The 57,671-nt window shown below is 47.7% G+C and carries 45 protein-coding genes and 1 pseudogene (1 of these 46 running past the window's edge); 15 read left to right on the top strand and 31 right to left on the bottom strand.

Annotation, left to right across the window (positions count from 1 at the left end; all coding sequences use genetic code 11):
- A protein-coding gene (gene fdhF, locus FW758_RS13330; RefSeq protein WP_446445637.1) for a formate dehydrogenase subunit alpha crosses the window boundary here: on the bottom strand, positions 1-1,131 show its beginning. The gene continues 3,147 nt to the left of window position 1, outside the view; only the first 1,131 of its 4,278 coding nucleotides appear in the window; its start codon is at positions 1,129-1,131; its stop codon lies beyond the left edge, outside the window.
- A 539-nt stretch (positions 1,132-1,670) separates the two neighbouring features.
- Here fdhF and prfB point away from each other — a divergent pair.
- From prfB to FW758_RS13300, 6 genes are all read left to right on the top strand, one after another.
- Positions 1,671-2,769 (top strand): peptide chain release factor 2 gene (prfB, locus tag FW758_RS13325; protein ID WP_006080387.1). Its coding sequence is split into 2 segments (ribosomal slippage): positions 1,671-1,745 and positions 1,747-2,769, totalling 1,098 coding nucleotides; the frame shifts between segments, so codons are not numbered across the junction.
- Positions 2,770-2,797: 28 nt separating this feature from the next.
- Entirely contained in the window at positions 2,798-4,300 is a 1,503-nt protein-coding gene (lysS, locus tag FW758_RS13320) for a lysine--tRNA ligase (protein WP_446445636.1), read from the top strand.
- A gap of 687 nt (positions 4,301-4,987) precedes the next feature.
- Positions 4,988-6,460: a carbon starvation CstA family protein gene (locus FW758_RS13315; RefSeq protein ID WP_411356863.1), complete on the top strand. Its 1,473-nt coding sequence runs from the start codon at positions 4,988-4,990 to the stop codon at positions 6,458-6,460.
- A gap of 311 nt (positions 6,461-6,771) precedes the next feature.
- On the top strand, positions 6,772-8,937 hold the full coding sequence (gene katG / locus FW758_RS13310; protein WP_446445635.1) for a catalase/peroxidase HPI: 2,166 nt from the start codon (positions 6,772-6,774) through the stop codon (positions 8,935-8,937).
- Positions 8,938-9,121: 184 nt separating this feature from the next.
- Entirely contained in the window at positions 9,122-9,556 is a 435-nt protein-coding gene (locus FW758_RS13305; protein WP_012090074.1) for a PaaI family thioesterase, read from the top strand.
- Positions 9,557-10,017: 461 nt separating this feature from the next.
- On the top strand, positions 10,018-11,706 hold the full coding sequence (locus tag FW758_RS13300) for a glucan biosynthesis protein (RefSeq protein ID WP_446445634.1): 1,689 nt from the start codon (positions 10,018-10,020) through the stop codon (positions 11,704-11,706).
- Between the two features lie 88 nt (positions 11,707-11,794).
- Here FW758_RS13300 and FW758_RS13295 read toward each other — a convergent pair whose 3' ends face one another.
- The gene (locus FW758_RS13295; protein WP_446445633.1) at positions 11,795-12,511 is read right to left on the bottom strand and encodes a type 1 glutamine amidotransferase; all 717 of its coding nucleotides are present in this window, start codon (positions 12,509-12,511) and stop codon (positions 11,795-11,797) included.
- Between the two features lie 84 nt (positions 12,512-12,595).
- Here FW758_RS13295 and FW758_RS13290 point away from each other — a divergent pair, with 84 nt between their 5' ends.
- Together FW758_RS13290 and FW758_RS13285 are read left to right on the top strand one after the other, a co-directional pair.
- Positions 12,596-13,411, top strand: a complete 816-nt coding sequence (locus tag FW758_RS13290) for an AraC family transcriptional regulator (protein WP_446445632.1) — start codon at positions 12,596-12,598, stop codon at positions 13,409-13,411.
- 248 nt (positions 13,412-13,659) lie between these two features.
- Positions 13,660-15,129, top strand: a complete 1,470-nt coding sequence (locus FW758_RS13285) for an inorganic phosphate transporter (RefSeq protein ID WP_126493529.1) — start codon at positions 13,660-13,662, stop codon at positions 15,127-15,129.
- 251 nt (positions 15,130-15,380) lie between these two features.
- Here FW758_RS13285 and FW758_RS13280 read toward each other — a convergent pair whose 3' ends face one another.
- The gene (locus tag FW758_RS13280; protein ID WP_446445631.1) at positions 15,381-16,334 is read right to left on the bottom strand and encodes a DUF72 domain-containing protein; all 954 of its coding nucleotides are present in this window, start codon (positions 16,332-16,334) and stop codon (positions 15,381-15,383) included.
- Positions 16,335-16,629: 295 nt separating this feature from the next.
- Between FW758_RS13280 and FW758_RS13275 the strand changes: the two genes are divergently transcribed.
- Positions 16,630-18,126 carry a diguanylate cyclase domain-containing protein gene (locus FW758_RS13275; protein WP_446445630.1) on the top strand — a complete coding sequence of 499 codons (1,497 nt, stop codon included), beginning with the start codon at positions 16,630-16,632 and terminating at the stop codon, positions 18,124-18,126.
- 137 nt (positions 18,127-18,263) lie between these two features.
- Here FW758_RS13275 and FW758_RS13270 read toward each other — a convergent pair whose 3' ends face one another.
- From FW758_RS13270 to FW758_RS13240, 7 genes are all read right to left on the bottom strand, one after another.
- Entirely contained in the window at positions 18,264-20,156 is a 1,893-nt protein-coding gene (locus FW758_RS13270) for a methyl-accepting chemotaxis protein (RefSeq protein ID WP_446445629.1), read from the bottom strand.
- Between the two features lie 479 nt (positions 20,157-20,635).
- Entirely contained in the window at positions 20,636-23,269 is a 2,634-nt protein-coding gene (pepN, locus tag FW758_RS13265) for an aminopeptidase N (RefSeq protein ID WP_006080404.1), read from the bottom strand.
- 251 nt (positions 23,270-23,520) lie between these two features.
- Complete coding sequence (gene lpoB / locus FW758_RS13260) at positions 23,521-24,114, bottom strand: penicillin-binding protein activator LpoB (protein WP_006080406.1); 594 nt, start codon at positions 24,112-24,114, stop codon at positions 23,521-23,523.
- A gap of 75 nt (positions 24,115-24,189) precedes the next feature.
- Positions 24,190-25,593: a COG3014 family protein gene (locus tag FW758_RS13255; protein WP_259582177.1), complete on the bottom strand. Its 1,404-nt coding sequence runs from the start codon at positions 25,591-25,593 to the stop codon at positions 24,190-24,192.
- Positions 25,593-26,150, bottom strand: coding sequence for a peptide deformylase (def, locus tag FW758_RS13250; protein WP_446445628.1), 558 nt, complete (start codon positions 26,148-26,150; stop codon positions 25,593-25,595). The genes FW758_RS13255 and def overlap by 1 nt, the downstream gene beginning before the upstream one ends.
- Positions 26,151-26,214: 64 nt before the next feature.
- Positions 26,215-26,427 carry a SlyX family protein gene (locus FW758_RS13245; RefSeq protein ID WP_006080410.1) on the bottom strand — a complete coding sequence of 71 codons (213 nt, stop codon included), beginning with the start codon at positions 26,425-26,427 and terminating at the stop codon, positions 26,215-26,217.
- Positions 26,428-26,436: 9 nt separating this feature from the next.
- Positions 26,437-27,387 carry a WD40 repeat domain-containing protein gene (locus FW758_RS13240; protein WP_446445627.1) on the bottom strand — a complete coding sequence of 317 codons (951 nt, stop codon included), beginning with the start codon at positions 27,385-27,387 and terminating at the stop codon, positions 26,437-26,439.
- A 154-nt stretch (positions 27,388-27,541) separates the two neighbouring features.
- On the opposite strand from FW758_RS13240, the gene fkpA reads away from it, so the two are divergent.
- The 6 genes and pseudogenes from fkpA to katB all read left to right on the top strand — a co-directional run.
- Entirely contained in the window at positions 27,542-28,315 is a 774-nt protein-coding gene (fkpA, locus tag FW758_RS13235) for an FKBP-type peptidyl-prolyl cis-trans isomerase (protein WP_446445626.1), read from the top strand.
- A gap of 619 nt (positions 28,316-28,934) precedes the next feature.
- Positions 28,935-31,547 carry an extracellular exonuclease ExeM gene (exeM, locus tag FW758_RS13230; RefSeq protein ID WP_446445625.1) on the top strand — a complete coding sequence of 871 codons (2,613 nt, stop codon included), beginning with the start codon at positions 28,935-28,937 and terminating at the stop codon, positions 31,545-31,547.
- A gap of 110 nt (positions 31,548-31,657) precedes the next feature.
- Entirely contained in the window at positions 31,658-32,113 is a 456-nt protein-coding gene (locus FW758_RS13225) for a hypothetical protein (RefSeq protein ID WP_445781641.1), read from the top strand.
- Positions 32,114-32,218: 105 nt separating this feature from the next.
- The gene (locus FW758_RS13220) at positions 32,219-32,656 is read left to right on the top strand and encodes a PaaI family thioesterase (RefSeq protein WP_446445624.1); all 438 of its coding nucleotides are present in this window, start codon (positions 32,219-32,221) and stop codon (positions 32,654-32,656) included.
- A 103-nt stretch (positions 32,657-32,759) separates the two neighbouring features.
- Positions 32,760-33,002 (top strand): YgjV family protein, encoded by a 243-nt coding sequence (locus FW758_RS13215; protein WP_107403910.1) that lies wholly within the window; start codon positions 32,760-32,762, stop codon positions 33,000-33,002.
- A 339-nt stretch (positions 33,003-33,341) separates the two neighbouring features.
- Positions 33,342-34,022: pseudogene (gene katB / locus FW758_RS13210) on the top strand (catalase KatB); the annotation flags it as partial.
- 83 nt (positions 34,023-34,105) lie between these two features.
- On the opposite strand, the gene FW758_RS13205 reads toward katB, so the two are convergent.
- The 21 genes from FW758_RS13205 to FW758_RS13105 all read right to left on the bottom strand — a co-directional run.
- Positions 34,106-34,519, bottom strand: a complete 414-nt coding sequence (locus tag FW758_RS13205; RefSeq protein ID WP_446445623.1) for a hypothetical protein — start codon at positions 34,517-34,519, stop codon at positions 34,106-34,108.
- 11 nt (positions 34,520-34,530) lie between these two features.
- The gene (locus FW758_RS13200; protein ID WP_446445622.1) at positions 34,531-41,532 is read right to left on the bottom strand and encodes a phage tail tip protein J-related protein; all 7,002 of its coding nucleotides are present in this window, start codon (positions 41,530-41,532) and stop codon (positions 34,531-34,533) included.
- The gene (locus tag FW758_RS13195; RefSeq protein WP_446445621.1) at positions 41,517-41,921 is read right to left on the bottom strand and encodes a DUF6950 family protein; all 405 of its coding nucleotides are present in this window, start codon (positions 41,919-41,921) and stop codon (positions 41,517-41,519) included. Before FW758_RS13195 ends, FW758_RS13200 begins: the two co-directional genes overlap by 16 nt.
- A gap of 6 nt (positions 41,922-41,927) precedes the next feature.
- The gene (locus tag FW758_RS13190; protein ID WP_446445620.1) at positions 41,928-42,545 is read right to left on the bottom strand and encodes a hypothetical protein; all 618 of its coding nucleotides are present in this window, start codon (positions 42,543-42,545) and stop codon (positions 41,928-41,930) included.
- Positions 42,542-43,144: a hypothetical protein gene (locus FW758_RS13185; RefSeq protein WP_263174086.1), complete on the bottom strand. Its 603-nt coding sequence runs from the start codon at positions 43,142-43,144 to the stop codon at positions 42,542-42,544. The genes FW758_RS13190 and FW758_RS13185 overlap by 4 nt, the downstream gene beginning before the upstream one ends.
- Before the next feature lie 94 nt (positions 43,145-43,238).
- A complete protein-coding gene (locus tag FW758_RS13180; protein ID WP_446445619.1) occupies positions 43,239-46,103 on the bottom strand; it encodes a tape measure protein in 2,865 nt (954 codons plus the stop codon).
- Positions 46,096-46,419, bottom strand: a complete 324-nt coding sequence (locus FW758_RS13175) for a hypothetical protein (protein WP_263174091.1) — start codon at positions 46,417-46,419, stop codon at positions 46,096-46,098. The genes FW758_RS13180 and FW758_RS13175 overlap by 8 nt, the downstream gene beginning before the upstream one ends.
- Before the next feature lie 17 nt (positions 46,420-46,436).
- Complete coding sequence (locus FW758_RS13170) at positions 46,437-46,766, bottom strand: hypothetical protein (protein WP_446445618.1); 330 nt, start codon at positions 46,764-46,766, stop codon at positions 46,437-46,439.
- A gap of 8 nt (positions 46,767-46,774) precedes the next feature.
- Positions 46,775-47,683: a phage tail tube protein gene (locus FW758_RS13165; RefSeq protein WP_446445617.1), complete on the bottom strand. Its 909-nt coding sequence runs from the start codon at positions 47,681-47,683 to the stop codon at positions 46,775-46,777.
- A 4-nt stretch (positions 47,684-47,687) separates the two neighbouring features.
- Positions 47,688-48,098 carry a phage tail terminator protein gene (locus FW758_RS13160; RefSeq protein ID WP_263174094.1) on the bottom strand — a complete coding sequence of 137 codons (411 nt, stop codon included), beginning with the start codon at positions 48,096-48,098 and terminating at the stop codon, positions 47,688-47,690.
- On the bottom strand, positions 48,095-48,514 hold the full coding sequence (locus FW758_RS13155) for a gp436 family protein (protein ID WP_263174097.1): 420 nt from the start codon (positions 48,512-48,514) through the stop codon (positions 48,095-48,097). Before FW758_RS13155 ends, FW758_RS13160 begins: the two co-directional genes overlap by 4 nt.
- A gap of 2 nt (positions 48,515-48,516) precedes the next feature.
- The gene (locus FW758_RS13150) at positions 48,517-49,032 is read right to left on the bottom strand and encodes an HI1506-related protein (RefSeq protein ID WP_446445616.1); all 516 of its coding nucleotides are present in this window, start codon (positions 49,030-49,032) and stop codon (positions 48,517-48,519) included.
- A gap of 70 nt (positions 49,033-49,102) precedes the next feature.
- Positions 49,103-50,008: a Mu-like prophage major head subunit gpT family protein gene (locus FW758_RS13145; protein ID WP_446445615.1), complete on the bottom strand. Its 906-nt coding sequence runs from the start codon at positions 50,006-50,008 to the stop codon at positions 49,103-49,105.
- Between the two features lie 13 nt (positions 50,009-50,021).
- A complete protein-coding gene (locus FW758_RS13140) occupies positions 50,022-51,155 on the bottom strand; it encodes a phage protease (protein ID WP_446445614.1) in 1,134 nt (377 codons plus the stop codon).
- Positions 51,156-51,429: 274 nt separating this feature from the next.
- On the bottom strand, positions 51,430-51,888 hold the full coding sequence (locus FW758_RS13135; RefSeq protein ID WP_446445613.1) for a phage virion morphogenesis protein: 459 nt from the start codon (positions 51,886-51,888) through the stop codon (positions 51,430-51,432).
- Positions 51,889-51,979: 91 nt separating this feature from the next.
- Positions 51,980-53,248, bottom strand: coding sequence for a PBECR2 nuclease fold domain-containing protein (locus FW758_RS13130; RefSeq protein ID WP_446445612.1), 1,269 nt, complete (start codon positions 53,246-53,248; stop codon positions 51,980-51,982).
- On the bottom strand, positions 53,248-54,996 hold the full coding sequence (locus FW758_RS13125) for a DUF935 domain-containing protein (protein ID WP_446445611.1): 1,749 nt from the start codon (positions 54,994-54,996) through the stop codon (positions 53,248-53,250). The genes FW758_RS13130 and FW758_RS13125 overlap by 1 nt, the downstream gene beginning before the upstream one ends.
- Complete coding sequence (locus FW758_RS13120) at positions 54,996-56,672, bottom strand: hypothetical protein (RefSeq protein ID WP_446445610.1); 1,677 nt, start codon at positions 56,670-56,672, stop codon at positions 54,996-54,998. Before FW758_RS13120 ends, FW758_RS13125 begins: the two co-directional genes overlap by 1 nt.
- Positions 56,672-57,244 (bottom strand): DUF3486 family protein, encoded by a 573-nt coding sequence (locus tag FW758_RS13115; RefSeq protein ID WP_446445609.1) that lies wholly within the window; start codon positions 57,242-57,244, stop codon positions 56,672-56,674. Before FW758_RS13115 ends, FW758_RS13120 begins: the two co-directional genes overlap by 1 nt.
- Positions 57,234-57,488: a hypothetical protein gene (locus FW758_RS13110; RefSeq protein WP_263174112.1), complete on the bottom strand. Its 255-nt coding sequence runs from the start codon at positions 57,486-57,488 to the stop codon at positions 57,234-57,236. The genes FW758_RS13115 and FW758_RS13110 overlap by 11 nt, the downstream gene beginning before the upstream one ends.
- A gap of 2 nt (positions 57,489-57,490) precedes the next feature.
- On the bottom strand, positions 57,491-57,671 hold a 181-nt coding region (locus tag FW758_RS13105; RefSeq protein WP_446445608.1), incomplete at its 5' end, for a VpaChn25_0724 family phage protein.

Here is a 57,671-nt window from a genome sequence, read left to right as displayed (position 1 = left end):
TTCTGCGCGGGTACGACGATAAATTAGGGTGACATCGCAACCTTCACGCACTGCTGTGCGGGCGCAATCAATAGCGGTATTGCCACCACCAATGACGGCGACTTTCTTACCTAAAACAAGTGTCTTTTCGAGACAATGATCTTTTAAGTAATCGACACCTAAGTAGCAACCCGCGAGTGTGCTGCCGGGATAATCCATAGGCACAGCTTTTTGGGCGCCAATGGCGAGACAGACGGCATCAAAATCTTCAACTAATTGATTTAAATGTATCTCGTGACCGAGACGTGTTTCTGTGTGGATGGTTAACCCGTTATGGCACAAGAGTGCGATTTCTTTATCGAGTATCGCCTTAGGTAAACGATACTCAGGAATGCCATAGCGCAGCCAGCCACCTGCCTGTGGCATAGCTTCGAATATCTCAACGCTATGGCCTTGGTTTGATAAGTAATATCCTGCACTTAATCCTGCTGGCCCTGCCCCAATAATCGCAACTTTTTTGCCCGTGTCGGCTTGGCGTGGCGGCACATAACTCGTGCCGCCCTTTTCGCCATCGGCGAGATCGAGATCAGCGGCGTGGCGTTTTAATTGACGAATAGCGATGGGCTCATCGACCAGTCCGCGGCGACATTGTGCTTCACAAAAAGCAGGGCAGACACGGCCAATAGATAGCGGCAGTGGCAAGGTTTGTTTAATGATTTTAACGGCTTCAGTATGGTTGCCTTGGGCTATGTGAAACAGGTAACTCTGCACATCGACGCCCGCAGGGCATGCTTGCTGGCACGGGGCTTCGCAATCGGCGAAGTGATCGCTTAAGATCGCTGTCAGTGCTTGTTTGCGCTGTTGACTTAAGAATTCAGACTGAGTTATCACCCGCATGCCCGCTTCGATAGGCGTTTCGCAGGCGCGTACGCAGCGCAAACTGGCATCGGCATTTTCAATTTGGACGACACACAAATTGCAGGCTTGCTTGTCTGAGTCTGCGTGAGTGTGTGCATGAGTGCCTAATTGCTGCGAGGCTGTGCTGGGATCACATAAGCTGGGTATGGCAATGCCCGCGGCATGTGCCACTTGCAGTAGGTTATCGGTCGGGTTAACCGACAACACTTGGTCATCAATTCGAAGTTCTATCATCCCATGGCCTTTTTTATATGTAGGGTGCTTAGCTGCTATAGCGCGGGGCTGCAGGCTTAGGTTGCTTCGAGTATACCTAGACAGCTTTAGAAGACGCTTATGGGCGAGGGAAGTTTGCAACAGAATTGCAGCTTGAATCACAAACCTAGTGCAGACTGTGCGCTGATGAATGTTTGTTCGAATTGCGCTGTGATTAGGTTGGTGGTATTTGTGCTTTTTAGTGGTAATTTCATTGATATTACGAATGTTTTCTTGGCAAGTCAGTCGTACTTTGGGGCGCGTTTGGCCTACTGAATCACTTGGCTTAGCTAAATTTAAGTAAGATCACAGTCTTAACTCCGCGCTTTTTGTTAGTCTCGGCGGTGGCAATGTGGTCTTTTAGGCCGGAAAATAATCCTCGTTATCCCATTTAATGAACAGTGCCCCCCTAGGTTTACCAGCCTGGTTAGGTTAAAATGCGCGGTTGCAAATACTGTTAATCACTGCCTCTTTTAGTGGAAGATCAATTAAAGCGGCCAAATAAAGAAAGTTGAAAATTCATGTTTGAAGTTAATCCAGTAAAATTCAAAATTAAGGAGCTTGCCGAGCGCACGCAGCTTCTTAGGGGGTATCTTTGACTACGATGCCAAAAATGAGCGTCTAGAAGAAGTTACCCGTGAGCTTGAAAGTTCAGAAGTGTGGAATGACCCAGAGCGCGCCCAAGCCTTAGGCAAAGAGCGCGCCAGCCTAGAAGCTGTGGTCAAAACCATAGACGATATGGACTCAGGTCTTGAAGATGTTGAAGGCTTACTCGAGCTGGCTATTGAAGAGGAAGACGAAGACACGTTCAACGAAACCAGTAAAGAGCTGGATTATCTCGAAAGCCGCCTTGCCGATCTCGAATTCCGCCGTATGTTCTCCGGCCCGCAAGATGCGTCAAACTGTTATTTAGACATTCAGTCTGGCAGTGGTGGTACCGAAGCCCAAGATTGGGCCAACATGGTGCTGCGTATGTACCTGCGTTGGGGCGAAGCCCATGGTTTTAGCCCAGAGTTGATGGAAGTGACCGATGGTGACGTGGCCGGTATTAAAGGCGCGACCATTAAGTTCACTGGCGAATATGCGTTCGGTTGGTTACGTACCGAAACGGGCGTGCATCGCTTAGTGCGTAAGTCGCCATTCGATTCATCGGGTCGTCGCCATACGTCATTCTGCTCTGTGTTCGTTTATCCAGAAATCGACGACGATATCACTATCGATATCAATCCATCGGATCTGCGTATCGACACTTACCGTGCATCGGGCGCGGGTGGTCAGCACGTTAACAAAACAGAATCGGCGATTCGTATTACCCACTTACCGACTAACACAGTCGTGCAGTGTCAGAACGACCGTTCACAGCACAAGAACAAAGACGCTGCGATGAAGCAGCTGAAAGCAAAACTGTTTGAGTTAGAAATGCTCAAGCAAAATGCCGACAAACAGGCCGCAGAAGACGCTAAGTCTGATATCGGCTGGGGCAGTCAAATTCGCTCTTATGTATTAGACGATGCCCGCATTAAAGACTTACGCACAGGCGTTGAAAACCGTAGCACTCAAGCGGTACTCGATGGCGATCTGGATAAGTTTATCGAAGCCAGTTTGAAATCTGGGCTGTAATTAATTCAAGGTATAGACGAGAAATAAGATGACTGAACAAGTAATTGATGAGAACAAACTGATCGCCGAGCGCCGTGCCAAGCTAGAAAGCATCCGCCCAAACTGTAGTGCTAATGCGCATCCAAATACCTTCCGTCGCACCCATAAAGCGGCTGAACTGCAAGCACAGTATGGTCAAAACACTAAAGAAGAACTCGAAGCCTTAGGTTTTAAGACCAGCATTGCTGGCCGCATCATGGCAAAACGTGGTCCTTTCTTAGTGATCCAAGACGTATCTGGCCGTATTCAAGCCTATGCTGAAAAAAGCGTACAAGCTGACTTGAAAGAGCGTTTTCAAGGTCTGGATATCGGTGACATTATCGGTGTAACCGGTCAGCTGCACTTGTCTGGCAAAGGCGACTTATACGTCAACATGGAGCAGTACGAGCTACTGACCAAAGCACTGCGTCCATTGCCTGCGGACTATTATGGTCTAGCCGATCAAGAAATGCGCTACCGTCAACGTTACGTGGATCTGATCGTTAACGAAGATTCACGCAATGCCTTTATCATGCGCTCTAAAGTGGTTTCTGCAATCCGTAACTTCATGATCAAAAAAGAGTTCATGGAAGTTGAAACCCCTATGATGCATGTGATCCCAGGTGGTGCTTCGGCCCGTCCTTTCATCACTCATCACAACGCCTTAGACATGCCAATGTACCTGCGTATTGCGCCAGAATTATATCTGAAGCGTTTAGTGGTAGGTGGTTTTGAGCGTGTGTTCGAAATCAACCGTAACTTCCGTAACGAAGGTCTGTCGCCACGTCATAACCCAGAATTCACTATGATGGAATTCTATATGGCTTATGCAGACTACAAAGATCTGATGGACTTAACCGAAGAAATGCTTAGCTCGATTGCTATCGAACTGCTTGGCAGTGCGCAAATGCCATATGGCGAGCACACAGTCGATTTCGGCGGCCCATACGAACGTTTAAGCATGTTAGAAGCGATTCAGAAGTACAATCCTGATAACGCTACTATTCAAGCTATGACCTATGAGCAAGTGAAAGATGTTGAATTCATGCGCGATTTAGCGAAAAGCTTAGGCATGAAGATTGAGAAGTTCTGGACTTGTGGTCAGCTACTTGAAGAAATCTTCGGTGAAACCGCTGAATGGCAATTGATGCAACCGACCTTCATCACTGGCTACCCTGCGGACATTTCACCACTGGCACGTCGTAACGATGACAACCATTTCATCACTGACCGTTTCGAATTCTTCATCGGTGGCCGCGAAGTGGCTAACGGCTTTAGCGAGCTGAACGATGCTGAAGATCAAGACAACCGCTTTAAAGCACAGGTTGACGCGAAAGATGCAGGCGACGATGAAGCTATGTTCTACGATGCAGACTATATCACTGCACTGGAACACGGTTTGCCACCAACGGCAGGTCAAGGTATTGGTATCGACCGTTTAGTGATGTTGTTCACTAACACTCATACTATCCGTGACGTGATCCTGTTCCCAGCGATGCGCCCACAGGCGTAATGCAGTCGAACCAGGTTTTTCATTGGTACATTTTGTTGCATTAGCCTTAGCTACGCGACTGCTAGCAAGTCGTAATAAGTTGAGTTTGCAGTGAGTTTAGGAATGACCTACCCATCACGGCGATGATATGCCCCATAAAAACCAGCCATTTGGCTGGTTTTTTGTTTTCTAAAATAGCTAAAAATGATGCTTGCTAGAGTCGAGCTATTAGTGACCTAAAAATAGGTTAGATGAACATCATCAAGTGGCAAGTGAGTTTCAGGTTGTGGCTATCGATTGTAGTGTAGATTGCGGGTTTAGTTTGTGAGTGTCGATTGTGGCTTTAACTTGGGGTTTCATATTGGGATGTCAGGAAATACTCAGCCAAGGTGAGGGCATCCAGTCACCAGTTATACACGATATTGGCTGTGTTCATTTCATTATTGGTAGAGAAGATTTACGGGAAGACCTAGGATGAAGAGGTTAAGATGCGGCAATCAGTGAATGCCAAAATAGCAGGCTACATCACTGACGTTATAAACAGTACGATGAACTTTTTTAAACGCATTTATTCACCTATGCCCACCCAGTGGCAGTTTCAGATAATCAACCCGACATTAGTCTAATAGGGTGTTGCTTGACCTCAGTCGCTAACTCAATGAAACTCTCCATTAAATCACCTCCTACTAAAGTATGGATAATTAAATAATGTTAATTTTCTTTATTTGTATCGCACTCTTAGTGCTTGCGTACAAGTTCTATAGCCCCTTTGTTGAACGTCAAGCGGGTATCGATCCTAAAGCTAAGACGCCACAGGCAAAATTCGAAGATGGTGTTGATTATGTGCCTGTTCATCCAGCTAAAGCGTTTCTGATCCAATTCCTCAATGTTGCGGGTGTGGGGCCTATTTTTGGTCCGATCCTCGGTGCTTTATACGGTCCTATTGCCTTGGTGTGGATTGTGCTGGGAAACATTATAGGCGGTGCGGTGCATGATTATTTTTCTGGCGTGCTCAGCATTAAAGAAGACGGTAAGAGTTTGCCTGAGATAGCTGGTCATTACTTTAATATCTACTTTAAAGGCGTGATGTTGCTGTTTACCGCCATGCTACTGTTTTTTGTGGGCGTGGTCTTTATCATGAGCCCAGCAGGTTTGCTGAGTAATCTCGATTATTTCAAAGACACCATCTTTGGCAATAACACCTTCTGGGTGTTAGTGATTTTAGCCTATTACTTTTTGGCGACTATGCTGCCGATCGATAAAATCATCACTAAACTGTATCCCGCATTTGGTTTGTTGATGATAGTGATGACGGTTTCTATCGCAGTTGCCCTGATGCTCAATGCGCCGCAGTTACCTGAAATGGGTGATGTGTTTGCTTATTTTGATCACAGCCACTACAACAACGAGTTACTTGAGCCAAATCCAGACGGCTTACCAGTATGGCCACTGTTGTTTGTGACTATTACCTGTGGTGCGATCAGTGGTTTCCACTCGACCCAAGCGCCTATCATGGCCCGTTGTTTGACCAACGAGAAGTATGTGCGTCCCGTGTACTATGGCGCTATGGTTGCTGAAGGTATTGTTGCTTGTGTATGGGCAACGGCCGGTATTGCGGCTTTCCCTGGTGGTTATGTTGAGCTTAAGAGTCTGCTCGACCAAGGTGGCCCAGGTTTAGTGGTTAACCAAGTGGCGACGACTTATCTCGGTGTGGTGGGCGGCATTATGGCGATTGTGGCCGTGGCTATCTTCCCGATCACCTCTGGTGATACCGCGTTCCGTTCGTTGCGACTGACGATTATCGACGCCTTCCATATTCCGCAAAGCATGCGTAATCGTTTACTTGTCGCGGTACCTATTCTCACGATTGCGTACTTTATGACGAAGATCGATTTCTCCTTGATTTGGCGCTACTTTGCCTTCTCAAATATGCTGCTATCAACCAGTGTATTGTGGTTAGCGACTAAGTATTTGTTCGATCGCGGGACCTTCCATTGGATTGTCAGCCTGCCAGCCATTGGTGGCACCAGTGTCACAGTTTCTTACATTATGACTGCGGGTATTGGTCTTGGTTTACCACAACCTTTGAGCCAGCCTGTGGGTATCGCAGTCGGGGTTATCTGTTTAATTGCGCTGATCATTGCGCACAACCGCCGCAAACTTGTGGCAGACGTGAAATAGTCCGTTACGCTTAGTTGGACCCGATAGACACAAGGGCTGCATTTTGCAGCCCTTGTTTTTTTATGATCCGCAGTAACTTGACTATCCTTTAATATCATAATTTATAAAGGGGAATGTTTGCTGAACATTATTTAATGGGATGATTCATCGCGTTTCATCTAGAGGTAAGGTAAGGTCGTTAGACTGGTTTTTGTTTCTCTATTGAAACGATTAGTCGGTGATAGAGAACGTTATGCAGTACAAACATGCAGCAAAAGTCATTTAGTTTTTATTTATTTGAATATTTTTTGCGAACAGAAGGAGAGCACGTTATGTCTGAGAACAAATGTCCTATGCATCATTCTGCTGGTGGCACCACGAATCGAGATTGGTGGCCTAAACAGCTGCGGCTCGATATTCTGCACCAGCACTCTTCCTTGTCGAATCCTATGGGTGATGACTTCAATTATGCTGAAGCCTTTAAATCCCTCGATTTGGCCGCGGTAAAGCAAGACCTCCTCGCATTAATGACTGATTCACAGGACTGGTGGCCAGCGGACTTTGGCCACTATGGACCACTATTTATTCGTATGGCTTGGCACAGCGCTGGCACCTATCGCACTGGTGATGGGCGCGGCGGAGCGGGCAGTGGTAATCAACGTTTCGCGCCGTTAAATAGCTGGCCTGACAACGTCAGCCTCGATAAAGCCCGCAGGCTTATCTGGCCGATAAAGCAAAAATATGGCAATAAAATCTCCTGGGCCGATTTGATAATCCTCACGGGCAATGTCGCGCTGGAATCTATGGGATTCAAAACCTTAGGTTTTGCCGGTGGGCGGGTGGATATTTGGGAACCCGAAGCCGATATCTACTGGGGAGCCGAAGATAAGTGGTTAGACGATAAGCGTTATTCTGGTGAACGGGATCTTGAAGATCCCCTCGCCGCAGTGCAAATGGGGCTGATTTACGTCAACCCAGAAGGACCCAATGGCGATCCCGATCCCTTCGCTGCCGCCGTTGATATTCGCGAAACCTTTGCCCGTATGGCTATGAATGATGAAGAAACTGTGGCGCTGATTGCCGGTGGCCATACTTTCGGTAAAACCCATGGGGCTGGTGACGCGGCATTAGTCGGGCCTGAGCCTGAAGCCGCTAGTATTGAGCAGCAAGGGCTAGGCTGGAAGAGTAGCTACAAAAGCGGTAAAGGTGGCGATGCTATTTCCAGTGGTCTTGAAGTGACTTGGACCTCAACGCCAACCCAATGGAGTAATAATTTCTTTGAAAATCTATTCGGTTATGAATGGGAACTGACTAAGAGCCCTGCGGGCGCCCATCAGTGGATACCTAAAAATGGTGCGGGTAAAGGGGTGATTCCCGATGCGCACGACGCCTCAAAACGCCATGTGCCGGCCATGTTAACCACTGACCTTGCACTGATCTTCGACCCTGATTACGAGAAAATATCGCGTCGACTCTTTGAAAATCCCGATGAGTTTGCCGAGATTTTTGCAAAGGCTTGGTACAAGCTGACGCACAGGGATATGGGGCCATGCACACGCTATTTGGGTCCTGAAGTGCCAGCAGAAGCGTTTCTTTGGCAAGATCCCATCCCAGCGGTTGATCATTCCTTGGTTGATGAGCAGGATGTCACGGATCTTAAACTTAAGATTATTGGCTCTGGATTAACGATTTCAGAAGTAGTATCAACCGCTTGGGCCTCTGCTTCGACCTACCGTGGTTCTGATATGCGCGGTGGTGCGAACGGTGCTCGAATTCGCCTCGCGCCGCAAAAAGATTGGCCAGTGAATCAGCCTGAGCAACTTGCTAAGGTGCTGAAAGTACTTGAGAGTATTCAGTCTGAGTTCAACAAAAGTGGTAAAAAAATCTCCCTTGCTGATTTGATTGTGCTGGCAGGTTGTGTCGGTATTGACCAAGCGGCCAGAAATGCGGGAGTTGAAGTGACTATTCCATTTACGCCGGGTCGTATGGATGCCACACAAGCGCAAACGGATGTGGAATCTTTTGCGGTGCTAGAACCAGTCGCCGATGGCTTTAGAAATTATCATCCCACTCAATTTTCGGTATCTGCGGAGGAGTTATTGGTCGATAGGGCACAATTACTGACCTTAACTGCACCGGAAATGACGGTACTCATCGGCGGGTTGCGGGTGTTAGATACTAACGCTGATCAATCTAAGACAGGTGTATTTACTGCGCGTCCTGAGTTTTTGACCAACGACTTTTTCGTTAACTTGCTGGATATGGGCACGACGTGGAAACCCACCTCAAAAGCGGAAGATAGGTTTGAGGGCGTGGATCGCGTTAGCGGCCAGCAAAAATGGACGGCGTCGCGGGTTGATTTGATCTTTGGCTCTAACTCGCAGCTACGTGCGCTTGCAGAAGTGTACGCGAGCAGCGATGCGCAGCTGCGATTTATCGATGACTTTATCGCGGCTTGGACTAAGGTAATGAACTTAGACAGGTTTGATCTCCGCTGAGCTTAGCTTTAACTGATATTGTTAGTTTTATTTTAGTGGTTAATGGATCCGATTTAAGCCTTGTCGTGTTGAAGGTTGGCTTAGCGCTTAAGTGGATTTTCAGTCAAATGATCGCCTAATCCTCTGTGGTTACGCGGTCATTTTTATTAATCTGTAATGGTGTTTATCAATTTAAGGTAGGAATATGAACATTCAGCAAATGTCGGGTTTAGCTATTTTACAGGCAATGGCAAAGGGCGAACTGCCCGCACCTTCGATCACCCAGACTATGCCTATGTCCTTGGTTCAAGCCGAAGAAGGTTCAGTGCTGTTTCATGCGACAGCTGATGATAAGCATCTGAATCCGCTGGGCGGTGTTCATGGTGGTTTCGCTGCCACTGTACTGGATTCTGTTACTGGCTGCGCTGTGCACACTTTGCTCGAAGCGGGTGTGGGTTACGGTACTATCGATTTGAATATTAAAATGATTCGACCTGTGCCTAAGCATCAAGTGTTAGTGGCCGAGGGCAGAGTGATTAATCTGTCTAAGTCCTTAGGGATTTCGGAAGGCACGCTAAAAACGCAGGATGGAAAATTACTGGCTACCGCCACGGCGACATGCATGATTTTAAGGCCGTAAACCGATTCAATGCGCTCATGCAATCTTATCTGTGCTGCACTTTGCCTTGGCTTTTCCATCGCGTGCTGCGGCGATACGGCCTCTTCGATTTTAAGCCATGGATTGACGAGTTAACTCACGCCGAATCTGAGCGCTATTATCGCGCTAACATCTGCAATCAAACATCGCGCTAGTATCTGCAATCAAATCGACAATTGCCCTGTTAGCTGTAAGGATTTATATAGATGTTAACTCAGTAAATAACGGAATTTTTCATCATATTTTCATAAATAGGCTTCAAGATTGAAAATAGCTAGCATGCGATATTCCATTCGACAGAAAGTATGTTAGATTCTGGCGAATTGTTGCTGATCGCTGTATTGTTACCTCTGTCATCAACAGTTCTCCACAGGGCCATCGCTGCAAATTTAGTTAGATTTGCAGGGAAGTGTCAGGAAGTTACACCAATTCAGAGTCTGCTTATGCAACCCAATTTATTTCCCGAACAAAGAAACGTTTACCAACAATCGATGGTGACAGTACCTTCGATTGAAGCCCAATCCTCCTCTCGTCGCGGCCGTTTGCAGCGCATGGTTGGCAGCGTATTGTTAACCTGTAGCGTATTGCTGAGTCTTTCGGCGTGTGCGGCGGGTAAGCAGGCGTCACCACAAGAAGGTGAAGAGTTCAGTTACGCTTGGCTTAAGGGCTATGCCCGTACTATGGCTGCACAACCCTATGAAAGCCATAAAGGCGAATTGCCTAAAAGCCTTCAGGGCATGAACTGGGATGATTACCAACAATTCCACTTTAAGAAAAAAGCCGCACTGTGGCGCGATCAGGACTCGGAGTTTCGTGCCGAGCTGTTCCACCTAGGGCTGTATTTTGACACGCCAATTCACATTTATGAATTGAATGAAGGCAAGGCTAAGTTAATCGACTATTCGCCTTCTATGTTCGATTACGGCAAGTCAAAGGTGAAAGGCAGTCAGTTGCCTAAGGATCTTGGCTTTGCGGGTTTCCGTATGCAGTTCAATACCGATTGGGAACGTGACGTTGTCGCTTTCCTTGGCGCCAGTTATTTCCGCGCTGTGGGTCATGAGATGCAATACGGCCTGTCGGCTCGTGGTTTAGCGGTGGATACTGCGCTGCCAAAACCTGAAGAGTTTCCAATGTTCACCGACTTCTGGTTAGAAAAACCTAAACCAGGATCGAACATCACGACTGTGTATGCCTTGTTAGACTCTCCGAGTGTGACAGGTGCTTACCGTTTCGATATCGAGCCGGGTGAGCGTTTAAAAATGAAAGTGGATGTGGCTGTTTATCCACGTAAAGCGATTGAACGTTTAGGTGTAGCGCCACTGACCAGTATGTTTATGGTGGGTGAGAACGATCGCCGCACCGGTTACGACTGGCGTCCAGAAATCCATGATACCGATGGCTTAGCCATGCACACGGGTAATGGTGAATGGATTTGGCGTCCACTAGGTAACCCAGAAAACCTGCGATTCAACGCCTATAGCGATGAAAATCCAAAAGGTTTTGGTTTACTGCAACGTGACCGTAACTTCGATCACTATCAGGATGACGGCGTGTTTTACGATAAACGCCCAAGCCTGTGGATTGAACCAACAAGCAGTTGGGGCAAAGGTTCGGTGCAGTTAGTTGAAATTCCAACACTGGATGAAACCTTCGATAACATAGTGGCTTTCTGGAATCCTGCTGAGCCGATTGTTCCGGGTCAAGAGCTGCTGTATAGCTACAACATGTATTGGGGCGGCATTCCACCGGTTCAATCACCCCGTGCTCGCGTTGTTGATACCTTCACCGGGATTGGCGGCGTAGTTGGCCAGAAACGCAAATACTACAGTAAGCGTTTTGTGGTGGATTTCGCGGGCGGCACTTTGCCTATGATAGGCAAAGACACCCAAGTAAAAGCCGTGATCACTGCATCTGAAGGCAAAGTCGAAATTGAATCTGCCCGTCCTCTAGCGTCCATTAATGGTTACCGCGCTATGTTTGACGTAGTGCCACCCGGAGACGGTACTGAGCCGATTAACCTGAGAGTCTATTTAGAAGTTGATGGCCAGCCATTGTCTGAAACTTGGATGTATCAGTGGAATCCGCCTGCTAAGGATGATCGTGAATTGCACAATGCGGGTCATCTGCAATAAGCGATTAGTGAGTCATTAATCTAAAACGCCAGCTAACTTAGCTGGCGTTTTTGTTTTGGCTGGAGCCACTTTTTACTCAGTATGGTGTTTATACGGCTTTATAGGTTAGTACTAGGTTATCTAAAAAATGCCCCAGCAACTGATTCATTCGAGTCGTTGATTGTCCAAGAATGAACTCTTGGCTTTGAATATATGGCATTTTTTGTGTACTGGAAAAAGCATGTTCTTGGGCAATTAATGGCGTTAATTGGCTACTGATAAATTCAAGATGGCATTGAAATCCAAAAACTAAATGTGTGTAACGTATTATTTGCCTTGGGCAAGCTTCACTTGTGGCGAGCACTTCGCAATCGGGAGTGAGGCCTGGCATATCGTTATGCCAGTGGCCGACCACTTCAGTTGTCGAAAATGTCTTAAGGCTAATATCACCTCTTCCTGCCGCAGTTAGTTCAATGGGGAAGTAACCAATCTCGGCATGTGGACTCTTTTGATAACGGGCACCTAATGCCTCGCCGATTAACTGTGCTCCAAGACAAACACCCACAACGGCTTTATTTGTCTGGATAGCTTGCCTGATAAGTCTTTGTTCTGCTTGGCTATCAAAATATGGACAATCACTTTGGCATGTCGCGGGAGACTGGGGGCCACCGAGGATAATTAACAAATCAAAACCATCACTATTTTCGGGTAAAGCTTCACCTAGATAGACCCTGCTAAAGCTCATTTTGTAGTTTTTACTTGCGGCCCAATCGCTAAAATAGCCTGGACCTTCATAGCTTTCATGGATAATGCAATGAATGCGCATCGAGTTTTCCTGTGTCTTTTATGGGATAACGCTATGCTACAATCCTTTTTATTTGGCTGAATAACGTCATATGGACAAGTAATAATGCTAAGTCGCCAACTCGATTCGATTAACACCATTATTGAGCAAGCGCCTAATATGCCTTCCTTTGTAAAAACGATTGAGATGCAGAAGGGTTATGTGGATGTTTTACACCAGCACTGTTGGCATCAGCTTATTTTCCCACTTCAAGGCCTGTTACAGACAGAGGCAGATGGCGCACTGTTTTTAGTTCCCCATACCACAGCGCTTTTTGTGCCAGCAGGGGTGATACATGAGTCTGTTGCGATTACAGATACCTGCTTTATTGGCGTCTATCTGAATCCTATGTATGGTCGAGATTATGGTGCCATGATTAAACCCGTCACTATGAGTGCTTTTCTAAGGGAGTTAGTGTTAACACTCAGAAAACAATGTGCTTTTAATACCCCAATAAATGTTGAGCCAATGGTTCAGGCGCCAATACTGCGTTTGCTTGAGGTGCTATACGATCAAATTAATAGTGCGGGAGGACAGACTTTTAAGTTACTGATACCCCAAGATAGGCGCTTAAAATTGATTTTTGAGCATTTAACCCAAACGCCAGCTTTAGATTTCTCTTTAGTGAAATGGGGAGAGAGGGTTGGAGCATCGGAACGAACATTGTCGAGGCTATTTGTGAGGGAGTTTGGTTCTTCATTCGTATTATGGCGTCAACATTTGCGGCTGATCTATTCGCTGTCGTTATTGGCTACTGACCTATCAATACAGAATGTGGCCCACCAAATCGGTTATCAAAATGATTCATCCTATATTAAAGCTTTCAAGAAGCGTTTTGGGATGACGCCACAGCGATTTAGGTTAGGCGATCATGGGATATAATCCTGTTACGATTTATGACGTTTAATACTGCTTTTAGTTGAATTATTTAACATTGAATCAATGTTTTGCACCTTTTTGCAGTACAGATATTCATTTGGCCGAATAAAATCAAGCCAGTGTTAATTGCAAGCATGCTACTGAGTTATTGAGGACTAATTCACTTTTTGACAATCTAAATAATTTTTCACTGTAAAAGAGGCCAAACTTGGGCGTAATCTGTGGGCGTTCTCGCCATGGGTCAGTATTTTATGTTTGAAATGTTCACAACGTTAGGCTTTGCTTGGTCTGTGGGTTTAGTGCTTGCGATACTGTTTGTATTGGCATATGAATTCATTAATGGCTTCCACGATACGGCCAATGCGGTGGCTACGGTTATCTATACCAAGGCTATGCCAGCCAATCTTGCAGTTGTTACTTCTGCGCTCTTTAACTTTGCGGGTGTGCTACTAGGTGGCTTAGGTGTGGCCTATGCGATAGTGCATTTGTTGCCCGTAGATTCCTTGCTCGGCATGGATTCGACCCAAGGTTTGTTGATGGTCTTTTCCCTGCTGTTTTCGGCAATTATCTGGAACTTAGGCACTTGGTATTTTGGTATACCGGCATCGAGTTCCCATACCTTGATTGGCTCGATAATGGGCGTAGGCGGCGCGTTCGCTTGGATGAATCATCAGCCTATCTTGCAGGGTATTAATGTCTCTAAAGCCTCGCAGATCATGTTGTCCTTAATCATTTCGCCGACCTTAGGCTTTGTGATGGCGGGGATTTTTCTACTCATCATGAAATACGTCTGGCAGAAACATAAAATTCACCGCACTCCCGATGAGCAGATGCAGATTAATGGCAAAAAACACCCGCCATTTTGGGCAAGGGCGAGTTTAATTGTCTCTGCTATGGGGGTGAGTTTTGCCCATGGTTCGAACGATGGCCAGAAGGGTATAGGTCTAGTGATGCTAGTGCTGATTTGTATGGCTCCGGCGTATTTTGCCTTGGACATGGGCAGTCAACCCTATGATTTGGAACGAACTCAAGATGCCAATCGGCGCATTATGGCGATTTACGATCGTAACCAAGCCGTGATCGCGGATGTGATCGACTTTAGCGCTTCAGCAAACGTCCCCGAATATATGCTGGCGCATTGCTCATCTGAAAATGTATTACCTGCGATGTCGCTACTTGACCGCCGCTTGGCAAAAGTCTCGACTTACAAAGACATGGATGTACAAGAGCGGCGCGAGGTGCGACGATTACTCCTGTGTATCGATGATACTGCTCGCCAAGTGGCGAAGTTAGAGCTCCCCGCGAAAGATCTAACCTCATTGGCTAAATGGCGCAAGGATCTCACCCGCACCACTGAATATGCGCCTCTTTGGGTGATTATTGCCATTGCGACTGCGCTGGGTTGCGGCACGTTAGTGGGCTGGCGACGGATTGTGTATACCGTGGGGGAGAAAATTGGTTCATCGAGTATGACCTACAGCCAAGGCATTGCCGCACAGGTCACCGCTGCCGTATCGATCGGGATTGCCAGTATGACGGGCATGCCAGTGTCGACGACTCATATTTTATCTTCCGCCGTTGCGGGCACTATGGTGGCTAATCGTTCGGGGCTTCAGATCCAAACAATTAAGCAAATCATGCTCGCTTGGCTGCTGACGCTTCCTATTACTATGTTGCTCTCTGCGTGCGTGTTTATCCTTGCCAATGCCCTTTGGGGTTAGCCAAAAATACTCAAGCGGAATGCTCATGCTCACATAGCCAAGCCTTAAGCGCTTGGCGTTTAGGTTCAGTGCCGTTTTCCGCGATAATGACCTAAGCCATCTTGTTAGAGTTGAGCCTTTAACACCCACAAGGATAAAATGGTTGAGCAATCTCGAATACGTTTTAAAGCACAATACCAATAATAAGAGCAGCGATACCCACGGCGAGCTTGCCGTGGGTTTTATTACGCGCGTTTTACCTTGATAGCGTTCTACCAAGAAAGTCCCATCTGGGGGCTTGTCTCTTCGGGTTTCTTTTCAAGCAGGCTTATCTCGGCGAGTTGAATGTGCGTTGCAATTTGGCTGCGCAATGTTTGATAGAGACGGATGGCGAGTTCAGGCGCGGTTTCATTATCGGGAGTATGAATAAACAGATAGGGCTCTCGACCTTCTGCGAGCCAATGCGGAAGTTGTGCGAGCCAATTATCAAAAAAGGCATCGTTATCCTTAGGCAAAGCGCTAACGCCTTGCTGCGCGAGTTGTGCTACTGCATCGTCTGGTTGGCCGATAAAGCGCACCACAGGATTGTTGGCGGTGGCAATCGCATGCACTGGCACCCGCGGTTTTTTCTTATGGGCGTCGATAATAGCGGCGTTGCTGGGCGGCAGGGCAAACAAGGGCCTGCTATCCATGATGATGCGATTCACTTTTTTATCGATAAGTAATCGATTGAGTGCGCGCTCGGCTTCTCCCTTAGCAAAAAATGCGGCATGCCTGACTTCGACGCCATAGGTTAATCCTTGGGGGACTTGATTGAGAAATTGCGCTAACACAGGTAAGTTTTCTGGGCCGAAATGGGCGGGAAGTTGAATTTTCCAGATCCCCGTTTTATCGATTAATGGCGCCATTACTTGGAAAAAATCCTTCAACTCTTGGCCGCAGTGTTGCAATAGTCTTTGGTGAGTAATGGTTTGCGGCAGCTTGAAGGTAAAGCGAAAATCATCGGGCGTGGCACTGTGCCAGTTCATCACGGTTTGCTGTGCAGGCGTCGCGTAGAAGCTGGTATTACCTTCGACAGTGTTGAATATCGTGGCGTAACGGGCGAGTCGCTCCGCTTGTTTAATCCCATGGCCATAAACACTCTCTTGCCAATTCGAGTGTGACCACATGGCTAGCCCAAGGCGAAAATGGCTGGGTTTATCTAACCCAGAGAGCAACTTATCCAAAAATAAATTCCTTAAATTTTATTCACATTTGCCAATGTAACCCTAGCCTTATGTAGGCTAGAGTTTGGGGCCATTGTGCCGATACTAATAGTCTAGAGTCAAATCGAGCCGCTGATGGCTTGAGGTATTGTATTTGATTTAGTTGTGCATTTAATCCTGTCAAAGCCTGACTTAACTTAGCCAACTCTGGAATGACATTGAAAATTAACCTACTCTAATAGTGCGTTATTACTATTTTTATGCTTATGATCGAGTTTAAGACTTAGCCAAAGACAGACGTTTATTGGAGAACTGCGTGAATAATGATGGCTACACTTCCCTAAGCAATTTTATCGACCTTCTCTTGGATGCTATTTGCGTCGTCGATAAAGCTGGGCGGTTTGAATTTGTCAGTGCCGGGGCAGAACGCATTTTTGGCTATACCCCAGAAGAAATGATTGGCATGCAGATGCTTGATCTTGTTATTCCAGAGGATAGAGAGCGCACACTCGCAACCGCCAATGAGATTATGGCGGGCCGTTATAAGGTCGATTTCGAAAACCGTTATGTGCGTAAAGACGGCGTCATTGTCGATATTTTGTGGTCCGCACGCTGGTCCGATGCTTACCAACAACGCGTCGCGGTCGCCAGAGATATCTCTAAGAGTAAAAACACCGAACGCAGACAAGCTGCCCTGTATGAGATTTCTGAAGCTGTGCATGTCGCTGAGGACTTGCTAGCCCTATATCGCCGTATCCATGAAATCATTGCTAAATTGCTGCCCGCGGCAAACTTTGCCATCGCATTGTACGATCAAGATTTAAATGAACTCAGTTTCCCCTATAAAGCCGCTGCGGGTGATAATTCACTGGTCGATATTGCAAGTTTCAGCCTGTTCACCGAACAAGTGATCCACAGTGCAGAGTCTTTACTCCTGTGTCCCGTGACCTTATCTGAGTATCCCCAAGCCATTCGTGAAGAGCTGGGTAATGGCAATTTAAGTTGGTTGGGTGTGCCGCTAAAGCTGCAAAAAGGCGTTATCGGTGCCTTGATGATGCATAGCTTGCCCACTTCGGCTTCTTATACGCACCAAGACCGTGAGCTATTGGAGTTTGTTTCTACGCAAATTGCCTTTGCGATTGAACGCCGACAAATGCTTGCGCGATTAGAGCATATTGCGCTGTATGATCAGCTAACCCTGTTGCCCAATCGCGAGCTTTTTTACGACAGGTTTCAAAAGGCGCTATCCCGCGCCCATAGGGAATCAAGTTATTTCTCTTTACTTTATTTAGATTTAGATAAGTTTAAGTGGGTGAACGATACCTTTGGTCATAGTGTGGGCGATTTATTGCTGCAAGTGACAGCACAACGTATTGTCAACTGTGTAAGGGGCTCAGATACCGTAGCGCGTTTTGGGGGCGACGAGTTTGTCATCTTACTCGAGCGCGTTGATTCGGCACAAAATACCCTGTTGGCAGCGCAAAAAATATTACAAGTGCTCAATCAACCCTTTGAGCTTACCGATCAGCAAATCCATATTCTGCCGAGTATCGGTATTGCCTTGTATCCAGAGCACGGCACGGACGAAAAACAGTTACTTTCCTGTGCGGATGCAGCTATGTATAAGGCCAAGAAGAATGGGGGCAATCGCATTGAAATGGGCTATCAAGGGCTGAGAAACCTGCATGCAGATCCTTTGACAGCGGCTCCTGAGTTAAAGAGCGCTGAGTTAGAAGACCGTGAGTTAGAAGACCGTGAATTAAAAGACACTGAGTTAAATAACCTTGAAAACAAGGTGACTAAGATAGTGTGAGTTTGATTGAGGCGTTCAAGCGCAATAGTTTGAATTACTGGAATGTGTAAAGAAATGCCCGCGAATGCCAGTGACATTCGCGGGCATTATTGTATGTAGCGGTTTTACGGTATCACGGTATAGAGTCCGTGATGACTCTACAGTTTGAAGCGATTCACTTCCTGCTGTAATGACGCGGCTAAGTGGGCGAGTTCCTGCGCTTGCACCATAGAGGTTTGCGCCTCAATCGACAGATTCTCCGAGACTTCACGAATCGACTCAGTATTGCGGTTGATTTCGCTGGTGACTGAAGTTTGCTCTTCAGCTGCCGTGGCAATTTGGCTCGCCATATCTGAAATATCATTAATGGCTTTACTGATCAGCAACAAACTTTCGCTGGCGGAATTGGCGTCGGCCACACTGGTTTCTGCCATTTCATGACTCTGAGTCATAGATTTAACGGCTTTGCCGGCGGTTTGTTGGAGGGTTTCGATCATCGCTTGAATTTCTTGGGTCGATGAATGGGTACGTTGTGACAGTACTCGAACTTCATCGGCAACCACAGCAAAACCGCGGCCCTGTTCACCCGCACGCGCGGCTTCAATGGCCGCGTTGAGTGCGAGTAAGTTGGTTTGTTCGGCGATGCCACTGATTGTTAACAGAATACTGTTGATCTTCTGTGAGTGCTCATTCAGTTCACCGATAATTCGGCCGGCAGTTTCAACTTCACTGGCTAAATTACGGATAGATTGCTGACTCTGGGCGACTTGTTTGTGGCCATGATTCGAAAGCCCGACTGCATTTTGCGCCGTTTGTGCTGTGTGCTCGGCGTTGCTGGCAATCTCTTCGGTGGCACTGGCCATTTCGGTGACAGCCGTGGCGACCATAGTCACTTCATCTTGTTGGACTTCAATGCGTTGGCTGTTGTCTGTGGCCGAAGCGCTACTGCCTTGGGCTTGATGCTCCAATTGACCTGCAATCTTGTGCATGCGGGAAATCATGCCGTGGAGACGTTCCACAAAGCGGTTAAAGCCCGACGCCAACATACCAATTTCATCGTGACTGTTGGCAGTATGAATGCGTACCGTTAGGTCGCCATCACCTTCGGCGATATCATTTAGTGCTTGGGCAACGCGTTCGAGATCTTTGAATTGGATTTTGAAAATCGCGACTAAAATCAAGCCAAATAGCACTAATAGGGCGATACCTACGGCCGACATCCACCAGGCAAGATCGGTTGCCTGTGACATGATTTCCTTTTTGTCCATCACGAAAATCAGCGCCCAGTCTGTCGAGGGAATTGCCGCCACATAAACTAACTTAGTTGCACCATCTAGGGTGCGTTCTTCCATGGTATTGGCATTGGTGCGTTGTGATAACCAGCTATTGCTAAAATCACTATCAATTTTCGTGAGTTGTTGGGTATTGAGCTGACTATTGGGATGACTGATGATGAGTCCCGCAGTATCGACCATCAAGGTATAACCTTCGCCCGGCACTTCAAGGCGCTGCACCGCATCGGTCAATTGATCTATGGTTAAGTTCGCTGCGGTCACGCCTATCAGCCGGCCAGAACTCATTACAGGCTCTGCAATGGTCACAACTTGTTTTTTCAGTGTGGCGCTGACGTAGGGCGCCGTCATGATCATTTTACCGGCAGCTTTAGCGTCCATATACCAAGGGCGGACGCGGGGATCATAATTCGCAGTATTCAGAGACGGATCTTGGCGATACATGTTGCCTTGCTCGTCGCCATAATAGGTGAGGGCAAAGTCCACCGCCGTATGCGCTTGTAGCAAGTGAGGGGTGACGTTTTTGCTCGGATCGGCTTCAATGGCTTGTTTTAGGCTGGTAATGGCCATTTTTCTGTCTTGCATCCATTGACCAATACCAGATGAAAAGGTATTCGCCAGTTGATCAATTTCATGTTGAGTGTTTTCTAACGCATTATTTCTAATGAAATAACTAGAGATACTTACGAGTACAGCAATAGTGATCAGTACAGCGGAGAGGCTGCTAAACAGCAGTCGTGTTTTGAGTGTCGATCGCATAATCTATTCCTTTATATTCCGTTAGCGCTCTAACGTTGTTTTAGTATAGCGGCTGCAAGGGGCAAAACATTAAACCATAAGTGAATTATAGTAATAAATTTAGACGTGACGCCCATAATTTAGAGTTTTTATAATCGCATGATTTTTATGTTAATAACGATTGAGTGAGCCATTCTTTATTAATGGTTACTCGATAAAACTGAGAAGATTGAATTGAGGTGGATGAATAATATTCTACAAATGATAAATATCATTCTTTATCGTCAGTAGACCGTAAAAATATACTCGTTCTCGCTAACGATATAATTAAATATGTTACCGTTTTACGAGTTGTTATTCAGAATGGCAACTTGTTTATTTGAAGGCTAAGTTTCTGTGGGGAGTCTTGTTGTTCTGCTTCGTGCTTAGGCTTCATTTATTACGGCACATAAAAAAGGAGCTCCTAGAAGCTCCTTGTTAATTCTAAAATGGCCTTAATCTCATTGGGTCATTTTATTTTTGATCAGCACGCAGCGCTGTTCCATTTGACGGGTTTCTAATAGATTGCGGCGGGTGAGATTCGATAATCCAGTTTGGCTATCAAGCACTTTATCCAATGCCGCTATGCTAGTGTAGTTACAATCAGTAGGAATCAAGTTGTGAGCGTAGTTACGCATAAACACAGGGCCTTTTTTATCCATATCCCTCAAGCTCGCCAGACGTTCTTCCGCCGTAGCCGCGCTCAATAGTTTCTGCTCCGCAGGATAAAGATTTTCCATAATGATCCGTTGCTTAGAGAAAGGCAGGCTGTCTTGATGAACCTTACTTAACCAGCGACGTTTGGCCGCCGCTTCTGGGCGGATCACTTGCGCCGCAAGCGCAGCTTTTTCGCCTGAGTCCGAATTATCCTTAGCCGCTTCTTTGGTTAAACGTTGCTGCGCGTTAGGGAAATCATAGCGATTGAGCTGGGTGATGATCGCCCAGCGTAAATCTTGATCTAAGGTTAACCCCTTAATTTTTGTTTCACCGTCAACGAGTTGCGCTAAATGGCGCAGTGAATCCCTGTCGCTGGCTAAACTGACATACGCATCGAACCAAATACGTTGGAAGTCATTATCGCCTTTGCTTTCCATCGCTTTTCTAAGGCTCATCTGGCTTAAGCCTTTGATTGCATTCTCAGCGTAGTTTTGCTGAATAGGTGCGATTTGTGCGAGATACTGCTTCGAGCGCAACATGCTATCGATGATCTGACCAACAATCGTGTAGTCCGTCTCAGCAGGCGCGTTAACAAATACTGTGCTTAGGTATTGATCTAAGCTCAATTTACCTTCACGAACGCTGTCCCACAGACTTTGCCACAGCATAGATCGCAGCAGTGGATCTGACACATTACTCAACTGCTGTTTTGCGGTGTTAAAGGATTTGTCATCTAGCTCGACTTTCACAAAGCCCCAATCATCAAAGTTTGGATAGACTAAGTCTGGACAGCGCTCACCAATCAGTTGTTTGACTTCGGTACGCTCACCCTTGTAAGTCACTGGCACTGTGACGTCATGACGCAAATCGAAGCGGCCTTGGGTAAAGAGTGCTACTTGGACTTTTTGTTCGCGTAATGTTGGCAGTTCAGCGCTTGCTGGAAGTTGAAGCAGGCTAAAGTCGCTGATACGGTTACCTTCACAGCGATATTCCGCCTTGATGGTGTTAACGCCCGCGCTGTAGAGCCATTCTTGAGTCCATGAGCTTAAATCACGACCAGCGGCTTTGCCTAGGCTATTGATAAAATCATCTAACTCGGCATTTTGATAACTATATTGTTTTAAATAATTGCTGACTCCACGGCGAAACACCATGTCACCCAGCAAGTGGCGCAGTTGTTTCAGTGTCGATGCGCCTTTTTGATAAGTGATCGCATCGATATTGTCGAAGGCGTTTTGGGTTGTTGCCACTGGCACTTCAATTGGATGCGTAGTGACTAAGCTGTCCTGCTCATAAGCTCTTTGTTTGCCTTTAGCGTAAAAAGTGCGCCAAGCATTGGTGAATTCGGTCGCCTCCTGAGTCGCAAGCGTACCCATAAAGGAGGCAAAGCTTTCATTGAGCCACAGGCCATTCCACCATTTCATGGTCACGAGATCGCCAAACCATTGATGCGCCATTTCATGCATGATAACGCCGGCTAGGCTTTGTTTTTGATCTGCCGTCATGGCTGCTTTATAGAGGAAATGATCTTCGGCAAAGGTCACAGCACCCGCGTTTTCCATGGCGCCATAGAGGAAGTCAGGTACCAGAATTTGATCATATTTCTTAAAGGGATACGGAATGCCAAAGTAGTTATCGAAGAAGGTTAACCCTTGTTTGGTATAGTTAAACCAATCCTGCGGTGTGACTTGATTCGCCACAGATTCACGGGCGAACAGGCGCATCGGATAGCGGCCCGAGTTGTCTTGCCACATGTGGTAAGGGCCCGCGTGCATAGAAAAGTTATACGGACTGAGTTTTGGCGTATCAGGGAAGGTCCAACGATTGTATGCGCCTGCTGGAGTGATTTGGCTTTCACGCATAGTGCTAATCACTTGCCAATCTTTGGGCGCTGTTACCGTAATCTGATAGTTGGCTTTGATATCCGGTTGGTCAAACACCGCAAACATCTGTTGCGCGGCAGCGGGTTCAAAATGCGAATAGAGGTAGACCTTACCATCGACCGGATCTTTAAAACGGTGCAGGCCTTCACCATTAGTGCTGTGAGGGCGAGTAAACTGCACTTCAACCGTGTTTTCACCCGAGGTCAGCAGACGCGTATTTAAGCTAATGTAAGCGCCATTATAGTTTGGATATACTGCGGTACCGTTGATGATAAAGCGTTTTATCTGTGCCTTGTTTAAATCTAAGCTCAGTTGCTTTGGTATTTCACTTAATTGAAAGGTCACTTTGGAGGTGGCGGAAAACTCGGCTTCCCCTGTGAGCTGAAAATCCAATTCATAGCGAACATCGGAAATGATCTGCGAGCGCAGCGCGGCTTGATACTGGCTAATGTAAGCACTGGCGTCACGTGGACCCGTATTAAGAGTGCTTTGGGTGGCACACGACATCAATGCGCCGCAGGCAAGGGCAACAAAACTGGCTTTAAACAAGTTCACAACTGAATCCTTCAACAATTTGTTTTGTTTTCTGCTTGAATATTGTTTCAATGTCGGGTGTTTGGGGTTGCTTGAGTGGCAAATGATCCCCCGCGCCAGCGCCGATTTGAGCCAGTATCATTGCAGTGTATTTTGGCCGAGTACACTACCTTATTTACCTTGGATAACCAATGTTAAAAATGTAAAAAAAAGCCAGCGTTTAAGCTGGCTCTTGGAAACTCTGTTTGGCGACAGTAAGCGCCAAGAGACAATTACATTCCTAAGAAAGACTTAGACTTCATCTTACGGATTTCTTTTTCATCAGACCATTCGATCAGGCCTGTTTCTAAATCCATTAAACGCATTGTCATCTTGTAGTACACGTCTTTAGTGCTACCGTCTTGCTTAACTATGCTAGATAAATTGCCGTATAACATGTATTGCGCGCCGATTTGACGACCAAACTTGATGGCGGTTGATGGATCAACCATGCCAGTGTTGTTTTGGTAATCCAATTGCTTACGGACTGAATCTACTTTAGTCATGTCGATAAAACGGAACTTGCCTGAGCGCAATAGTTTGTTGCTGATAGAGTCAGTAACAGACTCAGTATCAATGTGCTCTGAGGTTTTGTTCTTGATGCTGTCGACAAATAAAATCGGACGGCTATTGGCTGTCATGGCCACGATAGGAGGGAAAGTCATCATGCTATCCACCATCTTGGCTGCAATAGCTTGTAGATCCGTTGAGCCAAAATTCTCATTGACGGTTTCAACTTCGGTGGCATCGCCATATTCGACTTTAGATTGACATGCAGCCAGACCCATAACGGCAGCCAGCACAAAAATCAGTTTAAATTGTTTCATAGTCAGTTCCATTTTGTGATTGTATAAACTTAATGACACACGTCTTATTCAAATACCACAACCGCTAGCGCTAGGCTAAATGATTATTGAATAAATTCGGGTGTAATTACCAGTATCAATTGCCCAGACTAAGGTGGTTTTGCCTGCTGCAACGTCAATTTTTGCCGGTGGCGCTTTATCTAACTGCAAAGTGTATTCACCCGCACTCAAATAACGCCGCCCGATCTGTGCTTGTTTAGGCAGCGTCAGCCAACTACGGCGATCCGCTTGCTCTGTTACTACGTTAAAAATCTGCATCGCTATGCTGCCAATATCGGCGGCATTATTTCCGGGGCTGCCGCTCTTTCCAACTTGATAGGCCATCTCAGATTTGGCATAGACACGTGCGACTTGGCGAACCAAGGTTGCGGGCAGATCTTCCTTGAGCGCTGTGATGGCTAAGGCATCGATATTGGCAATAGGTTCAGTTTTCAGCACTGTACCTAAACCTTGCACTTGCGTCTCTGGCACAAAAGTATTGTTTGGCATGTAAGTGGCTAGCGATACAGTTTGCCAATTGCCATGGATAGTAAAAGGCACGGTGAGGGCTTGCTTGGCGGGCACAAAGCCGCGCTCGACCATCAAAATCACTTGTCCATCTTTGGGATTAGGTAATTTAGCATCGCCCCAACGACGTTTAAACTCATCATATTGCGGCATGCCGAGTTGCTTGGCGAGACGCACTAGATCTTGCTGTAAATAGGTGTTGTCTGGGGTGATTTGCGCCGCTTTACGATAATCGATATAGGCATCGTTCGGCTCACCCAGCACTTCATGTAATACGCCAGTGGTGTAATAGCTGTAAGCGTTTAAGAAAGAACTCGTCACAGTGCCTGCGGCTTGGCCTAGTTTGTTGACCTCGGCATCGATAGTCCCGTTCGCCATGGCTTGTACCGACTTTTGCGATTTTTGATAGCGCTCTTGCTCGCTGCTTTGTAACTCGTTACTGCGACGAACTTCGACTAAAGCGCCTTGGTAATCGCCACTAAACAAATAGTTAAGGGCTTGGTATTGGTGCAGCATGATGCGTTCATACCCAGGACCACGGTACGGAATCGCATTGTCGTTTAACACTAAGCTGCTGGCTGTAGCACTAATGTCGCTGACGCTGACTTTGGCCTTATCATCAAAGGCGGTGTAAGCATCGACCGCTTGTTGATAGTACTTTTTACTGGCCGCAAAATCGCCGGCGACTTGAGCAATACGGCCCGCTTCTTGAGCATAGAGTAGGCCATCGTTGCCATTGATATTGCTGGCAAGTTTGTCGATATCGGCCAAGGGTGTTGCACTATTTAACTCTTGTTTGAGCGGTTCAATCTGTGAAGGGTAATTAATAAAAATACTGTTGTAGGCGCAGCCAGATAGACCTAGCGCCAATCCTATTGCCAAAGCGGGTGCGATAAAAACGCGAGATAAAGGTGTAACCAAAGACAGTTTCATTATTGCGCTTCACCTTGTTCGATGGACTGGGCAGAAATCGACGGAGCCTGTTCAGGCATACGTGAGCGCTCGAGTAAGGTGATCCCTTGCAGGTGATCAAATTCGTGTTGAAAAATCCGCGCAATAAAGCCTGTTAATTCGGCCTGTTGCCACTCGCCTTGTAAATTCTGGTAGCGCACTTCAATGGCTTGATGTCTTAGTATGTTAAATCTTTGGCCGGGAACGGACAGGCAACCTTCTTCGCCGCCGACTAAGTCACTCGATGCATGAATGATTTGTGGATTAACCACGACTACAGGCGCCATATTGGGTGCGTCGGGATAACGTTCATTAGGTCGAGAAGCCATAATAAATAAAGCTAAGGGACTGTGAACCTGTGGCGCCGCGATGCCAACGCCTTTGGCGGCTTCCATGCTGGCAGACATTTGCTCTGCAAGGTGCGCGAGCTCGGCATCGAAATGATGCACTGCAATTGCAGTCTGCCCTAGAATAGCTTCACCCACTAACGCTATAGGTAATAAAGGCGGGGTTTGTTTTGGCATCAAATGTTTAAACATCGCATTCCCTGGATATTTTGCGGTAACCGTCTTTGAATCAAAGTCTTATTTTAAAGCGTCAGTATTAGTAATGTGGCGGCGGAGTTTCTTCAGCCTGAGTCGCCATATTACTCGGTTCCATGTCTTGTAACTTACCAATTAACATGTGAATTTGGTGCTGCTGGTGAGCCACAAGTCGATTCAATTTGATCACTTCTTGGTTTAACTCTTCGACTGTGAGCTCTTGAAAAGCCAATTTGGTTTCTAGATCTTCAATCTGTGCTTGTACGCCTTGCATGACTAACCTCTATTGCTGCCAAGTCTCAACTAAGCCTTGGCTACTGATACTAACGACTTTATTGGTATCTCGAATTGCCACAGAGTATACAACGGCTCCTCGATTTTGGCTGTTTTTAGTGAGTGCAACCTGCCACTTTTCGATTTCCTTACCCGAGTCGCGTTGCCACAATATGACTTCCCGCGCCGGCGTTCCCGTTAATATCTGGCTGTCTTGTTTGATAAACCTCACCGCGGAAAAGTTCATCTGCCGACGGGTAATATCTAACTGATTTAACAGTTTACCGCTAGTGTTATCCCAGATTTTGGCTTCATTTGTGCTGCCATTGGTAAAACTTAGTGTGCCACTGTCGTTAAGCGCCACTTTAGTGATACGGCTGCCTAAGGTCCAGTTATGAAGCGGCTGACCCGTTTGCGCCTGCCAGAGAATCGCCTGCATATCATTCGACCCCGTTAATGCTAAACGGCCATCCGCGGAGAGCGCCACGCTATTGACGCGATCTTTATGTCCCAGAAATTTGATTAAGGCACTTTGGGCGGCATTGAGTGACATAACTGAACCATCATTTAAACCAATGAGTAGCGCGCCATTATCAGCTACCGCCACGCTTTCACCGGATGAAGGCAAAGACCACCATCCTAGGGATTTTCCGTCGGCTATTCTCCACATGGCAACTGAATCTCGGCTTAACGACGCAGCAAATAGTCCGTTGGGCGAAATCGCCGTACCTGTGACGCCAGTATTGATATCGCCATGTATCCATTGGTATTTAAGTGTATGGGTGCTGAGATCCCAGCATTGGACTCCACTATTTTGTGTGGCGACTAAGGCGAATTGTCCATTGCTCGATAGACTCGCGCTATAGCTAGGTTCCGTGGTGAGAACGCTAATGTCTTCCGCTTTGGGATGGCAAGCTGTCAGAAAAATTGTGCAAATTACCAGCAGTAGATTTTTCTTCATGAACTTGCTCCCTAAGTTGCTGTCTTTAGACTTGATCAAGTGACATTAATCACTGTTAACCCATAAAGAATCTAGTTGGTATAACCGAGATAACTAGTATAAAGTTGTCACGCTTAGGTTATTGTAACCGCTTGAGGATGCTGAGGAAGCTTTAATGAAATCGATTTATAAATTATCGTTAGTTGCATTGGCCGTTATTGGCCTATCTGCTTGTAATCAAGAAGAAAAAGCAGCTGCTGCGAGTACAAGTGTTGAATTAACGACTGAAGCTCAAAAAGAAGCTTACAGTGTAGGCGCTTCAATCGGTCGTTACATGTCTGGCCATATCAAAGAGCAAGAAGAATTAGGCCTGCCAGTTGATCGCACTCTGATTGTCACTGGTTTCACTAATGGTCTGAATGACCAATTAAAATTAACCGAAGAAGAAATGCAAACCATTCTTCAAGGTCTAGATAAAAAGTTAAACGATAAACGTCAGGAACAAGCCACTGCGATTTCTGCTAAGAATATCGAAGATGGTAAAAAATTCCTTGAAGAAAACAAAGCTAAGACTGGCGTAATGACCACAGAATCAGGCTTGCAATACGAAGTATTAACACCTGGTACTGGCGAAAAACCTGCTGCTGAAGACACTGTAGAAGTGGATTATGTGGGTACGTTAATCGACGGTACTGAGTTCGACAGTTCATACAAACGTGGTCAAACGGCTAAGTTCCCACTGAATCGCGTGATCCCAGGTTGGACCGAAGGCGTACAATTAATGCCAGTTGGCGCTAAGTACAAGTTTGTTATTCCTGCAAACTTAGCCTACGGCGAGCGTGACACTGGTACTATTCCACCCAATTCCACACTGATTTTTGAAGTTGAATTGAAATCAGTTGAGAAAGCATCTGCAGCGCCAGCCGCTGAACCAGCAGCTAAAAAGTAATGAATTAACTACCGCGTTTATTACGCAGTAAGTGAAATACCGCTCCTAAATGGGCGGTATTTTTTTGTCTGTAAAAATCACATTATAGTTTTAATGCTTAATTTATTGCCTTGCTATACAAGGTTTACTGCCTTAACTCATGTTTAATTTTATATAGCAATCATCAATCTCTATCGGCTATTACAATGGATGGTATTAATCATTAACGTTAGCTCGTTTTAGCGTTGGTTTTATTTCAAAATAATGAAGGCTAAATTACGTTTTAATGATATCTACAATCTTTTAAAGCGCCGAATTCTTTACATTTTATTGGGTATTGCATACTGAAAAATATCATCAAAATATCACATTAAAATATTGGTTATTATTTGTTCGCGCTAGTACTTTAGCTGAGCATATGTGTATTACTCTTACTGTTTGTTTTTATTTGGCTAATACTTTCGAATTATCACCTTGTTCTGCTAGGTGAACAGTGTTACGTCCATAATCATTTACTCATCAATGTGTTACATTGGCAATGTGCGATCTTGCCCTCTTTTTTTAAGCATTCAACTCTGAAATAATCCGCCCGCACGTTAATAGAAGTTAGCGGCAATATTATAATAATGGGGTTGATGATATGGATAATGTTAATAAGTTAACGGCGATTTCTTTAGCTGTCGCAGCGGCTTTGCCTATGATGGCAAGCGCAGATGTGATGATTACCGAATATGTTGAAGGTAGCGCAAACAATAAAGCGATTGAACTGTATAACAGCGGCGATACGGCAATTGATCTCGCGGGTTATAAACTGGTTCGTTATAAAGATGGGGCAACTGTTGCATTAGATATGGTGGCATTAGATGGCCAATCCATTGCACCTAAAGCGACAAAAGTTATTTTAAATTCTAGCGCTGTGATCACGCTTGCCCAAGGCGTTGACAGTTACTCAGGCAGTTTAAGTTTTAATGGTGGTGATGCGGTCGCACTCGTTAAAGATGATGCGGTTGTCGATATTATTGGCGATGTGCCAACGCCAACGGGTTGGGGATTAGACCTTACCTTAAAACGTAAATTAGATGCGTTAGTGGCGAATACGGTATTTAACGCCGCCCAGTGGGAACAATTACCAAAAGATACCTTCTCAGGATTAGGTTCACTAGAAACGCCCGCTGAGCCAGAAGTGCCGCTCTTTAGCTGCAGCGGCGCTAAAATAGTGCCGATATATCAAGTACAAGGTGCGGGTGAGTCTAGCCCTTACGTGCCAGAAGGTGCATTTGAGTCTGAAGCTGAAGTGACTGTGCGTGGTGTGGTCACTGCCCGTGGTGAAAGCTTGTTTAAAGGTTTTTATCTACAAGAAGTGAAAGGTGATAACTCACCGTATACCTCTGATGGTGTGTTTGTATTCTTAGGTGAAGCGGCGCCTGAAGCAATTCAACCTGGGGTTGAAGTTTGTGTACAAGGTAAAGTGAAAGAATACTTTGGCTTAACTCAAATCGATATTAAAGCCGATAAGAAATTTGAAGTCGGCGCTAAGGGTGAGGTCCCAGTTGCCGCGCCTTTCTATTTCGCCGATGGCGAAACCTTAGCGCAAGCATTAGAGCGTTATGAAGGCATGAATGTGGCTTTAGATGCGGGCAGCGATCTTAAGATCAGCCGTACCTTCAGCTATGACTACGCTGGCCGTCGCAACAACATGTTAGTGTCTTATAAAGAACCGCTAATGAAGTCGACACAGCTTTATCCCGCGCTTTCTGCTGAAGCGACTGCGTTAGTTAAATCTAACCTCGAAAACCAACTCTTTATCGAATCTGATTACAAACCTGCCGACGGTGTAATTCCATACTTCCCTGATTTCAATGTGGAAACGGGCTACATCCGTGTGGGCGACCAACTGACTAATCTGCAGGGTGTGATTGGTTACAGCTACGGTGCTTATCGTTTAGTGGCAACTAACACTATTACTGCGGGTGATTTTATCCGTGGGGATGACAGAACTGATGCCCCAAGCGTCGCCACTAAGGGCGATCTGCGCGTGGCTAGCTTTAACGTGCTTAACTTCTTTAACGATGTTGATGGTGGTGATACCAATCCATCAGGTAGTAACCGTGGCGCGCTAACGCTGGAAGAAATGGTGCTACAACGTACTAAAATCGTTAGCGCTATTACTGCCATGAACGCCGATATCGTCGGTCTGATGGAAATTGCCAACAACGGTTTTGGTGAGAAGAGTGCGATTAAAAACTTAGTCGATGCACTGAACGAGAAGCAAACGCCTGAAAACGCTTATAGCTTTGTTGAAATCACCGACGCTGACAAGTATGACGGCAAGTACTTTGGTACTGATGCTATCACTGTGGGCATGTTATACCGCGGCGGCAAAGTGACCTTAGCAGGTGCTGCTCAAGCTATCGATACTCCAGAGCAACATGCCAGCGCTGGCAGCGTGACTCGTACTAAAGATGGCAAAACTGAGACAAATCCAGGTAACGATGCATACCAACGTCACAGCTTAGCGCAAACTTTCAAAATCCATGATGAGTCGCTGACCGTAGTCGTTAACCATTTAAAATCTAAAGGCTCAGGCTGTTTAGAAGATTGGGCAAACTTCGAAGAGTCAGTTGATCCTGCCGATCAACAGGGTAAGTGTAATGCGTTCCGCGTATCTGCAGCCAAAGTTTTGGGTGAAACGCTAAAAGATGTGAAAGGTGATTTACTGATCATCGGTGATATGAATGCTTACGGTATGGAAGATCCTATCCGTGTGCTGACCGATTTTGATGCGAGCAAGTCAGATCGTGACATCATGACCGCGTCGTGGACAACGCTCGATGGCAAAGTATTTGAACGCCAAGGCAGCAAGATTGAAAAAGGTTATGGCCTGATCAACTTGAACACAAAAGCCCACGGTACAGGCACTTTCTCTTATAGCTATAACGGCGAGCTAGGTAACTTAGACCATGCTTTAGCCAATGTTAGCTTAGCTAAGCGCTTAGTGGATATTGAAGATTGGCATATCAACTCAGTGGAATCTAACCTGTTTGAATACGGTAAGAAATTCTCTGGGGATCTGGCTAAATCTGAAAATGCGTTCTCTGCATCGGACCACGATCCTGTGATCGTTGCCTTAAGCTACCCAGCGCCAGTAGTACCACCAAAACCTGAGCCAACGCCTAAAGATGATGGCGGTGCTTTGGGTTATTTAGGTTTAGCACTGATGTCCTTGTTTGGTTTACAACGTCGTCGCCGTTAACCTGTGTAACGGGTTAACTCACAAGTGTTATTTGTGAGCTAGACTGAAACGAAGGGATGGTTCGCCATCCCTTCTTTAGTTGTTTTTTTCAGTTTTTATTAGGAGTGAGTATGGATACAGTCTCAAATCCGCTGAAAACCATTAAAGCGAAAGCGCCACTATGGTTTTACTTTGTCGCAACGCTCAGTTTATTGTGGAATATCATGGGGCTGATGGCCTTTGTGATCCAAATGACCATGACGCCGGATGCCTTGGCGCAAATGAGTCCAGATCAAATCAAACTCTATGAAACCACGCCGGCTTTCGTTGATGCGATATTTGGCTTTGCTGTGGTGTCGGGCGTTCTAGGCTGCCTATTGTTGTTATTACGAAAATCCCTTGCCTATAAAGTGTTGGTTGCCTCACTTATCGCGGTTTTGTTGCAAATGAGCTATGTGTTTTGCATTCAACAAGCGGCTGTGGTACTGGGGGCTGACGCGTTAATCATGCCGAGTGTGGTGGTGATTTGGGGATTGTTTCTCGTCTGGTTTAGTCGGCTGAGTGTTACTAAACAATGGTTAGTTTGAGTCTTATTTTTGCCGAGATTGACGGGACTGGCTTAGCGCAAACTAGTTGAACTTCATCCACTTCGCAGTAAACTGCTGATTGGTTTTATTGACTAGGAAGTTGCAATGAGTATTTGGTTTAGAGCTGTCACGTTAGAGGATTGCGCGCGTTTAGATGCCGGTATGGGCGGCAAAGGCACATTAATGCAGACCTTAGGGATTGAGATCAGTGAGATTGGCGACGATTACATGAAGGCAACTATGCCAGCCAGTCCAGCGGTGCATAACCCTTTGGGGATAGTCCATGGCGGCGCGAATGTTGCGCTTGCTGAAACCGTTGCCAGCTATGCGGCAAATTTTGCGGTGGATTTTGAGCAGTACTATTGTGTCGGTCAAGAAATTAACGCTAACCACTTACGGGCTTCCCGTAATGGGCTATTAACCGCCACGGCTAAGCCTATTCATTTAGGAAAACGCAGCTCTGTATGGGAAGTGTTAATCCATAACAGCGCCGGTGAACTGACCTGTATTTCACGGATGACGGCGGCTGTAGTTCAACGCTAAATGCTAAAAGCTAAATGCAAAATGCAATAGCCCAGCCTATTTCCTTTGGTGTGAATGGCGTATCAATCGTTTGATTTAAATAATATATAAATAAGGATTGGATATGGATAACGCGATAATTTGGGAATGGGTTGGTTATTTAGCATCAGTGGTCGTCGCAATATCACTGATGATGTCGAACATCAAAAAACTGCGCTGGTGGAATCTCATCGGCGCGGCTTTATTTGTGGCCTACGGCGTGGCAATTGGGGCTTATCCAGTTGCCTTAGTGAACTTTTTTATCGTGCTGATTGACACTTATTATCTGGTTAAGCTTTACCGCGAAGCCGACTCACCCGCCAGTTAATGGCAACGCATCATCTTTCTCCGCTTTCTTGTACCGCACTTTGCTTTACAGCACTCAGCTTCATCGCAGCGAGCAGCCATGTTGGTTTTCAACCGCATCTTAAATGATGTGAGCGAATCATTGGCTGTGAGTCCGCGCAATCGTTTATCTACTTTGCTATCTCGCTTCTAATCTTTTTTGTAGATTGCATGAATCTAGTTTAATCGTTTTATTCTTTGTTGGTAATTACCTATTCTTGCTCCATCGACAACACGTCGCAGCCAAGGAGATAAACCATGGCCACCATTTACGATTTAATTGAAACCTGGTTAACCAGCAATCAAGACTAAGGAGCAGGGCATGAGTCAACAACATCAAACAAGTCAGTACTTAACGAGCCAAAGTGGTGCCCCAGTGGCCGACGATCAAAACTCACTGTCGGCGGGTGAACGTGGTCCTTTGCTATTACAGGATTGGCATTTAATTGAAAAGTTAGCCCATTTCAACCGTGAGCGTATCCCTGAACGTATCGTGCATGCCAAAGGTACCGGTGTTTACGGCACATTTACTCTGACCAAAGATTTAAGCGATTACACCATTGCCGACCATTTCAATGGCGTTGGTAAGCAAACTGAAACCTTCATTCGTTTCTCGACCGTAGGTGGCGAAATGGGTTCAGCCGATGCTGAGCGCGATCCACGCGGTTTTGGTTTACGTTTCTATACGGCTCGCGGTAATCACGATATTGTGGGTAATAATACGCCGACTTTCTTTTTGCGTGACGGGATTAAGTTCCCAGACTTTATCCATACGCAAAAGCGTAATCCCCAGACAAACTTAAAAGATCCACAAGCCATGTGGGACTTTTGGTCATTAAATCCTGAAGCCATGCATCAAGTGACCATTTTGATGTCGGATCGCGGTATTCCGGCAAACTACCGTCAAATGCACGGTTATGGTTCACACACTTTCTCGCTGTGGAATGCCAAGGGCGAGCGTTTCTGGGTGAAGTTTCACTTTAAGTCCCAGCAAGGCGTGGTTGTAGCGCGGCGCGAAATGTGATCACATCACGCTTGGAATGTGATCACATAATTTAGCAGCTTTATACCCCATTTAAATCCGATTTAAATCTCCACTCCATCAACCAAAACAGCCCCATCAAACTCTGGCAATGCGAGTATGTGAGCATAAGCCGCCTGGCGTGGTGTCATGCCATCAAAGCTCGGATCATCAAGGTTAATACTAAATACCTTAGTATTGCGTTCATCCTTGAGCAAATCGACAGGCGGCTTGCCCGCCTCAAATGCAGCTTGGTTCATAAAAACACTAACGATGGCGCTACAACCGCGACCACCGCTAGAAGTATCAACCACTTTATAAGACTGGTTAACATTAACCCCATCGCCGGGTGAATTGATAATATCAAGTCTGGCATGAGTCGAAATATTATTACTAACACTCAATTCAGAAATAACTAATAGCGGATTAGCTAATTCTAAACCGGATGATAAAACTAAAACTGGCAGTGTAAATGACATAAACTTTCCTCTTACTGTTCTGTTGAAATGAGTGATATATATTGAGTGTTTACATTTGATGTAACATGAAATCGGCTATAGCTAAGAACTAACACGCGATAGCTAAAATCGCTAGTTGATACTGTATTATCAGTGAATGTCGATGATCCATTACAGGACTCAATTGACAGCCAATGAACTGGTGGCTCTGCCTCATAATAAAAGTTAGTCGTACCATTAAATACCCCACTACTGACAGTTGCCCAACTTCCTCCACCAATTTTCCGTTGTAACTGCCATGATAATTGTGGCTGAGTTGCATTAGAACCATTGCTAGATTGCTGAGAATCAGCACTTAACCTGAATGAAAGCACTACCACTTTAGCTTTACCATTAGATCCAAACGGGCCAATCTCAACAGGGTAAGAATTAGGGGCGTATGGTACTAATGATGGATTTGTCACACCTGTTTTTAATACCCCTGAACTGAGTGAACCGCCAAAATACTCGTCACCGGACGCATCGGTCCAGCGAGTTGCATTTGACTTTCGAATGTTGTTCCAATCTGGTACCCCATTCACTAAAAGCTTAGGTCCACGCCACTCAACCAATGAATCTGGCCCGAACGGGGTTTCACTTTCAATTTTCATGGTATTGGCACCAATCAAGCGATATTGACCGCCTGAGATAATCGGTGACTCGATGATCTCACCCGCTTTAATATGCCGACCTAAAATGGCATCGGATGCAATTGAGTTAGCAGTAAGCCCACCGAATACGGCAAGGCGAGCTACTAGGCTGTCAAATAGTGCGCTGGTCGCCACCAACTTATTGATTAACGCAGTATCAGCCAGCACTTCGGTAGCGGTAACGGCATTAGCGGCAATTTTCCCAGCACTAACAGCATTTGCAGCAATCTTGTCAGCAGTAACAGCATTAGCAGCAATATTTTGTGCAACTACCTGGCCAGCACCTACTTCAGTTACCGAAATATCTTTAACAAATAATTTCTTGGTTGAAGTATTAGACCAGTTTAGAAGCCGAATCCCTGCATCAGTAGCTGCAGCTTCCAGCTTAATAAATGGGTTTGATGAAGGACCAGTGTGTGCAGGACAATCATTAACATCACGGTTAGCACCAATCAGATAAACGGTATGATCAACATATTCAGTTGTCGGTGAACCATAGCTAAAATAAATGTTAGCACTAGAACCTTGGGCTACTCTGCCTGTAGAATATGGATAAAGAAGCATATTGCCTTGAGCATTACCTCCTGCAGAGTTACCTCCATCATTCCCCATATTCCAAGCTTGAGCGCCAAGGTAGTAACTTCCAGCAGCAGAACTTGCTTTAATTTTCATCGAAACACGATAAATTTTATCGTGATTAATCTTCCATGACTTACACCAAACAGAATGCAGAGCATTTGAGGTAATAACTAACGCTTTTTCAGTACTATCATAAGAAATTATCGCACTATTTCCTCCGGTACCATCTTCTGAAACGCCACCCCAACCAATTAAATTACCGCTAGTCGAAACTGGGTTAACATATTCTCTGGCTAAAATAGCTAACTTATCAGTTTGAATCGCACCAGCAGCTATGCTATTTGCTGCTAACCCACCAAAAGCACCCAACTGGGCCTGAAGCTGGTTAAACAGGCCAGAATTAGCGATCAGCTTTTGGATTAGCGCAGTATCAGCAGTGATTTTGTCAGCAGTTACCGCACCTGCCTGTAAATGGTTTGTGGCAATTGCCAAAGCGGCAATTTTCTCGGCAGTAATCGCATTGGCACCAACCTTGTCAGCAGTGATAGCACCCGCTTGCAAATGGTTTGTGGCAATTGCCAAAGCGGCAATTTTCTCGGCAGTAATCGCATTGGCACCAACCTTGTCAGCAGTGATAGCACCCGCTTGCAAATGGTTTGTGGCAATCGCTAACGCGGCAATTTTCGCGGCAGTAATCGCATTGGCACCAACCTTGTCAGCAGTGATAGCACCCGCTTGTAAGTGGTTAGTGGCAATCGCCAAGGCGGCAATTTTCTCGGCGGTAATCGCATTAGCGCTAACCTTATCAACTGTAACCGCGCCAGCCTGCAAATGGTTTGTGGCAATAGCTAATGCGGCTATAGTCTCAGCAGTTAAACCACCAAATATACCTAATCTGGATTTTAGCTGGTTAAACAGGCCAGAATTAGCAAGTAATGTGGTTATAAGTGCTGTTTGTGCTGCAAAGTTACCAGCCGCAACATCACCAATAGCTTGTAACTTTGCTGCATCAGCGGTAGCTTGAATATCACCATCTGATGGTGACCAAGCCGTAGCCTTATTGCCTTGCTCAAACTTAACGCCACAAATAGAAACCTTTGCTCCCAGAGTCATAATTCGGCAAACAATCAAATTTTTTATGTTGGCAGGGGCTGATTGAGACCATGATACCCAACAGCGTTGCCACTCAGTTCCTATGGAAAAATAGCTTCCTCCGTCTGAGCTAGTAGAATTGTGGCCTTGACTATTTAATGCCGTTAGGGTGGTATTTGGACTATAAAAATGCGAACGAATTTGTGTTATCCTGTCGGCTTTAGCATAAAAACTTAGCGTGTACTCTAGTCCACTATCAGCTGCTACTATGGACTTAACTAAATCTAGGTATGAACCAGAGTTTAATACGCCCTCCATAACAGAAAAACCGAGATAGGTTTCACCTGAAATTGTGCCAGGGATTGGGTTAAATGCTCCCGACTTTGTGTTGTTGATCAGGTTGATGCCTCCAATGCTCAAGCCGTCAACTTTTGTTTTGGCACCAGTCAATGCCTCATCTCTTGCCGTATTAGCCTTATTTAACGCATCGAGCGCAGCATTAGCCTCGGCCTGTGCCTTAGCATTATTCGCCTTGCTAGTAGCATCAGCAGCAGCGGCAGCAATCGCGGCCGATTGGGCAGCGTTAGCCTTAGTCGTGGCATCGGCAATAGCTCGCGCTTCTTCATCATCTACAATGCCATCGGCGTAAGCTTTAGCCGTGGTTTCGGCTAAGTTTGCCTTAGCCAAAGCGTAAGACTCTGCGGCCGCTTTGGCGTTGTTCGCCTTGGTTGTGGCATCACTTGCCGCCGTGCTAATCGCATCAGCCTTAGCCGTATTAGCCTTATTTAACGCATCGAGCGCGGCATTGGCCTCGGCCTGTGCCTTGGCATTATTCGCCTTGCTGGTCGCATCAGCAGCAGCGGCAGCAATCGCCGCCGCTTTAGCTGCATCTGCTTTTGACTGGACGTCACCTTCAGATTGAGACCAGGCCGTAGCTTTATTCCCTTGCTCAAACTTAACGCCACAAATGGAAACCTTGGCTCCCAGAGTCATAATTCGGCAAACAATCAAAGTTTTTATGCTGGCAGGGGCTGATTGAGACCATGATACCCAACAGCGTTGCCACTCAGTACCTACGGTAAAATTACTCATACCGTCTACGTTGACAGAATTGTGCCCTTGACTGTTTACTGCGGTTAGGGTTGTGTTTGGGTTGTAAAAATAAGACCGAATGGCTGTTGTCCTGTCAGCCTTGGCATAAAAGCTGAGCGTGTACTCTAGCCCACCATCTGCTGATACTGTAGTGGTGCAGAAATCGCTAAATGAACCAGTGGAGTATATATGCTCTATGACCGAAAATCCGAGATAGATTTCAGCAGTAACCGTGCCAGGTCCAGTGTTAAATGCTCCAGACTTTGTATTGTTTATAAGGTTGACACCTCCGATACTCAAGCCGTCAACTTTGGTTTGTGCCCCAGTCAATGCCTCATCTCTGGCCGCATTAGCCTTATTCAGCGCATCAAGCGCGGCACTCGCCTCGGCTTGTGCCTTAGCATTATTAGCCTTAGTTGTGGCATCAGCGGCAGCGGCAGCAATCGCCGCACTTTGAGCGCTATTAGCCTTAGTAGTGGCATCGGTAGCGGCAGAACTGATCGCCTGTGTCTTAGCGTTATTAGCCTTGGTCGTGGCATCTGTCGAGGCCGTACTAATTGCATCAGTCTTGGCAGTATTGGCCTTATTCAGCGCATCAAGCGCCGCATTAGCCTCGGCCTGTGCCTTAGCATTATTCGCCTTGCTAGTAGCATCAGCAGCAGCGGCAGCAATCGCGGCCGTTTTAGCGGCATCAGCCTTAGCCTGGGCATCGGCTATCGCACGATCCTCTTCATCACTCACTATGCCATCGGCATAAGCCTTAGCCGTAACCTCGGCTAAGTTAGCCTTGGCTAAAGCGTAAGTTTCTGCGGCGGCTTTGGCATTGTTCGCCTTGGTAGTCGCATCAGTCGCAGCAGCAGAGATAGCACCAGCTTTGGCAGTATTAGCCTTGTTCAGCGCATCAAGCGCCGCATTAGCCTCGGCCTGTGCCTTAGCATTGTTCGCCTTGCTAGTAGCATCAGCAGCAGCGGCAGTAATGGCCGCTGACTGGGCCGCATTAGCTTTAGCGGTAGCATCGGCTATCGCACGTTCCTCTTCATCACTCACTATGCCATCGGCATAAGCCTTAGCCGTAACCTCGGCCAAGTTAGCTTTGGCTAAAGCATAAGTCTCTGCGGCGGCTTTGGCGTTGTTCGCCTTAGTAGTAGCATCAGCAGCGGCGGCATTTTGGGCAGCAGTCGCTTTTGACTGGGCACCTGTTGGTGTTTCACCGCCTAATGCTGGCGCGCTGATCCCTTGATTCAGCAATGACAACGCGGTGATCAGATTATTAGCCAGTGCCGGATTGCTTAACGCATCTTGCGCGGCCAACATATCCTTATCCGGCGCGAACGGCAGTTTACCCGCCATCAGGTTATCAAGCTTGGCTTCTTCCTCCGGTGTAAATACTGGGGGGATCACAGCATTAATCTTTGACCAGGTATAATCCTGCCAGTTACCACTTGAGCTGGCTGTAGGCTTATCGGGAGCGATCCCCATGTAGGCTTTACCATCACCAATAGCTTCGATGGTAGTAAATCCGGTACCACTTGCATCATCAGCCCAAGCAAACCAAGTGTAGTTTTTAAACGTGTTGCCAATCAGATCAATGATGGATGTGTTATCAGCCGAGGTTGTCGCTTCTACAGGGCCATACCAACTGCTAACACCGTAGTTATTAATCGTGCGTGCCCAAACATGGTAACGAGTGTTTGGGTGTCTATCAGGCCATACTGCGTCTTTCCCTGTGCCGATAAGCGCGGCTTCAGCGATATTGTTGGTGATACTACCTAAGATCTCAAACTGTGTTGTTTGCGCAATTTGGGCGGCGGTAGTGGGTCGTAGTGTCAGGGTTAACGGCCCAGCAATCACAGCAATCCCGATAACAGGGGCTGGCAATGTTGCACCAATAGTTAATGTTGCTGGCACATTTGAGCGGTTAGCAAAGAGGTTTAGCGCCCAAAGTGATACGGTGTAGAAACCTGTATCTAATTTAGGCAACATCGAGCGGGTAGCATCAGCATTGGTTTGATAAACCACTTCCCCAAGTCCGTTACTCACCTCGATCACATAGCGATAACTACTATTATTTGCGGGTGCGCTCCACGTCAGTTGACCTTGCCATTGCGGGTCATCTTGATATTCAACGTACTGCAAACCGATTGGCGTGGGGACAGTTGCAGGGTTTGGCAAAATTACATTCGGCGTTAAGTCGCGCTCGGTATAACTGCCCATGGCGTAGTCGAATAACTCGGCGGAGGTTTCAATCAAAATCAAACTAACGGGTTTACCGTAATCAAACTGCCAATCAACAATTTGAAAGGTGCCATCAATGCCAAGGCGTGGCAGACTCAACCCGACCACTTTACCCACGCTCACCGCCACCCCAATCATTTTAACGGGCATAGAGATTTGCATGCCTGCACGCTTCTGCTCTAAGTACAGTTTACCTAGGCGCTGGGCAGTCCATACTGATTGAGTAAAGGGCAGATCTAAATCGTGATCAATATATTCGCCATCGTCATGGGCGCGATAATAACTGGATTCATACGGCGGAAAGTCCGTCGGCTGATAGAAATTCTCAGGATCAACAAATGTCCCGCGCACGGCATTACAGAGTTCAGCACGGGGCGTATACGGCCTAACATCAATATCACCCGCAGCATCATCCTCGGTCAGTACTAACACCTCAGGCCCTTGGTACACGCCTGCATATAACCGATACTGGCCGCTAACATACACATGCATGCCAGCGCCTGCCGTTAGCATTTTCTCCATAATGGATGAAGGCGACACATCCTGGTTATAAGTGCCATTACAGGTATAACGCTTTTCAAACTTGCCTGTTTTATATTCAACTAGTTGATCACTATCGTTGGCAGCTGCCGCAAAATAACTGACGTCTATTTCATGTGCTGCGGCCCCAACGCCTGACTCAAAGCGGTTGTAGTCCAAGCAACACAGCGCCCAGTTATCAGACCATTCCCACGTTGTAGGTTCTTCCCAGTTATGAGTATTTTTACGGGGGTCATATACCTGTTTGCCACGTACCAATGCTTTGATATTCGGCACACCGTTGGGAAATACCTTAGTGTCAAACTTCAAACGGGCATAGAGATAAGTCACCCCAAAGCCCACATGGGACGATGTCCATTGGCGACACTCGGCGGTTAAATCTGGATCAGAGGTGGTTTGATTTCCAAGGTGAACTTTTAGCCGTGCAACACTGGCATACTTTGAAGTTAGCGCACCATTTGCCCATGCTACGTCATCGCCAAAATAGATTTTTTCAACACCATCACATCGATGTCCAGCGAGTGGGATCACTAAGTGGAGGTACGCATTATCAGCTCCCGTTTCTTCAGCAAACACGAGTGGGCCAGATACCATGGCACGCCCGTAAATCCCGCGCCGAGGCTCAACTGGGCTTCGTAACATCTGTTGCTGTGTAAACGCTTCATTTGCAAAACTACCACCATCAAATTTAGGTGTAGCTGCATAGGTCAGTGCTGCTGCACCAATCCCAATGGCAATAGCCGCAGCAGTAGAAACAACCCCCGCAGCGGCAATACCAGCCGCAATACCAACTATGACTGGTGGCATGGCAACCTCCAACCAAACTGAGCCATAGCCAGCGGTAATGGCACCACGCCTAACTCACCCATAGCCCACACATTCGCCCCCCACACAATACCGAGCGCGGGTGCATCATCGGCGATCACCAGCGCAATATCGCCACGCGCCAATGCTAATGTGGCCACTCGCTCACCAAATGCAGCGTCTGCAATATCACTGATAGAGTTAAAGCCCGCGCGGCGTAGTGCCCGTGTTGCGCCTAACTTGCTGTGATAACACCCGCGAAGCTCTGCCGCTGGGTCAAAACCGCACATTTTTTGCACCCAGTTCGCAACGAATAAGCAGCAATCACATTTACCCCATTCAAAATGGCGGCGACGGTAATAAGGTAAAAAACCAATGAAGTTGTTAGTCATTATTCATCACCTTTGATTCTGCGCAGTGCCACGACCACCACCGCCGCCACCAGAACCGCCAACCGCTTTACCTGGCACGCCCCAAAAAATTTCCTTCTCCGCCATTTGGCTGACAAATTCAAAAAACTTATCACCTGGTTGACGGGCTTGTTGATCGGCATCGGTATAGCGGCTATTGCGTGGGTTCTTCCAATCCACACCACGGCTATTAAGATCAAGCTGAATAGTTGACGGGTTGCCTAAGCGGATGTTCATCACATCCATCCGGCCGCTAAACAAGGTGTCACGGGCCACGATTTGACAAAAGTTATCAAGGGCGGCCAAGTACAAACTGCCTTGGCGATTCTGGTAATGCTCGGTTAAGGCTATCGACGCGAGCTCTTGGGGAATACCCGATAAGGTTAACCGTAGGCGGTAGGGCTGTACTTGGCCTGACTGCTTAACCATGCCGACTTTACCCAGCACTCCTGTCCCTTTGTAAACAATGCCTTGATACAAGGCATCACCCACAGCGGAGTGAAGGCGCAGCATGCCAGACGCAAAATCCAATTCAGTCATTAAAATTGCACTGATATTCGGACGACGTAACCACTGTTGCATTTCAGGCGTCATAAACTGATTCATAGACTGACGTCCTCGATAAGTGAGAGAGTTAAACTGGATAGAATGAGTCGCTTAGTAGAACGACGACCACCTTGGTCATCGTCTTTAAGCATCATCACGGCTTTCGCCTTACGGGTGATCAGCGCTGTACCATCGACGGGGATATGTCGCATGGGCGATTCAAACAAAAGCTGACATTGACCTAATGCATTTGCAGTGGCATCAGCGGTCATTAAGTGGAGTTGATCACCTAATTGAAAGTAATCTCCAACGCATAGAAACAGCGTTGACGCTTGGCAACCTCGGATAGTTAAGCGATTACCCACCTGACCAGAACCATGCACAACCGGAGCCCCGAGAGCGGCACCTCTTGGCTGAGCATAAGCATGATCCCAAAGTAGAATGCGGCCAGAGGCACCGCGTAATTGAGCCAGTAAACCGTATAGAACGGCACCCTTGGGGCGCGTGAGCGTGTCAAAGCGAAGCTGGGCTTCCCAAGCTGCACCTGGCAGTTCTAATGTTTGGCGTGAGCTGTTAAACGGATTGCTAAACACTTCCGTTTGCGACTTCAAACGCCAAACACATTCAGTGGGGTAGATATCGTCAGGGAAAATTAACATAGGTCAGTCAACAATGGGCTGCTAAATCAGGGTGTAGCCCAAGTGTGACTGGCCGAGGTGATTGATTGGATTGGAAAGGTTTCGGGATAGAGTTCTATCCCCGTGCGCGAAACACCTCGCCACGATTATTGAGATCATCCACTACAGCCTCCTTAGTCATTCGGACTAATTGCGGCAGCACATCTTCGAGTGTTTGAGCATCAGTATCATTTTTAACGACGATGGTATTGCTCTGTTGAACTACCACACTGCGGCCTGCACCGCCACCATTCGCACTGGCTTGCATGGCGTTCATTAATGTTTGCTGCTGGCGACGGGTGTAAATCGTTTCACCACCATCAAGCAGGTAGGTACCTTCGCGGGGGATGGTACCACCACCATGGAACTTACCGATGATGCTGGGTAGCATTGCCATTGCTGCCACCATGGCTGCCATCCCTATCATGGCACCACTGCCCATGGTTGCGATCGACGTTGTTGCCGCAGCGGGGGCCATTGATGCAGTAATCGCAGCGCCTGTGCCTGCGGCTGTCGTCGCAGCTGTAGTGGCATTGGTCGTCATTAGAGTATTATCAAATGCGGCCGCCAACGCTTTTTGCGCCATCCACTCGACTAACATTTGTACTGCGGCCTTACCCACACCTTTTAGCACTTGTGCAGTAGCATCACCAAAATCTTTAGCTTCAAACAATGCATCAGCGGTAGCACTACCTATACCTTGGCTCATGCGTTCAACACTGTTCTGCCACATTTCATCCCAATCAAAACTCACACTTTTATTAATATCCTTCATTGCCTCAGCATGGCGGCGTTGCTCAGCTTCAATCAGCGCATTAATTTGATTACGCTTTAACGCTTCAGACTCAGGGGTATCATTCAGCTCAGTATTGAGCACATCCAAATTATTGGTATGCGTCTGTTGCTCAGCATGTTTGGGATCGAGTTGATTTTGTAACTGACTGTATGGCGTGCTTTCTTCATACTGATTTTTCAGAAGGCCGAGCAAGCGAGTACGCTCAGCAATCGGCGCATTGGTTGATTCAAAATAGGTCTTTAATAGCGCCTCATGTTTAGCGTATTCCTTAGCCGCTTGGGTGACAGGATCAATGGCTCCAAGCAAGGTTTTAAGTTGCTCTTGGCGCTGTTTTTCGGCCTCCTTATTTTTCTTGGTTTGTTCTTCGGCGGCCTTGGCTGCATCGAGATCGGCGGCCACCTTTTTCAGCTTTTCAGCCATCAGCGGATCAAGCCCTTTAAGCGCACCGATTTCCAACTCATAGCGCAGCTTGGCCGCTTCCGTCGTTTGGCCATAAAGCGTTAACTGCTTTTGCAGATTGATCAACATTTCAGCGGCGGTTTTAGTGAGATTGGGATCGACTATAGTAGGGTCGGCTTTAATCTCTGGCATGCCCACAGCAAACAATGCTTGCTGCTTTTTACTTGCAAGATCGAGCTGCTTATTCAGTTCTTCTATACGGGCTTTTAATTGTGCAATTTGGTCATCATCGCGCAGATAACTTCCGTTAAATGCATCATAGGCTGGCTCCCGATTAAGCCGTTCAATCTCTGCGGTGGTTGCAATCAACTCATCCCGCAACACTTTCATTTCGGTACCAAGTACACGAACTTTTGATTGACGTTCAAGATCCGTCAGCTTTTGATAACTGCCGACTAAACTGTCAACTTTACTGCTCAAATCATCAGTAGGCTGTGTGGCATTATCGGCAGTCATGGCCCAATAGGCTAAGGCGGCTGCACCCATCATCACCAATCCAGCAGGGCCACCTGCAAGTGATAACGCAGCGTTTAAGGTTCGAGTAGCAAGAGTGGCGGTGCCTGTTGCAACGGTCAGCGCTTGACGTGCCGCAGTGAGCCGAGCCTCTGCAACTATCGCTTGTCCAGCTGAAATAACGGATGCCCGTAACATAGTTGCGCGTTGCAGCTCTGCCTGTGCTGCAGCAACGCTAGCTGCTCGGGTACGATAACTAGCGACTTCATTGGCAATCAAGCTTGTTGCATGGGTACCCAGTGCGGCTGTTCCTCGTCCAAGCGCAACGGCGAGGCCCACCCCAACGATATCCACTAAGGTGTCAAAGTTTTCGCTTAACACCACAATACCGCTGGCAAGCGTCGCCGTAGCCCCAAGCGCTTCGTTACTGTTGCCTATCCAATCGCTATAGACGTTATCCAGTGCCGTCAGTGCATCACGCACGGCGGTAGGCATGTCTTCTACCGCTTTGAGGTTTTGTTGATGTGATTGCAGCAATGCATTAGTCAGGTCGGTAATCGACAACTTACCAGAAGTGCCCAATAAACGGATCTCAGCGCCCGTTTTACCTGTGGCGGCGGTGAGGTTATTGAGAATACTCGGCATTACCCCAAAGATAGATTGCCAGGCATCGGCCTCCACCTTGCCTTTCTGAATCGACTGGGACAGGGCATCCTGTGCTTGCTGCGCTTTATCCGCACTCGCGGCGTTAATCACCAGCAAAGCGCTGTAGCTGTCCACGATATCAATAGACTGGGTAAGGTTATAACCAAGGTCGCGCAAAATGGGCGACATACGGGTAAAGTTTTCGCGGGTTTCGGTCAGGCTGCGGTAGGTTTGGTTAGCACTGGCAACCATGCGTGACTGTGCATATTCGTAGTCGGCTACACTGGTGGTGGCCATCTTCATGCGTGAGGCCATTTGGCCCCATTCATCAGCGCGATCAATAACGGCCATCGCGGTGAGGCCACCGGCTAACGCGATAGCCGATTGGTACAAACCAGCAAAGTTATGCTGGGCAACGTCCGCCGACTTAGCCGTCGTATCTAGCCCAATGGCAGCCGTTTTGCCCGCTGTGCCTGTGGCTTGTAACTCACCCGTTAACCCGATGAGTTCTTTTTTAGCACCGCCCACCACGGTCACCAGTTGGCGACCATCGGCGGTTAATGTCAGCGCAAGCTTTAGATCATTCATCGTTAAGTTGCTCGTTAAAGATGTGAGTTACCGTGTTAGCAATCAGGCGCAGCCTTAAGTAGTCGTCCTTGCTGTACTTGCGTTCTGCCATTTCGGCATCAGCTTTCACCGCCATAATATCCAACCCCTCGCATATACGACCTTGCCACCGCATCAGTTCCGCCACTTGGCACCACCATTCAATGGCGCTTTGGTGTTCATCCCAAAACAGCACAGCCTCGGCTTCATCCTCTGGTTCAGCCTCAATCCCTAAGGCTTTTAAATCATTATCGAGTTCGTGCTGTTCCCTATCGTTTAACGGATTACGGGCATACAAAGCCCGTAATCCATCCGTTAGTTTTTTCTTGCAGCTTCACCCGAAGCGGCACGTTGATAGCCACGAATAACCGCCAGCGTAAAAGGCTGCCACTGGTATAGTGCCGCGCGGTTCTCTGCCGTGTCCTCCATCGACTCACCGTTGGTATCACTAATGCCATGCCACCCCAGCAACACACGATCAAACGCAATCGCATGGCCTTTCTTGATGAGTTCAATCCATTCATCTTCGGGGATAAGCTCGAGATCAAGGGCAATATCATGCGAGCTCACCACGCCTTTGTCTTCGGCAACTTTTATCGTTTCTGGCCACTCTTTAACGAGGCGTTTTTGCGTAAATACAAACATGGTGACTCCTATTTGGTGGTTAACAGGTCAATGGTTGAAATGGGTTTAAACGGGATTTCATAGGTCAGTGTGCCGTCCTGATCGCCATACTCTGGGCGGCCAAGTGATATCCGTGAGCTGCTCCAAATCACTTGATTAAGCGCAGGGCCGTGGCTGAACTCCATGGCTACTTCGGTGTTGTTGGCAGCAAGGGCAAACGGATCGAAGTCGGCAAGGCTCGCAGCTTCGATAATGATCTTGCCGCTCGGCTTAAAGTCAGTGATCAGCACTTCTTCAAAGCCCACATACTCAGCATAAGTGACACTATTGGCTTGGTCATATTCAAAGGAAATCAGTTTTGCAGGAGCACCCGCCAACGAAAAGGCGCTGTATTTAACCCCTACAGGCACAGGCTTTTGCCACGCGGAAAAATTAGTGACAGGCAAAGCCGCCGCTGTTACTGGCACAAATAGCCCTGTAAAGGTAAACATTAAACTCGGCAGTTCTTTGGCTTTACCCGAGAGTTTAAAGGTGCCGCGCGCACCCAATAGCGCATGCAATACACCGTGGTAGTTCATGTACATCGTCAGTGAGGCGGTGCTTTCCTCGTTGATGGCCATCACCACACTGGACGCACCTGGCGTAATATCCCGTGAACAGGCTTTCACTAACGGTGCCCAAGCGGGTGCAGTAATAGCAGTACCGCTACCCGCTAAATCAACACTAAATTCAACCGTGGCATAGATTTCGGTTGCAAGCTCAGGGCTATTGCCGAGTTTGCCATCATCATATTTAAGTTCAGTATTGTCGCCCGCCATGGGGACAACTTTTACATCTCGCCCAAGCACTGCCACGGGGGCGCCTGCGGCAATCGCATCCACGCCGTAGGTGGCTTCGAGGGCAAACAGTAATGCTTTTTTACGTGTTTTACGTGCCATAGTGTTAAACGCCTAAGGCGTCCTCCGTGTATTCAGTCGTAAATTTATCGAGCCACGCAACTGTGCCAGGGCGCGACGGTTGTAACTGGCCACCGCTTAAGTACAGCGGCGTATAATCTTTGTGGGGTTCCCAGCCATAGAGCAGCTCGCGGATCTGTTGTCGCTGTGCAATCACATCTGGCTGGGCATTATTACGGGCAGGTACCACAAGCAGCACGCCAATCGTCGTGGCGATGGTATGGCGATAAAGCCCCATTCCTTCAACCAGTGGACCAACACGCTCTTGTAAATCCAGCACAAACAGCTTTTGCCGTGGCACATTTTTATCCTGCAAATCTCCGAGCGCCACTAAGCCTTCAACGTCAAGGAATACAGGCTTAAGGCGAGCGATAACGAGATCAGGAATAGAGATCATACAAACCCCTTACTGGCCTTACGTGACCAAACAGAGCCTGCCGATTGCACCTCGGAGGTATTGCTACCCTCGGGGGTGTCAGTAAGCGGTAAACCCAAGGTCACTGAGCCATTGCTGATTTTATCCAGCAGTTTCAGTGCATCATCGTGGCGCTTGGTGACTTGCTCCGTTGCTCGCTCGTCGTATAGGTAGTAACGGGCTAAGTCGCAACTGATCCGATTGAGCACATCTGGCGCAGTTGCAAGGGGCAAAGGATAACGTGCTGCTAAGTAGCCATCTATCGTGGCCGAAGCATCATTAAGCGCGGCATCGATCACCGCGCTATCCATCACACCAGCACCACCACGGTCACTCAAATCAATAAGCTCAGCTTCGCTAAAGCGGTTTTGCATATCGAGTATCGTGGCGTAGTTCATGCTTATGCACCTTGCTCTGTGTTAAGCGCTTTGGCCTCATCGCCAGTGTCACCAATCTTGGCATCGGCAGGCACTTGCACCGGAACTGCGGCAATGGCGGCAACCAACTCAGGTTTTTTCATTCCCTTAAAGCCTGCAATTTCCAGTGACTCAGCAAGCTCCTTAAGGTCTGCAACCGTCATTTCGGCCAAGTTTTTTTGCACACCATCGTGGGTAACAACGCCTGCAATAGTGCTAGTGATGTCAGGTTGTTTTACGCCATCTGTACTATCTGCAGTGCCCACACTCCCTTGCGTTTGTGCCACATTAGCCGTTTGAGCCGTGCCTGCACTTGTATCATCTTGGGTTTCGTTAGTTTCAACTGAAACCACCAAGCGTGGATCCCCTTCAATCGCTTGTAACTGGGAATCGGTAAGCTCACTTTCACTAAATAAATTTTGTCCTTTAGTAAACGCGATACCTGCACGGCGATACCCATCATGGGCGCGACAATTAATAACAATTGTTTTCTGAGACATAACATGGATTCTCCTACAAGGTAGGGCGACAAGGTGTTAAGCCTTGAGCCCTAAGCCTGTGTAAAGTGGATTACAGATAGTCAGCAACCAGTACTTCTAGTTGACCAGACAAGGTATTGGTTTCGCCGCCACCAATGTTTTGCTTCATGGCTTCAAGCGCTGCTTGTTGCTGTGTACCGCGCACGACAAGCATATTGGGCTTGATACCCAATGGCTTACCGCCATCGGCTTTAAACCCACGCATAGCTTCAATCGCGGCCCACACGTTTTCAGCGGTTAATGGCTTGGTTGAGCAATAGGCCATCTGCCAGAACCCATAACCTCCGTTAGCACGACAATCTACGCCGTAGCGGAACTGCTTAGAGGTAAACACAGCTTCATCATCTTGCTTGGTCATGGCGGTAAACTGCATCGCTTTACGGTCTTGGTAAATCAGCGGCCTTAAAGCGCGAGTGGTATCGAGTAAATACCACTTGGTTTGTGGTGTACCGCCATTATTGTCGTAGTTACTCACGCTAGTGACAGCGCCCGTACCATCGTGCGCGGCGTACACTGGGTGGTCAGTATCAAAAAAGTTCTGCCCGTCGTAGCACAAGCTAGCGGTGCCCGCATCGAGCATGGGGAACAACAGTTCGTCAGGGAATACTTCCGATGAGCGGCCCATTTCGACGAACATTGGCGCATACACACCAATTTCATCATCTTCAATATCATCACGATCGACACCGATTGATGACTCAAAGGGTTTGTTGACGACGGTATAAGAACTGGCGGTCATATCGTTAATCACCCGATCGCCAATCCATTCGCGAAACTTAGGCCACTTACCCAACCAACCGTAAGTATTCGACTTACTGGTCGATTTGATCACAGTCGCAATCTTGCTGTACTGGCTAGCGGCTTGGCTCTTGCCCTGTTCGAATGACTTATTAAAGCCAGTCATCAGGGCGGTGAGAGTTGCTGGTGTAATAATCATGTTTCAATTACCCCTATTTAGTGGCAGTAGCGGCAAAGTCTTTGTGACTAATACCAAGTAGGTCGGCGACCGTTTTGTCTTCCGCTGTTAAGGCGGCTAACCCCTTGTCTTTATCAAGGTCGGTGGTGGTTTGGGTGGTGGTGAGTGCCGCAATCGCAATGCGATCGCTGAACATGGTTTTAAGGGCTGCAATGCCTTTTTCTTTACCCACGGTTTCTAACCACTCACGGTCAGATTTGCCGTAGATCTTGGCTTTTTCTTTTTCCAGCAACTCGGCCACCGCATCGGTACCCGCTTGCTTACTGAGTGCGGCCACTTGCACTTGCAACTCATTAAAGGCCGCTACAGGCACAAACTGAGATGGATCGATGCCCGTGGGTTTAGCTTTGAGCGCAACGACTTCTGTCGCGGCTGCCGTCGCCTTATCGGTTTGCTCTTTGTGCGCAGCAATCGCCTTATCAATCAGCGCTTTTACGGCAGCAGCATCTTCGAGGTTAACCCCCTCGGCGCTGATCCCGAGCGCTGCGAGTAGGCGCAGTAGCTCTTCATTCATGGTGTTGTCTCCATTGGTTGGGGTTCCAGAATAGGAACTTTTAAGTGCGGCGATGGCACGCATACCATCGAGCGCAGGTTGATTGGTCAGGGCCACATGCAGCAGCTCTAACACTTGGCCTGTGGTCTTGCTGTAGGAAAATACCGCGCTGATATAGCGGTACTCTTTGGCTTCGATATGAGCGCTGGCTTTAGGTGTCCAGTCCACCGGATCGGCAAACAAACCTTGCCCTGGCACATAACGCAACGCCGTGCCTTTAAACCAGCCCGCAGCGGGGGCTGGTTGACCATTTTTCTCTGTGTTGAGTGTTTGGTGTTCATAGTCAAAGTGAAAGTCGTTCACTTTGGCTTTGGCGGCGGCTTGGATAGATTGCCAAGCCGCATCATTCATCAGCCATTGCCCACTGGGTACATCGAATGGGCGGCCATCCGTGGCCTTAAACAATCCATCTGGGAGCAACTGCACACTGGTATCGTCAGACTCTAGCGCTAGCGAGCACGCCACTGTGCCCACAGTCTCTGACGCAGAGGCTTGTAGTGCCAGATTGGCTCTGACAGAAAGTGCAGCAATAGCAATGGCGTTTAATCTAGGCATAAAAAATGGGTACTCAGTTAACGTGAGTACCCATTCTGTGGCGAGCGGTAAAACTATCGGATTGGAAAGGTTTCGGGATTAACAACCAAGAAGAGCGGCCTTCGGCCTGCTAGGCCCTAGATTCTAGACTCTAGCAGCGCAGCGCCCTGCGTTAGCGTTTAAAACCCGTTTAAATCCTTGTTAAAGCGTTTAAGTGGTTTTTAGATAAGCCGTTATACCAAGTTGTGCTTTGCTTCGCTTAAATCGCGTTTGAGGGCGTTAATCGGAAATAGGGCTAGGCCATTAAATAATCGCCCACCGTAGCAATGATTTCGATTTCATCATCTTGGCTCCCCCCTAAAAATTCACGCGCAGGGATATCTTTATTGGGGATCATGCTATTGGGCGCGGTAGTGCCACCAAACTGGTGCATAGCGGCATAGACCATATTACTACCGAGTTGCATTTGCTCACTGCTAACCTGATAGACCAAATTGTACAAGTAGCCGCGCTCGATCAAAATCTTGTCTTGGTTCCGGCTTTTTGCCCCTAGGGTAAAGTCGCTCAGTGCAGCGAAGGGGGTTCCGTCAGGGGATTCTCCTGCGGTGATGCGGTCTTGTGTGCTTCCTCTGAGGTATTCTGCAATGGCACTTAAGGCAGGTTGTAAATCCTGACCTCTATCAATCAACTGTTGAAATGCCGTTAATGCGCCCTCAAAACCGTGTTCTGTAATAGTGATCTGTGTGCCAGCCATGTGCTATGATCTTAAGTGTTCAAGTGGTGAAGGTGAGGCTCGGCTCAATACCGTAAACCGCTGGCGGCACAGTCCGAGACTGGGCTCGCTCCTAATCCTTTTTGTCTGCTTTTTCCTTTGCATCGTCTTCTGCAACATAAACTAACATCCCTGACCGCTGATTATTCACATAGGTAATTTGCTTTACGGGGATAAATGTCCATGCCTCCAACACTCCCTTAGCCACTTGAGCTACCACTAATTGCCCCTTGTACTTGCCCGCGTTCACCATTCGAATAATCCGCCAGCGTAACTCAATCTTGCCCGTGCCTTTGTGGCGCTCAAACGATGCCCATACTTCATCAGGTTGGGTTAACACCTCAGGCAATAGCGGTAGCAAAGGGGCGCGGGCGATATCGATATGCTTGGCTAAACTGGCGGCATTCACATACACAGGGTAAGGGCCACTTTGCCACACAGTATCAGCCCCACCGAGTACCTGAGAGGCTAAGGCTTGTAACTCGGCTTGCGTGCTTACCTTATCGGCTAAGGCCACCGTATTAGGGTGCAAGGGCAATAACTCAGGGCGGCCAGCGGTTCGCCAGTTTCCTGCGGTGAGTGGCTCCCACGCATCGCTTTTAATAGCCCGCCATTGCGCCATGGCTTTGTCACTGAGCTGCTGGCCTAAATGGGTTTGCCCTGGTGAATAATCAAAGCCAGGATCAATCCCTTTAGGCACCGTGAGTACTTCACCTGTTTTAGGGTTTACCCATTCATAGCTTTCATCAGCTGGCAACTGGCTAACGCTTAAACCTTGGCGCTTAAGTTGGCCCTCTGTCATCCCGCGTACTGAGCAAGTACAGCCCCAACCGTTTTGCGGAAAATGCGTGGTCCACCACGGGCTACTTGCTGGCAACACCATATCGTGCCAACGCAAATGGTCTTGCCTTGGGGTGGCGCTATGGCCGTGTTTATATTGCCAGTAGGGGAACTGTTGCAGTTGATCCCAACGCCCTGCGTTGTAGCTTTGGCGCATATTGGTATCGTAAATAATCTGCGCTCGCCAGTCGGCATTGCCCGTATGATCCCAACCGTGCTTGGCCACAATGCTTTTAAACTGCTTTTTAAACTCGTTTAAACTCATGCCGTCGCTTATGGCCCTATCAACCGATTGCCGCAAGTCGGTAAGCAGCTCGGCCTTTTGTGCGCCCGCCACCACAAAAGCGCGGCTGTGCATACCGCCCCACAAGTCGTCCCACGCCTGTGTGGGCATATTCAGTTTTTGCCGAAAGAAGTCGATGGCCTGCTGAAATTGTACGCCACCGTATTGGGCTGTGGGCGCTGGTGTTAATGTTGGCGGCGGCACTGATTTTGACGGCATTAGTTACCAAGCTCCACATCATAGCGGCCAGCCAACGCAGCAGTAGACATGGCTTGCTGCATAATCGCCGCCAGCTTTGCCGCTCCTTGGTTGCTGTAGGCATCTATCAGCACTTGCTCGATTTCATCCCAGCTCTGGGCCTTTTCAACTAAAGCCGCAATGCCCGTGATCTCCGCATCCAGCTGTGCCCCTGATGCATTGGCAAGGGACTGGGTAAGTGGCGTCAGCTCCATGGTTTTACTGGGTAGTTGTTTCAGTGACGCTATAGGAGCAGGAATTCCCCCTAGCATTTCATCAATTAAGGATTCAGGAATAGCTGGGAATCCCGCTTTAATTAGCGCTCTGGCACTGTTTTTATCAATCTGTTCATCATTAAGTTGCGTGATAATTTCACTGAGTGACTTAATTTGAGCACCGTTCAGTGCGGTTTGCTGGATTGAGTCAGCACCTGTTGTGGCTTGTCCATTTTGATCCATAGGCAAGTTACCACTCGATCCCAACACAGCTTCACCTTCTTTGGGCATCGGAATACGCAATTTTTCATTCACCCAAGCGCTGGGGATTTTTACCCCAACTTGCACTAACGCAGGAATTGCAGTGCTGAACTCGGTTAAATCTTCGGCTTGCTGAGTATCAAACACTAAGCGGGCACGGCGGCGAGGATGGCCAAAGGTGGTGCCATTCATCATAACCAAGGGCCACACGAGATCACGGGTTAAGGTTGAGGCGATTTGGCGTAAATCCGATAGCAGCAACTCTTCGCGTACTTCGTTATGCACATTACCAAGCGCATTGGTTGAACTCTTACCGTCGGCTTGACTTGTGAGTGTTCCGCCTAAAATTGCTTTAGATTGGCTGCGTTCTGCCCAGTCGAGCATGGCCATATAAGGATCACTGGCACCACGCGCTGCATCCTTAAATTCGATATCCATCCCTTTAGGGATAATCCCACCCGCATTATGACCAATGCTCATAATGGCATGCAGCAGCGTGGCTTTCTCTTCTTTACTGGCTCCGTTCGGATATTTACCGAGGCGCAGCGGCAGGCCATAGATTTCTAAAAACTCGGCAAGATCCCTTACCGAATAGTTTTTAAATAGGAACGGCCACGCCAGCACCCGCACTAGGCCCGCCCGAGCCACATAGCCCGACTTGGCTTTATGGGTATGTTGTATCCAGCCCAGTGGCCATAGTTCCTCCTTGCCGCCGCCATCAAGGCGCAGCAAGACTTTATTGCGGTTATCGTCATCGACGGTAAAACGACGCGCGGGGATCGACTCAAACTTACCTGGATACCAAATACTGCCGTCTTGCTCCCAATGGATTTGACTATTAGCGACACAGCGTAAAATGCCGTCGCCCATATCCAGGATTAAATCTTCAAAGTCTGGGATGCTGTTAATCACATCAGTGACCATATCCGCATCACGCTGCTCTTCCTTACTGGCGTTTGGTGGCGGCACGATTTGCCATGCTTTACCCAGCAGCGCATTCTTGCGTTTTTGTATCTCGGCCATGATATGGGCGTCTTTCTCTTCAATATCATCGGCCAGATCAAACTGGGCTGTAAGATTGTTATATTCAGCATCGAGCATGATCTGTGCTAACCGTGCAGGGGTTAGTCCACTGGTAGGATGCTCCGCCCATTCTTTACGAATAAAGCCCACTTGGGCACGGTCTGTTTGTGGGGTGTTTAAGGCGGGATTGGAACGCCCTAGACGTTGTTTAATTTGCTCTGGCGTGGCCATTACCAGCCTCCTTTAGTTGATACACTATAGTCATCTTCATCAGCACGATTGCCAGATCTGCTATTGCTGTTGGCATCCCAACGACTAGTCGATTTAGGTAAAGCGGTAAACTCGATAGCGCCGCCCTCCATGTATGACGCACGAACGGCCATACACAGACCAACGGCAAAGTCACCGTGGCGCTTGCCTTTGCTATTGCTGGACTCTAAATCAACCTTACGACCTTTATCGATCGAGGGGATACCGTTAACTAACTTGATATGCTGTAAGTCATCGAGCACGCTTTGGTGACGGGGGATCTCAAGGTTAAATGCTTCAAACTCGCCCTTCATTTTTGGCATCCATTCGTGATACCAACTCTGCGACAGATGTACTTGGTCCACCATTTCAGTGCCATATTTAAGCGCGGCTTGCTCAGCTAAATAACCGCCGTTACCCGTGGCATCAAACGCCAATCCCACTAGCCTTGGCATCCGGTCACAGATATAAAACATCACCTGGCGCTGTTGCTCGTAGGTGGTATCGCGAAGCTCCACCACAAAGGGGATGCGCTTTCTTAAATCGGGTTTAATGGCCAAGGGCACAAACACGGTTAAGTCGCCGCGCCGCGCAAAGTCTTCACCAAAGGAATGGTTATGCTCTGGATTTAGCTTGGCCAACTCTGCTTTTAAATGCTGCTCGCACCAATCGCGCACCTCGGCTTCGCGCATTTCTGGCGTCCAGCTCATGAAGTTTTCAGGCGCTTCAAAACGGTAAATAGGGATAGAACGATCGGCGACCATGGCCGCTTCAATCAGTACCCGACTGATGTAAGCACCACCCGATTTTTTAGGCACACAGCCATATTCTTCATCGGCACTTTCTTTATTGGGGGCGTTTTTATAGAGGCCATCGCGCCAAGCTACCTCACCCGCCAGCGACCACGTTTGACCTGTGACATAACAGATACGCTTATACAAGCCATCCCGAATGGCATCATCCAGCGTGATGCGGTGGATGCTGTAGTCTTTGCGGCCTTCACGGGCATCATTAATCAAGCTATTGAATAAGTTATCCACGCCATTGTGGGTGCTGATTAACCTGACCTTGTTGCCCCACATGGTTAATGCTAACGCCGCCTTAAGTAGCTCTTCGAGCGACTCATGGAAACCCGCTTCGTCGATCACCACATCGCCCTGTAAGCCACGCAGGTTAGAGGGGCGAGAACTCAGTGCCTGAATTTTTCGGCCCGTCTTGGGGAAGCGGATCATGTAGGTGAGGATTTCTTCTTTCTTCTGCGAATCCCAGAAGGTTTGCTCATACACATCAGCTTCTGCGAGCTGGTTAAAAGCACGGGCAAAAAGCGCACAAGCGGCGATATATTCAAGCGCCATCTCTTTTTTGCTGCCAACGTAAAAGGTATTGCAGCCACCACGGCGGCGCGGCTTAGCGGCTTTAATCACATTGCGGCCAGCCTCTGCCCAGGTTAATCCTGTGCGCCGGCTTTTTTCGGCAATCATGATCGGCGCTTCATCTTCAAACCAGCGCTGCTGGTAAGGCAAAAACACTGGCTCATTGGCAGGTTGAGCGTCGCCAATATCCTGCGGCACATCCACCCCAGCCAGTGCCATTTCTTCCGCTAAGTCAATTTTTCGCGGCTCACTGATAGCCGTCATGTGTAAGCCACTTTTAGCCATTATGCTTTCCCTAACAGAATTTGGCGGATACGGCCTTCGAGCTGCTCGCTCATACCATCTTCCCCACGCAATTCTTCATTAAGTGCATTAGCCGCTTCGGCCGCGAACGCGGTGCGGATCTCTTTCTCGCGCTTATGGCTGGCCATGGCGGCAGACTCCAAACGCTGCACTGCTAACATGGCATCTTTAATCATGCCAACGTCGGCACCGTCACCCGTTTCTGACTCGTTTAAAAGGGCTTTAAATAGCTGTGAACGGGCCATTTCGAGGATCAGTTTGGTGACTTCACCCGTGGGTTTGTCACCCAGTTCTGCAGTCCACACTTGGGTGATCTCACGCATTTCACGCAAACTTTTCCCCACGGCCTCCATCTTAGTGGCGTAGCGGTTGATACCCGCACGGGAAAGCTGGTTTTCCTCAGGCAAGCCTGCGGCTTTAATCAGCGCATTGATTTCATCGAGCAAATCAATCTGCTGAATCGAGCCATTACGCAACCCCGCATCGAGTTTTTTGCGGATAGGATCGGGCAGCAAATCGACTTTAGAGCGTCGGCCTCGGGTTTCACTCGCCATCGTCTAACCCCTCCCATTCTCGTAGCCACTGCGCACGAACTAAGTGGATCTGCTTCTGTAGTTCGGCCTCTGCCGCAAACACCTTGGGAACAGTCTTTTTAAGGCGCTGATCTAGCTCTTTGATGTGCGGCTTAACGTGCTCGTTTTTAGCAAGCACGTTCTTTTCGAGTTCGCGGATAACAAACAAATCCGCCACTAAGCGGATGCCTGCAAGCTCACCACGATTTAGGATTGCTCTTGCCATGGCTATTCTCCCGCCCGTGGACGCTTAACGCCTGGCACCGTTGCACGGCCTGTGGCTACATCTTGGCCGCGACCAGTCAGCGTGGCCGTAGTCACTTTGCCCACTAACTCGGTTTTAATCAGCCCTTGCTCGTTAAGCCAAGCCAGCTGCACCAGCAAGGCATCGCGGCTAATGTCGAGGCCA

The organism is Shewanella sp. 1180_01 (assembly GCF_052850535.1).
Note: the sequence above shows the minus strand (reverse complement) of the source record. Positions and strands in the feature narration are given on the sequence as shown.

Coding starts and splice junctions, on each gene's coding strand:
- FW758_RS13225 (WP_445781641.1), top strand. CDS start 31,658: ATGGATACAGTCTCAAATCCGCTGAAAACCATTAAAGCGAAAGCGCCA.
- fkpA (WP_446445626.1), top strand. CDS start 27,542: ATGAAATCGATTTATAAATTATCGTTAGTTGCATTGGCCGTTATTGGC.
- FW758_RS13270 (WP_446445629.1), bottom strand. CDS start 20,156: ATGCGATCGACACTCAAAACACGACTGCTGTTTAGCAGCCTCTCCGCT.
- lysS (WP_446445636.1), top strand. CDS start 2,798: ATGACTGAACAAGTAATTGATGAGAACAAACTGATCGCCGAGCGCCGT.
- FW758_RS13220 (WP_446445624.1), top strand. CDS start 32,219: ATGAGTATTTGGTTTAGAGCTGTCACGTTAGAGGATTGCGCGCGTTTA.
- FW758_RS13215 (WP_107403910.1), top strand. CDS start 32,760: ATGGATAACGCGATAATTTGGGAATGGGTTGGTTATTTAGCATCAGTG.
- FW758_RS13290 (WP_446445632.1), top strand. CDS start 12,596: ATGCTAAGTCGCCAACTCGATTCGATTAACACCATTATTGAGCAAGCG.
- FW758_RS13305 (WP_012090074.1), top strand. CDS start 9,122: ATGAACATTCAGCAAATGTCGGGTTTAGCTATTTTACAGGCAATGGCA.
- FW758_RS13130 (WP_446445612.1), bottom strand. CDS start 53,248: ATGCCGTCAAAATCAGTGCCGCCGCCAACATTAACACCAGCGCCCACA.
- FW758_RS13205 (WP_446445623.1), bottom strand. CDS start 34,519: ATGTCATTTACACTGCCAGTTTTAGTTTTATCATCCGGTTTAGAATTA.
- FW758_RS13295 (WP_446445633.1), bottom strand. CDS start 12,511: ATGCGCATTCATTGCATTATCCATGAAAGCTATGAAGGTCCAGGCTAT.
- FW758_RS13155 (WP_263174097.1), bottom strand. CDS start 48,514: ATGAACTACGCCACGATACTCGATATGCAAAACCGCTTTAGCGAAGCT.
- exeM (WP_446445625.1), top strand. CDS start 28,935: ATGGATAATGTTAATAAGTTAACGGCGATTTCTTTAGCTGTCGCAGCG.
- FW758_RS13190 (WP_446445620.1), bottom strand. CDS start 42,545: ATGAATCAGTTTATGACGCCTGAAATGCAACAGTGGTTACGTCGTCCG.
- FW758_RS13165 (WP_446445617.1), bottom strand. CDS start 47,683: ATGGCACGTAAAACACGTAAAAAAGCATTACTGTTTGCCCTCGAAGCC.
- FW758_RS13120 (WP_446445610.1), bottom strand. CDS start 56,672: ATGGCTAAAAGTGGCTTACACATGACGGCTATCAGTGAGCCGCGAAAA.
- FW758_RS13160 (WP_263174094.1), bottom strand. CDS start 48,098: ATGATCTCTATTCCTGATCTCGTTATCGCTCGCCTTAAGCCTGTATTC.
- FW758_RS13170 (WP_446445618.1), bottom strand. CDS start 46,766: ATGTTTGTATTTACGCAAAAACGCCTCGTTAAAGAGTGGCCAGAAACG.
- FW758_RS13195 (WP_446445621.1), bottom strand. CDS start 41,921: ATGACTAACAACTTCATTGGTTTTTTACCTTATTACCGTCGCCGCCAT.
- FW758_RS13315 (WP_411356863.1), top strand. CDS start 4,988: ATGTTAATTTTCTTTATTTGTATCGCACTCTTAGTGCTTGCGTACAAG.
- FW758_RS13140 (WP_446445614.1), bottom strand. CDS start 51,155: ATGCCTAGATTAAACGCCATTGCTATTGCTGCACTTTCTGTCAGAGCC.
- FW758_RS13240 (WP_446445627.1), bottom strand. CDS start 27,387: ATGAAGAAAAATCTACTGCTGGTAATTTGCACAATTTTTCTGACAGCT.
- FW758_RS13115 (WP_446445609.1), bottom strand. CDS start 57,244: ATGGCGAGTGAAACCCGAGGCCGACGCTCTAAAGTCGATTTGCTGCCC.
- FW758_RS13180 (WP_446445619.1), bottom strand. CDS start 46,103: ATGAATGATCTAAAGCTTGCGCTGACATTAACCGCCGATGGTCGCCAA.
- FW758_RS13135 (WP_446445613.1), bottom strand. CDS start 51,888: ATGGCTGGCACACAGATCACTATTACAGAACACGGTTTTGAGGGCGCA.
- katG (WP_446445635.1), top strand. CDS start 6,772: ATGTCTGAGAACAAATGTCCTATGCATCATTCTGCTGGTGGCACCACG.
- FW758_RS13125 (WP_446445611.1), bottom strand. CDS start 54,996: ATGGCCACGCCAGAGCAAATTAAACAACGTCTAGGGCGTTCCAATCCC.
- FW758_RS13255 (WP_259582177.1), bottom strand. CDS start 25,593: ATGAAACTGTCTTTGGTTACACCTTTATCTCGCGTTTTTATCGCACCC.
- FW758_RS13145 (WP_446445615.1), bottom strand. CDS start 50,008: ATGATTATTACACCAGCAACTCTCACCGCCCTGATGACTGGCTTTAAT.
- FW758_RS13300 (WP_446445634.1), top strand. CDS start 10,018: ATGCAACCCAATTTATTTCCCGAACAAAGAAACGTTTACCAACAATCG.
- FW758_RS13185 (WP_263174086.1), bottom strand. CDS start 43,144: ATGTTAATTTTCCCTGACGATATCTACCCCACTGAATGTGTTTGGCGT.
- FW758_RS13110 (WP_263174112.1), bottom strand. CDS start 57,488: ATGGCAAGAGCAATCCTAAATCGTGGTGAGCTTGCAGGCATCCGCTTA.
- FW758_RS13200 (WP_446445622.1), bottom strand. CDS start 41,532: ATGCCACCAGTCATAGTTGGTATTGCGGCTGGTATTGCCGCTGCGGGG.
- lpoB (WP_006080406.1), bottom strand. CDS start 24,114: ATGAAACAATTTAAACTGATTTTTGTGCTGGCTGCCGTTATGGGTCTG.
- def (WP_446445628.1), bottom strand. CDS start 26,150: ATGTTTAAACATTTGATGCCAAAACAAACCCCGCCTTTATTACCTATA.
- FW758_RS13285 (WP_126493529.1), top strand. CDS start 13,660: ATGTTTGAAATGTTCACAACGTTAGGCTTTGCTTGGTCTGTGGGTTTA.
- FW758_RS13150 (WP_446445616.1), bottom strand. CDS start 49,032: ATGTCTCAGAAAACAATTGTTATTAATTGTCGCGCCCATGATGGGTAT.
- FW758_RS13245 (WP_006080410.1), bottom strand. CDS start 26,427: ATGCAAGGCGTACAAGCACAGATTGAAGATCTAGAAACCAAATTGGCT.